Annotated in this window: 59 protein-coding genes and 1 pseudogene; 19 read left to right on the forward strand and 41 right to left on the reverse strand. The window is 64.8% G+C overall.

The annotated features are described in order from the left end of the window. A partial coding sequence (locus tag IEY49_RS18010) for an EAL domain-containing protein (protein WP_189011311.1) occupies positions 1–469 on the forward strand: 469 nt, incomplete at its 5' end. A gap of 411 nt (positions 470–880) precedes the next feature. Further along, positions 881–1009, forward strand: coding sequence for a hypothetical protein (locus IEY49_RS21745; protein ID WP_268239097.1), 129 nt, complete (start codon positions 881–883; stop codon positions 1007–1009). 110 nt (positions 1010–1119) lie between these two features. On the opposite strand, the gene IEY49_RS18015 is transcribed toward IEY49_RS21745, so the two are convergent. The 3 genes from IEY49_RS18015 to IEY49_RS21560 all read right to left on the reverse strand — a co-directional run bounded on the left by IEY49_RS18015 (position 1120) and on the right by IEY49_RS21560 (position 2487). After that, a complete protein-coding gene (locus IEY49_RS18015; RefSeq protein ID WP_189011313.1) occupies positions 1120–1551 on the reverse strand; it encodes a DoxX family protein in 432 nt (143 codons plus the stop codon). 68 nt (positions 1552–1619) lie between these two features. After that, the gene (locus tag IEY49_RS18020; protein WP_229780896.1) at positions 1620–2084 is read right to left on the reverse strand and encodes a MarR family winged helix-turn-helix transcriptional regulator; all 465 of its coding nucleotides are present in this window, start codon (positions 2082–2084) and stop codon (positions 1620–1622) included. 223 nt (positions 2085–2307) lie between these two features. Continuing rightward, the gene (locus IEY49_RS21560; RefSeq protein WP_229780901.1) at positions 2308–2487 is read right to left on the reverse strand and encodes a Sec-independent protein translocase subunit TatA/TatB; all 180 of its coding nucleotides are present in this window, start codon (positions 2485–2487) and stop codon (positions 2308–2310) included. Positions 2488–2553: 66 nt separating this feature from the next. Between IEY49_RS21560 and IEY49_RS21565 the strand changes: the two genes are divergently transcribed. Then, the gene (locus tag IEY49_RS21565; protein WP_268239102.1) at positions 2554–2766 is read left to right on the forward strand and encodes a PepSY-associated TM helix domain-containing protein; all 213 of its coding nucleotides are present in this window, start codon (positions 2554–2556) and stop codon (positions 2764–2766) included. Between the two features lie 566 nt (positions 2767–3332). On the opposite strand, the gene IEY49_RS18030 is transcribed toward IEY49_RS21565, so the two are convergent. Together IEY49_RS18030 and IEY49_RS21750 are read right to left on the reverse strand one after the other, a co-directional pair. Beyond that, positions 3333–4226, reverse strand: a complete 894-nt coding sequence (locus tag IEY49_RS18030; RefSeq protein ID WP_189011317.1) for a C39 family peptidase — start codon at positions 4224–4226, stop codon at positions 3333–3335. 354 nt (positions 4227–4580) lie between these two features. Continuing rightward, entirely contained in the window at positions 4581–4706 is a 126-nt protein-coding gene (locus tag IEY49_RS21750) for a hypothetical protein (protein ID WP_268239098.1), read from the reverse strand. A 299-nt stretch (positions 4707–5005) separates the two neighbouring features. Between IEY49_RS21750 and yqeK the strand changes: the two genes are divergently transcribed. The 4 genes and pseudogenes from yqeK to IEY49_RS21955 form a co-directional block, all read left to right on the forward strand. Then, positions 5006–5497, forward strand: coding sequence for a bis(5'-nucleosyl)-tetraphosphatase (symmetrical) YqeK (gene yqeK, locus IEY49_RS18035; RefSeq protein WP_189011319.1), 492 nt, complete (start codon positions 5006–5008; stop codon positions 5495–5497). Between the two features lie 518 nt (positions 5498–6015). Beyond that, complete coding sequence (locus IEY49_RS18040) at positions 6016–6966, forward strand: SMP-30/gluconolactonase/LRE family protein (RefSeq protein WP_189011321.1); 951 nt, start codon at positions 6016–6018, stop codon at positions 6964–6966. Between the two features lie 450 nt (positions 6967–7416). Next, positions 7417–8559, forward strand: a complete 1143-nt coding sequence (locus tag IEY49_RS18045) for a S1C family serine protease (RefSeq protein WP_189011323.1) — start codon at positions 7417–7419, stop codon at positions 8557–8559. 32 nt (positions 8560–8591) lie between these two features. Next, a pseudogene (locus tag IEY49_RS21955) lies at positions 8592–8705 on the forward strand (hypothetical protein); the annotation flags it as partial. A 167-nt stretch (positions 8706–8872) separates the two neighbouring features. Here IEY49_RS21955 and IEY49_RS18050 read toward each other — a convergent pair. From IEY49_RS18050 to IEY49_RS18065, 4 genes are all read right to left on the reverse strand, one after another. After that, positions 8873–10261, reverse strand: coding sequence for a sensor histidine kinase (locus tag IEY49_RS18050; protein ID WP_189011325.1), 1389 nt, complete (start codon positions 10259–10261; stop codon positions 8873–8875). Further along, positions 10258–10941, reverse strand: coding sequence for a response regulator transcription factor (locus tag IEY49_RS18055; RefSeq protein WP_189011327.1), 684 nt, complete (start codon positions 10939–10941; stop codon positions 10258–10260). Before IEY49_RS18055 ends, IEY49_RS18050 begins: the two co-directional genes overlap by 4 nt. 147 nt (positions 10942–11088) lie before the next feature. Then, the gene (locus IEY49_RS18060; protein ID WP_189011329.1) at positions 11089–11676 is read right to left on the reverse strand and encodes a hypothetical protein; all 588 of its coding nucleotides are present in this window, start codon (positions 11674–11676) and stop codon (positions 11089–11091) included. Positions 11677–11760: 84 nt separating this feature from the next. Further along, positions 11761–12171 carry a DUF4397 domain-containing protein gene (locus tag IEY49_RS18065; protein WP_189011331.1) on the reverse strand — a complete coding sequence of 137 codons (411 nt, stop codon included), beginning with the start codon at positions 12169–12171 and terminating at the stop codon, positions 11761–11763. Between the two features lie 370 nt (positions 12172–12541). Between IEY49_RS18065 and IEY49_RS18070 the strand changes: the two genes are divergently transcribed. Next, positions 12542–12766, forward strand: a complete 225-nt coding sequence (locus tag IEY49_RS18070) for a hypothetical protein (protein WP_189011333.1) — start codon at positions 12542–12544, stop codon at positions 12764–12766. A 15-nt stretch (positions 12767–12781) separates the two neighbouring features. On the opposite strand, the gene IEY49_RS18075 is transcribed toward IEY49_RS18070, so the two are convergent. From IEY49_RS18075 to IEY49_RS18090, 5 genes are all read right to left on the reverse strand, one after another. Further along, positions 12782–13735, reverse strand: a complete 954-nt coding sequence (locus IEY49_RS18075) for a potassium channel family protein (RefSeq protein WP_308424678.1) — start codon at positions 13733–13735, stop codon at positions 12782–12784. Between the two features lie 177 nt (positions 13736–13912). Further along, on the reverse strand, positions 13913–14047 hold the full coding sequence (locus tag IEY49_RS21755) for a hypothetical protein (protein WP_268239099.1): 135 nt from the start codon (positions 14045–14047) through the stop codon (positions 13913–13915). 17 nt (positions 14048–14064) lie between these two features. Next, positions 14065–14793 carry a hypothetical protein gene (locus IEY49_RS18080; protein ID WP_229780897.1) on the reverse strand — a complete coding sequence of 243 codons (729 nt, stop codon included), beginning with the start codon at positions 14791–14793 and terminating at the stop codon, positions 14065–14067. A 295-nt stretch (positions 14794–15088) separates the two neighbouring features. After that, on the reverse strand, positions 15089–15412 hold the full coding sequence (locus IEY49_RS18085) for a hypothetical protein (protein ID WP_189011338.1): 324 nt from the start codon (positions 15410–15412) through the stop codon (positions 15089–15091). Positions 15413–15737: 325 nt separating this feature from the next. Next, on the reverse strand, positions 15738–18017 hold the full coding sequence (locus IEY49_RS18090) for a CHASE3 domain-containing protein (protein ID WP_189011340.1): 2280 nt from the start codon (positions 18015–18017) through the stop codon (positions 15738–15740). A gap of 357 nt (positions 18018–18374) precedes the next feature. On the opposite strand from IEY49_RS18090, the gene IEY49_RS18095 reads away from it, so the two are divergent. After that, entirely contained in the window at positions 18375–18554 is a 180-nt protein-coding gene (locus tag IEY49_RS18095; protein ID WP_189011341.1) for a hypothetical protein, read from the forward strand. Positions 18555–18644: 90 nt separating this feature from the next. On the opposite strand, the gene IEY49_RS18100 is transcribed toward IEY49_RS18095, so the two are convergent. The 3 genes from IEY49_RS18100 to IEY49_RS21760 form a co-directional block, all read right to left on the reverse strand. After that, positions 18645–19019, reverse strand: a complete 375-nt coding sequence (locus IEY49_RS18100) for a MarR family winged helix-turn-helix transcriptional regulator (RefSeq protein ID WP_189011342.1) — start codon at positions 19017–19019, stop codon at positions 18645–18647. A gap of 97 nt (positions 19020–19116) precedes the next feature. Continuing rightward, positions 19117–21840, reverse strand: coding sequence for an ATP-binding protein (locus tag IEY49_RS18105; protein ID WP_229780898.1), 2724 nt, complete (start codon positions 21838–21840; stop codon positions 19117–19119). A 146-nt stretch (positions 21841–21986) separates the two neighbouring features. After that, the gene (locus IEY49_RS21760; protein ID WP_268239103.1) at positions 21987–22115 is read right to left on the reverse strand and encodes a hypothetical protein; all 129 of its coding nucleotides are present in this window, start codon (positions 22113–22115) and stop codon (positions 21987–21989) included. Here IEY49_RS21760 and IEY49_RS18110 point away from each other — a divergent pair. Next, positions 22100–22759, forward strand: coding sequence for an MFS transporter (locus IEY49_RS18110; protein ID WP_229780903.1), 660 nt, complete (start codon positions 22100–22102; stop codon positions 22757–22759). The two genes, IEY49_RS21760 and IEY49_RS18110, sit on opposite strands and share 16 nt — an antisense overlap. A 393-nt stretch (positions 22760–23152) precedes the next feature. On the opposite strand, the gene IEY49_RS18115 is transcribed toward IEY49_RS18110, so the two are convergent. Both IEY49_RS18115 and IEY49_RS18120 read right to left on the reverse strand, forming a co-directional pair. Next, positions 23153–23626, reverse strand: coding sequence for a GNAT family N-acetyltransferase (locus IEY49_RS18115; RefSeq protein ID WP_189011343.1), 474 nt, complete (start codon positions 23624–23626; stop codon positions 23153–23155). Positions 23627–23690: 64 nt separating this feature from the next. Beyond that, positions 23691–24437 (reverse strand): hypothetical protein, encoded by a 747-nt coding sequence (locus tag IEY49_RS18120; protein WP_189011344.1) that lies wholly within the window; start codon positions 24435–24437, stop codon positions 23691–23693. A 513-nt stretch (positions 24438–24950) separates the two neighbouring features. Between IEY49_RS18120 and IEY49_RS18125 the strand changes: the two genes are divergently transcribed. The 4 genes from IEY49_RS18125 to IEY49_RS18140 all read left to right on the forward strand — a co-directional run bounded on the left by IEY49_RS18125 (position 24951) and on the right by IEY49_RS18140 (position 27634). Continuing rightward, positions 24951–25379 carry a DUF6896 domain-containing protein gene (locus IEY49_RS18125; RefSeq protein ID WP_189011345.1) on the forward strand — a complete coding sequence of 143 codons (429 nt, stop codon included), beginning with the start codon at positions 24951–24953 and terminating at the stop codon, positions 25377–25379. A 136-nt stretch (positions 25380–25515) separates the two neighbouring features. Beyond that, positions 25516–26133, forward strand: a complete 618-nt coding sequence (locus IEY49_RS18130) for a hypothetical protein (RefSeq protein WP_189011346.1) — start codon at positions 25516–25518, stop codon at positions 26131–26133. A 1-nt stretch (position 26134) separates the two neighbouring features. Beyond that, positions 26135–26515 carry a hypothetical protein gene (locus IEY49_RS18135; RefSeq protein ID WP_189011348.1) on the forward strand — a complete coding sequence of 127 codons (381 nt, stop codon included), beginning with the start codon at positions 26135–26137 and terminating at the stop codon, positions 26513–26515. A gap of 120 nt (positions 26516–26635) precedes the next feature. Next, positions 26636–27634: an LLM class flavin-dependent oxidoreductase gene (locus tag IEY49_RS18140; RefSeq protein WP_189011350.1), complete on the forward strand. Its 999-nt coding sequence runs from the start codon at positions 26636–26638 to the stop codon at positions 27632–27634. 569 nt (positions 27635–28203) lie between these two features. Here the strand turns inward: IEY49_RS18140 and IEY49_RS18145 are convergent. Genes IEY49_RS18145 through IEY49_RS18200 form a run of 12 tightly spaced genes read right to left on the reverse strand, consistent with a single transcriptional unit; the run spans position 28204 to position 40279 of the window. Beyond that, a complete protein-coding gene (locus IEY49_RS18145; protein WP_189011352.1) occupies positions 28204–29328 on the reverse strand; it encodes an NAD(P)/FAD-dependent oxidoreductase in 1125 nt (374 codons plus the stop codon). Next, the gene (locus IEY49_RS18150; RefSeq protein WP_189011354.1) at positions 29325–30146 is read right to left on the reverse strand and encodes an SDR family NAD(P)-dependent oxidoreductase; all 822 of its coding nucleotides are present in this window, start codon (positions 30144–30146) and stop codon (positions 29325–29327) included. The genes IEY49_RS18145 and IEY49_RS18150 overlap by 4 nt, the downstream gene beginning before the upstream one ends. 17 nt (positions 30147–30163) lie before the next feature. After that, entirely contained in the window at positions 30164–31714 is a 1551-nt protein-coding gene (locus IEY49_RS18155; RefSeq protein ID WP_189011356.1) for a 5-oxoprolinase subunit B/C family protein, read from the reverse strand. 3 nt (positions 31715–31717) lie between these two features. Beyond that, the gene (locus IEY49_RS18160) at positions 31718–33199 is read right to left on the reverse strand and encodes an aldehyde dehydrogenase (protein ID WP_189011358.1); all 1482 of its coding nucleotides are present in this window, start codon (positions 33197–33199) and stop codon (positions 31718–31720) included. Then, the gene (locus tag IEY49_RS18165) at positions 33196–33696 is read right to left on the reverse strand and encodes a MaoC family dehydratase (protein WP_189011360.1); all 501 of its coding nucleotides are present in this window, start codon (positions 33694–33696) and stop codon (positions 33196–33198) included. The genes IEY49_RS18160 and IEY49_RS18165 overlap by 4 nt, the downstream gene beginning before the upstream one ends. Next, a complete protein-coding gene (locus IEY49_RS18170; RefSeq protein WP_189011361.1) occupies positions 33693–34616 on the reverse strand; it encodes an HpcH/HpaI aldolase/citrate lyase family protein in 924 nt (307 codons plus the stop codon). Before IEY49_RS18170 ends, IEY49_RS18165 begins: the two co-directional genes overlap by 4 nt. Beyond that, positions 34613–35752, reverse strand: a complete 1140-nt coding sequence (locus IEY49_RS18175; protein WP_189011363.1) for a CaiB/BaiF CoA transferase family protein — start codon at positions 35750–35752, stop codon at positions 34613–34615. Before IEY49_RS18175 ends, IEY49_RS18170 begins: the two co-directional genes overlap by 4 nt. Then, positions 35753–36916 (reverse strand): acyl-CoA dehydrogenase family protein, encoded by a 1164-nt coding sequence (locus IEY49_RS18180; RefSeq protein ID WP_229780899.1) that lies wholly within the window; start codon positions 36914–36916, stop codon positions 35753–35755. After that, positions 36913–37701 (reverse strand): LamB/YcsF family protein, encoded by a 789-nt coding sequence (locus tag IEY49_RS18185; RefSeq protein WP_189011365.1) that lies wholly within the window; start codon positions 37699–37701, stop codon positions 36913–36915. The genes IEY49_RS18180 and IEY49_RS18185 overlap by 4 nt, the downstream gene beginning before the upstream one ends. Positions 37702–37708: 7 nt before the next feature. Then, the gene (locus tag IEY49_RS18190) at positions 37709–38302 is read right to left on the reverse strand and encodes a thiamine pyrophosphate-dependent enzyme (protein ID WP_189011367.1); all 594 of its coding nucleotides are present in this window, start codon (positions 38300–38302) and stop codon (positions 37709–37711) included. Beyond that, the gene (locus IEY49_RS18195; protein ID WP_189011368.1) at positions 38299–38850 is read right to left on the reverse strand and encodes a thiamine pyrophosphate-binding protein; all 552 of its coding nucleotides are present in this window, start codon (positions 38848–38850) and stop codon (positions 38299–38301) included. The genes IEY49_RS18190 and IEY49_RS18195 overlap by 4 nt, the downstream gene beginning before the upstream one ends. After that, positions 38843–40279, reverse strand: a complete 1437-nt coding sequence (locus IEY49_RS18200) for an MmgE/PrpD family protein (protein ID WP_189011370.1) — start codon at positions 40277–40279, stop codon at positions 38843–38845. Before IEY49_RS18200 ends, IEY49_RS18195 begins: the two co-directional genes overlap by 8 nt. A gap of 424 nt (positions 40280–40703) precedes the next feature. Between IEY49_RS18200 and IEY49_RS18205 the strand changes: the two genes are divergently transcribed. Both IEY49_RS18205 and IEY49_RS18215 read left to right on the forward strand, forming a co-directional pair. Further along, positions 40704–41393: an NAD(P)H-dependent oxidoreductase gene (locus IEY49_RS18205; protein WP_189011372.1), complete on the forward strand. Its 690-nt coding sequence runs from the start codon at positions 40704–40706 to the stop codon at positions 41391–41393. A gap of 643 nt (positions 41394–42036) precedes the next feature. Then, the gene (locus IEY49_RS18215) at positions 42037–42780 is read left to right on the forward strand and encodes an AraC family transcriptional regulator (RefSeq protein WP_189011376.1); all 744 of its coding nucleotides are present in this window, start codon (positions 42037–42039) and stop codon (positions 42778–42780) included. Here the strand turns inward: IEY49_RS18215 and IEY49_RS18220 are convergent. The 9 genes from IEY49_RS18220 to IEY49_RS18260 all read right to left on the reverse strand — a co-directional run bounded on the left by IEY49_RS18220 (position 42750) and on the right by IEY49_RS18260 (position 48776). Beyond that, positions 42750–43211 carry a TolB family protein gene (locus tag IEY49_RS18220; protein WP_189011378.1) on the reverse strand — a complete coding sequence of 154 codons (462 nt, stop codon included), beginning with the start codon at positions 43209–43211 and terminating at the stop codon, positions 42750–42752. The two genes, IEY49_RS18215 and IEY49_RS18220, sit on opposite strands and share 31 nt — an antisense overlap. Before the next feature lie 251 nt (positions 43212–43462). Then, complete coding sequence (locus IEY49_RS18225; RefSeq protein WP_189011380.1) at positions 43463–43882, reverse strand: SMI1/KNR4 family protein; 420 nt, start codon at positions 43880–43882, stop codon at positions 43463–43465. A 276-nt stretch (positions 43883–44158) separates the two neighbouring features. Next, complete coding sequence (locus IEY49_RS18230) at positions 44159–44551, reverse strand: hypothetical protein (RefSeq protein WP_229780900.1); 393 nt, start codon at positions 44549–44551, stop codon at positions 44159–44161. A 256-nt stretch (positions 44552–44807) separates the two neighbouring features. Beyond that, the gene (locus IEY49_RS18235) at positions 44808–45998 is read right to left on the reverse strand and encodes an acyltransferase family protein (RefSeq protein WP_189011382.1); all 1191 of its coding nucleotides are present in this window, start codon (positions 45996–45998) and stop codon (positions 44808–44810) included. Between the two features lie 87 nt (positions 45999–46085). Then, positions 46086–46628: a hypothetical protein gene (locus tag IEY49_RS18240; protein WP_189011384.1), complete on the reverse strand. Its 543-nt coding sequence runs from the start codon at positions 46626–46628 to the stop codon at positions 46086–46088. Between the two features lie 129 nt (positions 46629–46757). Beyond that, a complete protein-coding gene (locus IEY49_RS18245; protein ID WP_189011386.1) occupies positions 46758–46907 on the reverse strand; it encodes a hypothetical protein in 150 nt (49 codons plus the stop codon). Positions 46908–46971: 64 nt separating this feature from the next. Next, a complete protein-coding gene (locus IEY49_RS18250) occupies positions 46972–47901 on the reverse strand; it encodes a PDZ domain-containing protein (protein ID WP_189011388.1) in 930 nt (309 codons plus the stop codon). Positions 47902–48066: 165 nt separating this feature from the next. Beyond that, positions 48067–48258, reverse strand: coding sequence for a hypothetical protein (locus IEY49_RS18255; RefSeq protein WP_189011390.1), 192 nt, complete (start codon positions 48256–48258; stop codon positions 48067–48069). Between the two features lie 89 nt (positions 48259–48347). Next, positions 48348–48776 carry an ester cyclase gene (locus IEY49_RS18260; protein WP_189011392.1) on the reverse strand — a complete coding sequence of 143 codons (429 nt, stop codon included), beginning with the start codon at positions 48774–48776 and terminating at the stop codon, positions 48348–48350. A gap of 285 nt (positions 48777–49061) precedes the next feature. On the opposite strand from IEY49_RS18260, the gene IEY49_RS18265 reads away from it, so the two are divergent. Next, a complete protein-coding gene (locus tag IEY49_RS18265) occupies positions 49062–51401 on the forward strand; it encodes an ATP-binding protein (protein ID WP_189011394.1) in 2340 nt (779 codons plus the stop codon). 717 nt (positions 51402–52118) lie between these two features. Then, a complete protein-coding gene (locus IEY49_RS18270) occupies positions 52119–52436 on the forward strand; it encodes a hypothetical protein (RefSeq protein WP_189011396.1) in 318 nt (105 codons plus the stop codon). Between the two features lie 174 nt (positions 52437–52610). Here IEY49_RS18270 and IEY49_RS18275 read toward each other — a convergent pair whose 3' ends face one another. Continuing rightward, positions 52611–53636, reverse strand: a complete 1026-nt coding sequence (locus IEY49_RS18275) for a tyrosine-type recombinase/integrase (RefSeq protein WP_189011398.1) — start codon at positions 53634–53636, stop codon at positions 52611–52613. 695 nt (positions 53637–54331) lie between these two features. Between IEY49_RS18275 and IEY49_RS18280 the strand changes: the two genes are divergently transcribed. Next, positions 54332–54691, forward strand: a complete 360-nt coding sequence (locus IEY49_RS18280) for a DUF433 domain-containing protein (RefSeq protein WP_189011399.1) — start codon at positions 54332–54334, stop codon at positions 54689–54691. Positions 54692–54773 lie beyond the last annotated feature (82 nt).

A 54773-nucleotide genomic window follows, 5' to 3' on the forward strand; every position in this document is an offset into this window, starting at 1 on the left:
GCGCCCGGACTTCGTGGACATGGTGGCTGAGACCTTACGTGAGACCGGGCTGCCGGCGTCGTGCCTGGAGCTGGAACTGACCGAGCGGGTCGTGATGAATGACGCTGAGGAATCCGTGTCGCGGATGACGAGATTGCGTGATCTGGGCGTGTCCATCGCGGTGGATGATTTCGGTACCGGGTATTCGTCCCTCAGTTATCTGCCACGCTTACCGCTGAACGTCCTCAAGATCGACCGGGCGTTCGTGAGGGATCTGCACTGCTCGTCTCCGACTTTTCCAGTGGCGAAGGCCATCATCTCCCTCGCGCAAAGCCTGGGGCTGAAGACCATCGCGGAAGGCATTGAAACAGGTGTGGAGTTGGCGGTCCTGAGGGAGTTGGCGTGTGACGTGGGACAGGGGTACCTGTTCGCGCGGCCGCTACCGGCCTCCGAAATGCACTTCGGCCACATTGACGCTTTGCTTCGGTGATCTCGGCCTTCATGCGCTTCTTGCAGCACCGTGAACGGTCCTTGTAAGAGCCCCGCCGCTACGCTGCGCCCGGTACGGAATGGCCTCCTGATTGACGTCTTTGCCCCCTGAATTCGCGCAGAGCCACCCTGGGGAAGGAGCGACGTTCGGCTTTACACTGCCGCTTTCTCAGTAAGCCTCTCAGCAGGGGTGCTCCGCCACCGGCAGACAGGATGAAGAGCTGGGTCGAACGTGTTGCTTTTGTATTACATCTAATATGGGTTCTAGGTAATTCAGCGGTCTGGGGGCGCAGTGCCGTCATTCTTCAGGTCGGTACCCTGTATTTTGCGCCTCCCTGTGCTTACTCCCCTTCGCCGCACCGGCCACAGCGACGAGGGCTCAGCCCATTCACACTGCCGTCCTCTGCTCATTGTGTTTAATCACAACGATGAGGGTCAGAAACGGTTCCTGGTGCGGGACGGCGTGGCGCTGCACTTTCTGACGGAAGCCAGCGCCGCAGTGGCCTACGCGGCGATCGCCCTGCGTATGGGTGTGAACTGAAGCTGGATGCCGAGGTACCCGGGGCCTTCGAGCTGGCGGGCGCGCTCCGGGGGGCCGGCGTCGATGGCAGCTGCGGCGAGAAGGGAGAGGGTGAGGGATCTCCTGGACGTTCAGGCGCGCTTATTGAGGCGGGCGTCCAGGGCGTAGGCGCCGGCGCCGGTGAGGGCGAGGGCAACGGTGGCCGCGAGCAGGGCGAGGGGGAATTCCACGCCGTTCGGGTTGAAGAAGCCGGCTTTGAGGTGGACCAGGACGATGGCGCCGAGCATGTTGAGGGCGAGCAGGGCGGCAGCGATGCGGGTGCCGAGTCCGGCAATCAGGGCGGCGCCGCCGAGAAGTTCGATGAACGCGATGGCGGGCGCGGCGAGGCCGGGGAGGGGGATGCCCATCTGGGTGAAGGCGCCGGTGGTGCCGGGCAGGGTGTACATGAAGATTTTCTGGTAGCCGTGGGCGATGAAGATGACGCCGATGACGACGCGGAGGATGGTGAGGGCAAGGTCAACGCGCTGAAGGGGGGTGCGGGCGGTGGTGGGGGCAATGGTCATGGGGTCTCCTGTTCGTGAGGACGATGGTCGTTGGGACGAATTTTTGAGCGAAGGAAGGACGAGGAAGCTCAGGTCACCTCCGTCCTGGTCGCCTCGCCCAGCAGGTCAAGCAGCAACCGGAGCCGCTCAGGCGGCAGGTGCTGGAACTGTCGGCGGTGCAGGTCCATCAAGGGAGCGTCCAGGCGGGCCACGGTCTCGCGGCCCTGAGGAGACAGACGGGTCAGCAGCACCCGGCGGTCGTGCGCGCTGCGGGCCCGTTCGATCAGGCCCTGCTTCTCCATCCGGTCAAGCAGGCGGGTCACGTCGGGGTCCTTGTTGAGGAGCCGCCCCGCGATGTCACCACAGGTCAGGGCGTCTTCGCCGGATCCCCGCAGGATGCGCAGGACGTTGAGCTGCGTGAGGGTCAGCCCTTCGTTCTTGAGCAGCTGCTCGGTTTCGTCCTTGAGGCCCAGTGCCAGCCCCTGCAACGCGAGGTACGTCTGGTGCTCGAGGGTGGAGGCGGACGCGGAGGACCGTGTGGAATCGCTGATCATCTTCATTCCTTCTCTCCCTCCTTTGACATCACGATATTCGTTATCACGCATAAAGTCAAGACGGTAGCTCCTCTCGTGGCATCTCATGCGCCCAGCGTAAGCTTCAGGGGAACCTCATGGGCCCTCCCCTCAACGCTGAGGCCGACAAAGCATGAGGTCACCGATGCCCCTGGGTCGTTCCGCTCCGGCGGGTGTTCAGAATGCGTACACAGCAGAGACAGACTCAGACCGGGCCGTTGCGGACTCGCTGGTCGTCAGTCACGGTCAGGGCAAGGTCGCGTTTCAGGTCAAGGGTGCCTCTGCGGAACTCGCGGATGCCCTGCCCGAGGCTCCTCCCGAGTTCCGGAATTTTCCGAGGGCCAAACACCAGGGTGGCAACAAGAGCGATCAGGCCAATGTCCATGGGTCCAAAATTTATCGGGATCTCCTGACTCCAGGCGGCTGTGCCTGTCCTGTCAGGATAGAAGGGATCCAGCGGGCTGTCCTCAACGACTTTCACCGGGGACGGGACGCGGGCCCCCTGTGGTCGTGGCTGATTGACCTGTCGGGTGTATTTCTGACGGTCGTGTCCCTCACCGGCCTGGCGTTGCTGGTGTTCCTGAAAAAGATCCGGGCGGGCGCGCTGATCACCCTCGTGGCCGGCGGCGTGATCATGGTCGGCTTGATGCACTTCGGCGTCTGACCCCGCCCACGGGACGCCAGGGTGCAGACATGTCCTCGGTGACGTCCTGGCGCAGTCCAGCGTGCAGGTGATCCACAGGAGGGTTCATGCCACAGTCCAGACGTTACCGAAACGAGCCGGGCAAGCCCAGATCCGCGCACTCTCGCTGCCTCCACCTTCGAGCCGGCGAGCCTCAGGGCGCGATGATCAAGGCCAGGCTCCCGGTGGAGGCACGGTGGGGTTGCAGGCCCCGCCGTGGGTGAAGCCACCCGTCTCTGTCGTCCGTCGCCTGCTGTGTGGAGGTTCCCATGAGTGAGTTCTCCCTTCCTGACGGGGGGCGCGCCCTCCTGGCAGAGCGCTACCCCCGCCCGCCCAGGGAAGATCATGAGCCTCGAGTGGAGCTACGTCGTGTTCCACTCGCTTACTTCCCCTCCAGACGGGTGCGCGTCCGCTCCACTCTCTGCGCTCCTTGTCACGCTTTCCCTTCAGTCGCAGGAGAAGCGGCGTACCCCGCCGAGGGTGATGACACTCCGGAAACCCGGAGGGTAAACCGGCGACGGGTGAGTCTGAACGCTTCAGCGGGTGTGTTATCCCTCAAGGGCGCTCTTCGCCAGGTTGCGGAACCGGACAAGTTCTTTGCTCTCCGGATAAGCCTTCAGGGCACGGGTGGTCCATTCAAGTGTCTTCTGATGCTGCCCCGCTTTCGTCCACGCCTCGAAGGCCTCCTGCCGGTACAGGTAGTAGATGGTGGGCACACCAAGCGAAACCGCGCGGTCAAACTGCGTAGTAGCCACCTGGATATTGCCCAGTCTCAGGTTCGCTTTGGCCAGGCCCCACCAGGCGTACGGATCGTTCGGCCGTACTTTCACGTCCTCCATCCCATGCTGCCGGGCGTGCTGCCAGTTGGAGAGCAGGTCGAAATCGTTGCCCAGAGCGGCCTGCACCTGCGCTTCCCTGGCCGGTGGGTAGGCCACCATGTACTCGCCGTTGTAGTACTGCCAGAGCCTCTCGAGTTCAGCGGTGGACAAGCTGAGTGATGGTCCCAGGAGGGGATCGCTGATCAGGAACCGTCCCGCGCTGTAGCCGTATACGGTGCGGAAGTGTGCCACGTTGCTCCCCACCTTCAGACGCTGCTGAAGCACCACAGGAAAGCCGCGGGACACGAGTTCACGCAGGACACCGGCGTCTCCGGCGTAGCGGATGACGCTGCGGAGCCCGAACCGGCCGAGGTAGGCCGCGAGTTCCAGACTGGTGACCTGCGGGTCGCCCCGGGAATCCTTCATGGCTTCTGCCGCCTGGGCCTGCGTGACGCGGGTGCCGTAGTACCCCAGAAGCGTCATCGCTGTGACAGGCGCGCAGTTGTCTGGGCCTTGGTGCTCGTGGCGGATATTCTTCAAGGTCACACTGGCTGGTGCGGCGAGCGCACTTCCAGGGATCACAGCGAGCGTCATGAAGCAGAGCAGCAGGGGTCGGCGCACCATGCGCCATGGTGACAGCACCGTGTTAAGAACCTGTTAGGAAGTCTGATTTTCTCCGGCCCTGAGGCCTGGTTTGGTTGAACGCCCTGGTCGGAGCCGGCGGATGCCTGTCTGGTAAACCCACGAGATCCAGCTCTGGGACCTCGGCAGCTCAGTGGACGTGGGCTGACCGCACGCTCAAGTTGATGATTCTCGTTTCACCATCACGGGTCACCAAGGCGTACTTCGCGTTGGCCGCAGCCTGGGTGATGGCCTGCTGCTGAGCGGTCGTGCGAGGGTCACTCAGTTTGATCGTCGACTGCGCCTTTCCGCCCGCGAGCGGGTCAGTCGCGTAGAACGCCACACTGCTCGCATCTCTCAGGCCCGCCGGACCACCACACGTAGAACGTCGCGGGGGCCTTCTTCTGCTTCCTGCCCGCCGATGATGACGAGCCTGCTCCATCCCGGGCTTGTGCCAGGTTCCGGCGCCCGGTGCTCCTTCATGACCTTCCTCCTGCGCGGAGACCAGGGAAATGCGCGGCTACTCCAGGCCCTACGTGCTCCCGGGCCTGGTGACGTTACGAATCCTGCCTCGAGGACGGATACAAGCGGATCAGGCGAGGGGGAGGAGCGGCACACGCTTCCTGCCCCTACGACCCCCTGGTTCGCATTTCACCGCGTGGTGCTCCAGTCATCCCAGCCTGAACCGTCCGGCGCGGGGGCGGGCTGCCCGGGCCGGGTGGGGGCGGCCTTCAGGTCTACCACGATGCGCCTTCCAGGCCGTTCCCCTGGTCATCCATGAGATGCGGTCTCGCTTCCCAACGACAGAAAATCTTGCGACCGATGTGGACTGGGTTCTGGCCGCCTATGGGCGTGAGGTCATCCGGGAGCATGTGCCCCGCGTGACCCAGCGGGCCGAGGAGCTCGCCCTTCGGTTCAGTGTGGATGTGCAAGCGGCCAGAACAGCGGCGCTACTTCATGACATCGGGGGCATCTTTCGGCGTGACGAAATGCTGGCGCTCTGTAAGGCGCTGGAGTTGCCGATTGAACCGGAGGAGGAGCGTGTTCCATTGTTGCTCCACGCGAAGCTGAGCGTGGTCCTTGCGCGGGAATGGCAGGGCGTCCACGCCCCGGAAGTCCTACAGGCGATCCGCTACCACACGACGTTGCATGGACAGGCCACCGCTTTAGATCAGGTGGTGTTTCTGGCCGACAAACTGGAATGGGATCAGGGGGGAGAGCCACCTTACGCCCAGGCCTTACGCGCGTCACTGGAAGAGGGGTTGGAAGCGTGAACACACTGGATGCTGGGCTGGATGGCACGTCCATTTGTCACTTTAGAGGACTGCGTGTGGGACGCACCCGCCTGGAAGAACAAGGCAGGGTAGACCTTCAGCACCACTCCCGTTGGATCATGCCGTGTTGCAAGATGAGGGGAAACGAACCGAGATTGAGTCCACTCCTCGAATGGGTCCGTGCCCGGGGCATGGTCCGTGAGGCCCGCGGCCCGCAAGCGGGTGCCGTCCAGCACGATCCGGGGGTCCTGAGCGGTGCTGTGCGAACCCGCGAATACGGACTTCACCGCGCTTGCCCCGCTCGGTTTCCACGTTGCCTCGTCCCTCAGGCCCCGCTGAGGTCGCAGTAGGGGTGGAGAAGCACCACCCCTCCCATGAAAAGTGGTGACCCCGGGGCAAAGGGCGCCAGTTGAGACGAGGTGACGCCCTCACGCCGCGCATGTGCATCTGATGGGTCTCCCTTTACCCAATTGATTCCCACGATCGTCGCGGGCTGCGTACAACAAGGAATGAAACCCATGCGACTTGCCCTGCTGAGCTTGACGGCCACCGCCCTGTTCGCTTGCGCGGGTAGCCCGCCACCGGCTGGGCCCATCACCAGTTACACCCTGCCTGGCCAGACCGTTTATCCCGAAGGCATCACTTACAACGACGCCATCAAATCCTTCTTCGTGAGCAGCACCAGCGACGGCACCATCTTCCGAGGCAACCTCGACAACCCAACCGCAGAAGTGTTCCTGCCGCCCAACCCGACGGAACGCCCGACAGCCATCGGCTTGAACACGGACAACACCGGGAAGTTGTTCATCGCGGGTGGACGGACCGGCAGGATGTTCGTGTACGACCTGAACACCAAAGCCTTGCAACGCGCGTACACGACGCCCGCCACCCCTCAGGGGGGAACCTTCATCAACGATGTGGCCATCGCTGGGGACTTCGCGTACTTCACCGACTCGGTTCGTCCCACGATCTTCCGCATTCCCCGCACGGCGACTGCCAGCAGTGAAGCGGAAGCGTGGCTGGACGTGAGCACCACCATTCCTTACGGCACGGCCCCGGGACAGTTCAATCTCAACGGGATCACCGCTACGTCTGACGGGCGGTACCTGCTGACCGTGCAGTCGTACAACGGCAAGCTCTTCCGCATCGGTGTGACCGACAAATCGGTCGTCGAGATTCGCGTCAACGGTCCACTCGTGAACGGGGATGGCCTGTACCTGGACGGGCAAACATTGTACGTGGTGCGCAATGCAGACAAAGTCATCACTCCGGTCCGCCTCAACCCGGATTACACCGTGGGATCCATAGGCACTCCGTTCTCTCACCCGAGCTTCCGGTTCCCGACCACCCTCGCCAAAGCGAACGGTCGGCTGCTGGTCGTGAACTCGCAGTTCAACGCGCGGTCCACGCCCGGGGCGAGCCCTGAGCTGCCATTCACTGTCTCGAGCATCGCAATTCCAACCCAGTAATCAGAGAGGAGGGGTTTTTCACCGCGCGACCTCGGTGCTCTCGGCGCAATGCGCACGATGCGCGGGGTTGGGTACGTCCTCAGGGTGCCGCGATGACAAGTCAGGGGACGTCTGGGGAGAGCCGAACAAAGGGCGTCAAGGAGCGCTTCCCAGACTTTCGCAGGGCAGAACGGCCATTCACCCTGCCAGCCACTACACTTTGCGAATTCCATGGACTGCTTTGTGCTTTCAGATCGAGAACGACAGAGCGTACGCGATTATGCGATGGGATTCTTACACGAAGTAGTCAGGGAAGAAAGACCGCATATACCGCCCCTATGCAAGTATCTGCCCACCCTCCCTGAATGGCGGGTTACGAAGAAGCGTAGGTCTCACTGGACTTTGTGCACTGCTGAATAAAACGTAATGAACGACATAAACGCCTCGCGCGGCGCGCATGAGACTGCACGAATGAATGCCATTCAACTGGCCGCCCCGCGCGGCCTGATGCTCACGCTGACGCTGCTGCTCAGCGCAGGCTCAGCCCAGACGGCTTCACCTTCCACCCCAGGGTCCACCGCCGCTCAGGGTGCCCGTCCTGCCCCAGCGAAGGCACTCAGTACAGCCGAGACGATCGAGCTGCGCGCCCTGTTTCAGAAGCTGCGGCCGGCCACCCTGCGCCTGGAACACTGTCCACCCACCAACTGCACCAATCCAGGCGGCGTGGGCACCGGATTCCTGATCGGTGATGGTTACGCTCTGACCGCCTACCACGTGGTCCAGGGAGCGAAGACCCTCAGCGCGCAAACACTGGACAAGAAACGCTACAGCGTTGAAGTGATCGGCTACGAAGAGCAGTCAGACATCGCCCTGCTGAAGGTCAACGTGCCCGCAGGAACGCCCTTCCTGCCGCTCGCCGCGGCTGCTCCCGCCGTTGGTGACGCCCTGCTCGGGATCGGCAATGGTGGCGGCACCTTCCTGACCTCCAAGACGGGTCGCCTGACCGGCTTGAACGCCGATGCAGGCCGCGCTGACTTTCCGGCCGGCACCCTCCAGATGAACGCCCCACTGGTGCCAGGGGATAGCGGCGGCCCCGTCGTTAATGCGAAGGGCGAGGTTGTGGGCGTGGTGAGCTACATCCGCGTCGCACGGGACGGGAATCCCGCGTCCTTCGCGGTGCCCGTGACGCAAAGTGACGCCCGGGTTGCGGACTTCCGCAACGGGGCCAAGCGCGCCGCGCCCGTGATTGGTATTGCCCTGGCGAACGAGCTCAGCCAGGCCAGCGCGCTGCCGGCGGAGCTGTTCACACGGTTCAGCGAGTTCTTCAAGCTGGACCTGGGGAGCACGCCTGGCGCTTTTTTCACCAATGTGTATCCCAACACGCCTGCCGCCCAGGCTGGCTTGCAGCCCCTGAAGTACGACACGGCGGGCAAGCGGCTCTCCGGCGACATCGTGACGGCCGTCAACGGCCAGCGCATCAATAACTTCTCTGAGTTCCAGTACGCGGTGCGCCGCTATAAGCCCGGGGACAGCGTGACCCTGACGGTGCTGCGCGGCGGGAAGGAGATTCAGGTGAAGTTGACGCTCGCGCCCAGCACGCAAATTAACGGCTGAGTACCCGGTCAGCTGTCGCGGAAGCGGCCGGGTTGGACAAACTGGACCCGGTCAAGAGCAAGGAGACCGTCGCGGTTGTCACGTCACAAGCAGGAGGTTCAGTGGACGTCGGCCTGTTGAGGGCACATGTGACGCGTGAGGTCGGCGCGATGGCCCAGCCGGATGAGCTCCGCTTCACTGAAGCTCTGCCGAAGACACGCAGCGGCACTGATGAAGCTCTGTGCGCCACTGTCCAGCCACTGCCTCGCCGCGGTCCTGGTCGTGCAGCATGTCCCTCCGAACCATCCCAGCATGCTGCCCAGGATTCTGGTTCTCAGGTCGGGGTGGCCGGCAGGGGCAGGCTGAAGGACACGGTGGTGCCGTGGCCGACCACGCTGGTCATCCCGATGGTGCCTCCGTGGGCCTCCACGATCGACTTGCAGATGCTCAATCCCAGACCGCTTCCGACTGTAGATCGCGCCTGATCACCCCGGTAAAGACGGTCAAATACGTGTGGCAGATGCTTCGGGGAGACGCCGCTCCCAGTGTCTTCGACGCTGATGGCGAGGCCTTGAGGGCCGTGCCCGGCAGTGACGATCACCCGTCCCCCCGGAGGCGTGTGGGTCAGGGCGTTACTCAGCAGGTTCTGAAGCACCTGCGTGATGCGGACCACATCCAGGGGAGCTTTCGTCCCAGGAACCTCCAGCTGCGTTTCAAGCGTCACGCCCTGCTGCCGGGCCACCTCCTCAAAGTTCGTTACGGCACCCCGGATAACCGCCTCGACCTCGGTGGGCCTGCGGTTCATGTGAAGTTCTCCGGCGTCCGCCAGGGACAGGAACCGCAGGTCATTGACCAATTGAGAGACATGCTGGGTCTCCTGATGCAGGCGTTTCAGGCGTTCCGGGGTCGGCTTAAAGGTGCCGTCCAGGATTGCCTCCAGGGTTCCGGAAATGACCGCCAGGGGCGTGTTGAGGTCATGCGCAATGTCGGCGGTGAGCTGCCGACGAGCCTGCTGGCTCCGGACCACGTCCTGGTGCATCTCCCCAAAGGCATGCAGCACCTCACCGAATTCATCTTTCCGAACGGTGGCAGGTGCTGTGGGTGCCTCGCCACGCTGGAGCGCGCGAATACCCCGGCGCAGTTCACTCAGGGGCCGGAGCAGGGTTCTGGACACCAGGAGGCCCATCAGGACGGCCAGCGCCGTCGCGGCGAGCATCGACCAGCCGATTGCCCGGGCGGTCCGGGTCAGAAACTCCTCACTGCGCCGGTCAGGTCTGGCCCGTATCCCGGAAGGAATCAGGTGAGCCACGACCCTGTCTCCGACCATCACCCGGGTGCCTTCTGGTTGGGCCACCCGGGTGCCCTGGCGAATGTTCGGCGTCGAAAACACAGCCTGTCGCTGCGCGTCCAGCACCAGCCAGGAACTGCGGGACACGCCTGAAGGACGTGGAGGAGACCCACCCCGGTCACCACCCCTCTCCCGATTCCCTGGCCGTGGGGGCCCTTCCGCCGGCCGGAAGCCACTCACAGTCCCGTTCGACTCAACGTAGCTTTGAACCTGCGCCGTCAGGCTTTCCTGTGCCTGCGCGCCCAGCAGCGCATTGAACTCCGACCGCGTGTACGCCGAGGAGATGAACCCCACCGTGCCCAGCGCGGCGGCGCTGACCAGTACGAACGCCAGGGTCAGCCGCCACGCCAGCGTGCGCCAGTACGGCCGTTTCATGGCGTGAGGTCTGGATTCAGGCGGTATCCCATACCGAACACGGTCTCGATGAACCTGGGCTTCCCGGGCTCCTGTTCGATTTTGGCGCGCAGGTTGCGCACGTGCACGTCGATGGTCCGTTCAGCCCCCAGGGCTTCTTCCTGGAGTTGCTCGAGCAGTTCCAGCCGGGAAAAGACCCGTCCAGGTGCGCGGAGGAACGCGGCCATCAATTCGAATTCCGAGCGCGTCAGTTCAACCCGGCTGCCCTGCACCTGGAAGGTCCTGGACATCGCGTCCAGCTCCAGCCCTCCCGCACGGACGAACGTCGGTGCCGACGTGTCGCTGCCCCGGCGGAGGTGCGCCCGGACGCGGGCGAGGAGTTCCGCCATCGAGAACGGCTTGGTTACGTAATCGTCCGCGCCGAGTTCCAGGCCCAGCACCTTGTCGAGTTCAGCGTCACGGGCAGTCAGAAAGATGACGGGCGTCTGCTCGGTCGCCCGGAAACGACGCAGGAATTCCAGGCCGTCCATGCCGGGCATCATCATGTCCAGCAGCACCAGGTCCGGCCGGTGATGACGTGCTTCCAGCAGGCCCTCGTGGCCGTTGGACGCCACCCGGACGTGGTACCCGTGCTCCTGGAGGTACTCGCGGACCATGTCCCGGACCCCAGCGTTGTCTTCCACGATCAGGATGGTCTTCATTCGGGCCTCCTGGTGGGCCGGTGGAAAAGGGGAGAGCCAGGCGTGACGGGCATGCCAAGACTGTGCCACAGAAGAAGGGACCGCCCTGGCCGTCGGTCCCGAAGGAGTCAACGGTCAGGGCGGCAGGCCCGGAGGTTCGCTCAGGGGTCAGCGGCGCTGAGGGGCGCGGGGGGCGGGCTGCCCGGGCCGGGTGGTGACGGCCTTCAGGTCTACCACGATGCGCCTTGCAGGCCGTTCAACAACTGCGAAACTCGCCTGCTGGGCCGCGCGAGTCAGGGCCGCTGCCTGGGTTTCCCGGGTGCCGGTCAGCCGGATGGTCTGCGTCGCCTGCGCGCCCTTGAGCGGATCACCGTTGTAGAACGTGACGCTCGTCGCACCCCGGAGGGCCCCACCGAGCGGGTTCAGTGCCCCGCCGCGAGGTGCGGTGGTGCCTCGTTGCCCTGAAGGTCTTGCAGGCTGAACTTGTCGCCCTGGTGGACGGAGTGCCGGGGCCCCCTGCTCGTGTTGATCCATCATTCGGCCTGGCCGTGCATTTGGGCGGTTCGTGTCAGCCTGTGCTGCGCGGCCAGGCAAGCGGTCAGCACCAGCCCTGGTGCGGTTCTGGTGGTCCTGCTGATTCACTCCTGGTCGCTGGTGCGCCTGAATGGCACCCTGAGTCTGGGTGGCGCTGGCGGCGGACGCGGTGCTGGCGAGAACGGTCAGGGCGAGCAGGGGGGTCATGATCTTGTGGCGCATGGTGTTCTCCTGTACAGGGTGCGGTAGGCGCGGATCTCACCTGAAGGCGAGGTCGCTGTGTTGGCTGTGCGGCCAGGCTTCGGTTCAGTTGAAATCAGTGTCCAGGCTGAGCCAGGGCTCACCCGTCCAGGGTGCGTATGTGAGTTCACCGCTGAACTCGTCGATGTAGGGCGCAGACAGGTTGCCCAGGGTCAGCGTGTATTCCCTGGCGTGCTCCACCTCGAGGGTGGTGCGCAGCACGTCCTGCACCCCGGGCGCCTGGTTGTAAGGCGTGACAATCACGTCGTGCTGGCCCGCTGACAGCTCTTTAGGGAACATCATGGCGTTGTCGGGGGCGATGTCGTCGAACACCAGGGTGCCGTCCACGTAGACGTCCACGATCCCGCTCGCACCGGCATTGTTGTGGAAGAAGACGGGAGCGGCGGATGCCTGGATGAACAGGGTGCTGGCGGTGAGCAGGGCGGTGAAGGCTTTCAGGGGGGTGGGGTTACGCATGGTCAGCTTCCTTTGTGGTGGCGGGGCACCGGGTGAGAGGACGGGTGAAGTGCAGAGGCGCTCCGTACGAGGGCTGGTTGGCAGGTCAACGTTGTCTGTGCCGGCGTGCATCCGGGGTCCTGCTTCCGGTCACGAGGGGAGTATGGGCGGGCGCTGTTCAGACCCTGCGTGCAAGATGTTCAGAACTTGTGTAGGGCTCGGGGAGACATCAGCCCTTCAGCACCCGTACCAGCTGCGCGCTGACGGACCACCTGAGGGTGCCGACCGCGCAGGTGGCGTACAACGTCTTCCTGGCCACACGCCGCTGCCCGCGTACCTGACGATGTTCCGCTGGATGATGGAATACAGGTGAGCCAGCTGGCGGCATGAAGTGTTTGACCGCCTCTCCCTGCCGATGCCGCTGAAGCCAGGCGAGGCTGAATTTTCGGACTGGGACGGCATCGAAACGGACACGCTGGACGGTGGTCGCGAGTACACCCTGCATGTATCTGCCGGGAATGACCCCCACAATCTGTGGCTGAGCCTGAACATCACTGGCGAGCGGCGCGACTGGCTGCCTCACCAGCGATCAACACGCCGCCCCTGGAAGAACTGACAAGTGGCTCCGCGCTCAGCCATCAGCGCGTGGAAGGGAGGACAGCCTGACGAACACCCCAGACAGGAGCAGCAGAGCAATGACCGGGGGCAGGACGGTCCACGGGGTCCGTTCGAGTCTGCAAGCACGAAGCCCAGTCGAGGGTGGTCCGCGCCGAAGTCCAAGGAGCCTCAGCGCGGGTGCCCCGACACCGACGTTCTCATGCCGGTTCACACCGGGCTTACGCTCCCGGGGGATGCTCTGCGTCCTCAAAGGCGGGATACCCAAACCCAGACCGCGACCGGGCACTGGCTTCGTCCCACGTCCGGCGCTCACGCTCGTACAGCGCCCACGCCTCCTCCCGAGCCCTGAGCGGCACTCCCGCTTGCTCAGCGCACTCCAGGCAGTCTCGAAGGCCGTCCGGCGTGATCTTGCCAGCCGCCCCCCGTCTACAGGACGGCCTTCGAACTTACGAATCAGTGCCATAGAGTAGCTGCGAGCCACCCGCTCGGTTCCAGCAATCACCAGTCCCCCGGTCAGCGCGGGGAACGCTCCGGGCAGCAGCAGCGTGCGGCACAGGGTCACGACCTCCGGCAGGTCCGACAGGGCGACGGGCAGGGCCCGCTCGTCCGGAAAGTGGAAGTAATGCAGCAGCGGGTACTCGTCGTCCGCCTGCACCACCTCCGCGAGAGATGACGCCGTGCTCGCCAGCCAGTCGCTCAGTTCAGAAGCCGCCTCTGCCTCGGCCACCGTCACCAGCACGTCCACTGCGACGAGCCCTTCGTCACGTCCCACGAAACGATGAATCTCGAATGCCAGGGCCGTCATGCGTGCGAGGGCCGCGTACACCGAGAGCAGGTACGTCACCGCGACGCTGATCAGAACAAAGCCGCTCGTCGCCGCCAGCACCATCAGGATCCGGGGCCACCTCCCGCTCGGTGTGATGTCCCCCGTGCCCAGGGTCGTGATGCTGTACCCGATCACGTACAGGGCAGTGAATCATCCTGGAACGCTGGATTCCGCAGAAGACCACGGCAGGAACACCAGCGTGAACCCCACCCACAGCAGCGCCGCCCACATCAGCACCGTGAAGGGCACCAGCAGCGGGCCGAGCCGGGCAAGCTGGCGCCGTGAGTGTACCGAACCGCCCCCGAAGCGGCAGTGCCATCACCGGCAGGTCCGGCGGTAGAGACGCCCGGCAACCGGTCCGGGTTGCCCAGCCGGGACGAAGACGGTCGCGTACACGTCCAGGCACAACACGGCCAGAAGGGCCACACCGGGGAGCAGGGAAAGCCAGGGCACGCCCTATCCTGGCAGGCTCAGAGCAGCAGCAGCAGGACGCCGTAGAGGACCGCACCCAGCAGAAGGGGCCGGAAGCGGCTCTCGTGGGTGGCAGGCAATTCTTCCCGGAACACGTTCATCAGCACCCCACCCGACAGGAAGGCCGTCAACGCCACCGTGACGAGCTTGGGCAGGTCCCCCATCACACCGAGGAACCAACCTACCAGCAGCGAGAGGGCCAGCACCCAGCGCCCCATCTGCTGATACGCCCCCTTATGGTGTTCGTACAGCCCGTACCCATTCACGAACAGATGGAGCCCCATCGCGATCGCAAACAGCACCACCCCCTGCACGCCGCGGCGGTCGTCCACCAACAGATACCCGATCAGCACGTTGTACAGCCCGTGTAAGGTCATCGTCACCCAGAAGATGGGCTCACTCGTCACGTCCTGCTCGCCCGTCCCACCCCGAGCGAGGCGGGAACCTATGGCGAGACGGCCCAGCCCGAAGAAGGTCAGCAGGCCAAACAACGCCACCAGGTACGCGTGGTGTTCGAGGTAGGTCAGGAGGCCCTCGAAGAGCTTCTCGAGCAGTGGCTGTCCCCCTTCGAGTTTGGGAAGCAGCAACAGGAAGACGTAGGCGACGGCAACACCGCCCGCGAAGGACAGCCACCATTGGCGGGGCACCGCGCGCACAAAGCGTATCCGCCCCACGAACAGGTGGATCAGGGCGAGCGCGACTGCGGCCAGTGTCGAGACGAGGATCACGCCTCGCCCCACAAGGTGACACCCGGCATCCCGCTTGCCCTTCCACCTCGTCTGTTCTGCGGATGGTCCAAGCCTCTTGCGTTCATGCGCCTCAGGCTACTGGCAGACAAGGTGATTCCCCCAGGCGCTGGTCTGATGTCTGCGAAGGGCTGCCTGCGGTGTGAATGGACAGCGGGCCGGTCACTGGGCCGGGGCCCACGGGGACAGGCAATCTAGAGACACTGCCAGATCATTCAACTTCATGCCCCCCAGCGTGGGTCGCGGAGCGGGGTGAGACAGTTGGTTTGTCGGTGGGTCAGCTGCCGAAGCTGCTCCCGCTGCTGGCCCGCGCGCTGGAAGTCAGGCCGCTACGGCTCACTCCACTGGACGATGCGTACTGCGCCTTGCTGCGCTTGACGCGTTTCAGGGCTGCGCCCTTGTTGGTCGAGCTGGCCTTGACTTTGTAGTGGCTGTCGTCATCGTCATAGCAGGGGTTCTCGTAGCCGTTTTCAATCTCCCACTGGTAGCTCAGCTCGCACTCCTGCTGCTGGCTGTGGGTGTTGGCCGGCTGGTCCACGCAGGACGCGAGGAGAACCGGAAGGGCGGCGAGCAGGGGCAGGTGAAAGGCTTTTCGCTTCATGCCCGGAGTGTGCCAAGAAGGGGATGATTGCAGCATGTCATGGCTGGTGGTCAGGGACACGGGTAGGGCATGGGTCGCGATGCCAGGTTCGCACTGCTACCCCCTCTTTCAGGAGCCGAACAGCTGACGCTGGGCGTGCAGACTCGCCATAAATGCGTCCAGGACCGGGCGGCCCTCCAGCGGGTCCCCATATCTCACGGTGCTGCCAGTTCCTCCCGACGAAAGCGCCTCCCGTGATCTTGAGCACCCACCCACAGCAGAGCGAACTCGCCAGGACCCTCTCCCAAGCTGAGTATCCCCAAATACCCAGCAATCCCGCATTCGGTCAATGAACATCTATCAACTGTGGCCCGACCACGCCCTCTGGGAGGGTGAAGTGGAAGACGCTGCCGGAGCCCGGTATCGACTCTACCCAGATGCGGCCCTCGTACCTCTCGACGATCTTCCGGCACACCGCCAGGCCAACGCCCGTTCCATCAATGGCGTCGCGGTGATGCAGCCGTTGGAAGATCTTGAAAATTCGCTCGAAGTACGCAGGCTCAATCCCGATCCCATTGTCTGAAACCGTGAAATGCCACCCATCATCCTCAGGCATCGAACCCACATGGATGATGGGCGTGCGGCCTGAAGCACGGTACTTGACGGCGTTCTCAACCAGGTTCTGAAGCAGCGAGGTCAGTTCGGTCAGGTCACCGCGGATGACCGGCAGCGGGTCGTGCGTGATGACGGCCTGGGTGGACGTCAGGGTGTCCGAGAGGGTGTGCTGAACCACCTTCAACACGCTTTCCAGCGGGACGTCCTCCAGCTCGCGTTCCACCCGGTCCACACGGGCGTAGGTGAGCAGATCGTCAATCATGCGCTTCATGCGGTGGGTGCCGTCGAGGATATGGTCCACGTACTGTGTGGTCCGGGCATCCAGCTGCCCGTCCAGCCGCCGGGTGAGCAGCTCCGTGAAGCTGACCACGGCGCGCAGGGGGGCTTGCAGGTCGTGCGAGGTGACATAGGCGAACTGTTCGAGTTCCGCGTTGGACCGCAGCAGGTTGCGGTTCGCTTCCCGCAGTTCGCGCTCGATGTTCAAGCGTTCCGTGACGTCAGCCGCCGCCCCGACCACGCCACTGACGCCGCTGTTCTCTTCGTGAAGGGGCGTGAGCCAGACGTCCAGGGTTCGGCCGGCGAGGTCAAGCGTGAACTGCTGCTCCTCACCGCGAAAGGCGGCCTCGAAGTGGGCCGCGATCTCCGGAGTCCGCGCGCGGGTGAACAGGTTTTGTCCCACGAGTTCCTCGGAAACGATGCCCAGATCCGTCAGCGGCTGTCCCTCGACCAGCGTGAAGACGCCGGAGCGGTCCAGGGCGAACAGCACCACCGGTAGATTCGCGGTCACCGCCCGCAGCCGCGCTTCACTCTGTTGCAGGGCGTGTTGCGCTGCACGCTGTTCGGTCACGTCACGAAATGAGATCACGGAACCTTCGAGGAGGTTGTCGGCGCCGCGAAGAGGCGCGATGAAGTATTCCACCGGGAAACTCGAGCCATCCTGACGCCGGAACGTCGCGGCGGCCATGCGCTGCGCTCCGCCGTCCTCCGCGGCGTGGCAGGCTGGACACACCGACGCGGGCAAGGACGCTTCGCCCTCAGCAGCCTGGTGAAGGCGTTCGTGGATGTTCTGCCCGATCAGATCGGGCAGGGCATAGCCGGTCATCGACAAGGCGGCCGGGTTGGCGAACGTGCCGCGGCCGTGCGTGTCGGTGCCGACGACGCCGTCACCCACCGCATCGAGAATCAGGCGGTTGCGGACGCTGTTGCGGTGCAACTCCGCCTCCCGCTGTTGCAGCTGGTCGGTCATTTCATTGAAGGCCACACCCAGCAGCGCGCCTTCCCGCACGTGGTCCAGCGGGACGCGCTCGTCCAGCTGCCCGTCGGCGACGCGGCGCGCGCCGGTCGTGATGCTGTGCAGCCCTTTTGCGACGGTGCGGGTCGCGCGGGTCGTTGCCAGGACCGAAGCCAGCAGCGCCAGCAGCAGTCCGCCGACCGAGAGCCACCGTACCTGCTGGAGCGTAGTGAAGGTAGTCTGGTTCAGGGTGACCTGTCTGGCTTCGACGGTGTCTCTCCGGGCGTCGACCAAGGCCCGCATTTCGTCCATCAGTTGTTTGCCTTGACCCATACGTACGATCTGCACGGCGGTCGAGAAATCCCCCTGCCGGGTTCGGGCCAGTTCCGGTGCCGCCACCCTGGCGAGCCACTGCCGGTGAAGGCGCTCGAGGTCACGCAATACCTTCAGGTGGGCCTCCCGGGCGGCGGGAGGTTCAGAGCCTGCCAGGGTCCGGAGGGTGAGCAGGTGCTGCGGGAGCACTGTCAGACCGCGCCGGTACGGCTCCAGGTAGCGGTCCTCGCCGGTCAGGACGTAGCCGCGCACGCCGGCCTGTTGATCCACCAGCGCGGAGTACACGCCTTCCAGGGCGACCAGTTCGGATTGCGCCCGCATGCCGGTGCGGGTGTTCTGTTCCAGGCGGTGCATGCCCCAGGCCACGGTGACGGCCACGATCAGCAGCAGCAGCCAGGATCCGAGCTGGTGCCTGAGGACGTACGGTTGCAGGAGCGGTTTGCGCATGGCTTCGTCCCGCTCGGACTGGCGAGGCGGGATGCGGGAGGTGGAGGGAGGGAGGGACATAGGCTCAGCAGCAAGGCCGCTGAGCCGGATACGTTATGTCCGGGCCATGCAGGCGTCTGCGCCGATTAAAGCGCACTCCAGGTGCTGGGCATCTTTTTCGAACCTTGAAGGTTCGTGCGCCTCACGGGCGTACACCGGAAACGCTCCCTGGCACCGTGGGTCAGCACATCATGCAGTTCCGCTGTTAAGGACCGCTCCACCGTAAGGCCAGAAGTGCGTCTTGATCGCAAGCCTGTCCATCAGGAGTCCAGTTCAGGATCTGTCCGACCCGGCTACTTCAGAGAGATGGTGACAACCATGGGGGTCGCGTCTGGCCCTTCGAAGCCCCAGGCGGCCGCGTACACTGCTCAGACCCTCAATGCGCTGGAATCCATCGCGGCGACGGCGGCGGAACTGGCCGTTCTGTTGCAGGACAGCTACGGCGCCAGGGTCGATCCCCTGCCAGGACGCCGACACGGGAAGCGACAGGCGGGTTGACGGTTGGTCCTCCGCCCTGGTCTTTCATCGCCCTCATCGCGTTCCGCTAGCGCCAGTTCATTCGTCAGGCGTCATTGCTTACGGATTCATTCAGCGGCTCTGGAGTTCGTCATCCAAGTGGCCGAGTAGGCGGTGCCAGAACGAACCGAGCTGGTATTGTTCCTCTTCCGTGAAGTGCTCCAGGAACAAGCCGCGGACTCCCTGAAGGTGGGTGCGGTTCATGGGCTGGAAGGCGGTGTGCCTCTGTGGCGTGAGGTGGATCTGGAAGCTGCGGCGGTCCACAGTGTTACGAACGCGTTCGACGAACTGGCGTTGTTCGAGCCGGTCTACCAGTCGGCTCAGTCCACTGAGGGTCAACACGGACGCCTCGGCGAGTTCGATCAGCCGCAGTTGACGTTCGGGGGCGCGGGCGAGTTTGAGCAGCACTTCATATTCAGCGAGGGTGACCTGGTGGGGGTCTTGCATGTCCTGGTCGAGGCGGCAGATCAGGGTGGCATTGGTGCGCAGGAACAGACCCCAGGCGTCTCCTTCGGTGCGGCTGAGGAGGTCAGACTGAGTCCTTTCAGGTCGCGACTTTGGGCAGGCTGAATGAAAACGTGGCCCCCTCACCGACCGCGCCTTTCGCCCAGACCTGCCCGCCATGCCGCGCAATGATGCGCCGCACGTTGGCCAGCCCCACCCCCGTGCCCTCGAATTCCTCCTGGCGGTGCATGCGCTGAAACACGCCAAACAATTTGTCCGAGTAGCGGGGATCAAACCCGACACCATTGTCCTGCACCTCCACGACCCAGTCCCCCGAACGTTCCACCACCCGCACTTCAATGACGGCCTGGGCCCGGGTGCGGGAGTATTTCAGGGCGTTCGACAGCAGGTTCAGCAGGGCCTGCCGCAGCAGATCCTGGTCCGCCCACACCAGCGGCAGAGGACCAATCCGCCAGGCGATGTCGCGTTCCAGCACGTCGGGCATCAACTCTGCACGTATATCCGTCAGCAAAGCGCCGAGGTCCACCAGCCGGACGTGCAGCGGCTGCCGGGACGTGCGGGACAGGTCAAGCATGGCGTCGATCAGGTGATTCATGCGCAGCGTGGCCTGGTCGATCACCGTCAGGTACCGTTCCGCTTTCGGGTCCAGACCATCTCCTAACGTCTTACGCAGGAGCGTACTGAAGCCCGCGATATGGCGGACTGGAGTCCTGAGGTCATGACTGACGCTGTACGCGAACGCTTCGAGCTCTTCGTTGGCGTCACCCAGGGCCAGGGTCCGAGTATCCAGGGCGTCCCGTTGCGCCGTCAGTTCCCGGGTGTACTCGGCACGTTCCAACGCGAGGCTCAGACTTCGCATGGTGGTCTCGAGCACCGCCCGGTCAACGGCGGTCCAGGCCCGCTGCTCGAACAGGCCCAGCACGAACATCCCGATGGGCACCCTCCGGAACAGCAACGGTAAGGTGACTACCGCCTGAAGGTGCTGCACCACGTCCGTTGGCGTGTCAGCGCCCCGGGCGTACACATCCTGATAGAGAGGCTCACCGGTGGTCAGGGGAATAGAGAGGGTGGGAATGTCCTGAGGAAACCCGGCGTCGACCAAGGCTTGCAGGCCCTCGTTTCCCAGGTCACCCACCTGGGCTTTCGCGCGCCACAATCCTTCCTCCAGTTCGTAGTACACCGCATACCCGGAGGGCAGCAGGGACAGAACGATCTCCTGGGCCCGGCGCACGAGCGCCACCCGGTCCGTTTCTAACGCCAGGTCACGGGCAAGGTGAGCGAACGCCTCAAGGGCGTGATTGCGGCTCTCGACCTCGGCCTGGCGGGCCTGAAGGTCCTGGGCCTGCTCGGCCCGTTCCAACGTCAGGTTCAGGTGGCGCATGGCAGTCTCGAGCAGGGCCCGGTCCGCGCGCGACCAGGCTTGCGGATCAAACAGGGCAAACCCGAGCACCCCGCGGCGCTGCCCGCCCACCGTGATGGGTAAGGTGGCCGTGGCCCCCGGGTACGTCTCGCTACCGGTTAGACGATCAGCTGTTGGGTCATACGGGGCCTGAAAATAAGATTCACCCGTCTGCCAGGGGGTCAACAGGTTTGGGGGCTCCAGGAACGGCAGCCCGGCGTCCAGCAGTGCCTGGAGCTCGGGCGTGTTCACCTGGCCCACCTGCGACCGGATCACCCACCGCTCATCCTGGGGTTCGTAATACTGTGAGAACCCTGCGGGAAGCAGACTGAGTACCATCCGCTGCGTTTCCTGAATGAGGTGTAGGGGTTCGCTCAGGATGCCCAGATCATGGGTCAAGGTACTGAACGCTTCGAGCATCTGAGTGCGTGCTTCGAGCTCTGCGTTCTGTTCCTCGAGCGTGTCGGCCAGGTCAGCGGACCGGAGTGCGCCCAGCACCTGACTCTTGAGCAGTTCCAGGAAGTCCCGGTAGGCGCCGTCAACCTGCTTGCGGGCATTGAGCCCAATGACGAGATGGCCCTGGGGAGCGGTGAGGGTCCCCCCCTTGGTCAGGGGCAGGACGGCGACCTGCGTGACGGGTTCCGGCCAGGCTCCCGTGGTCTGTGGAGTGATGGACCTGACCTGCATGTCGTGGCCGCCACCCCAGGTTTCTCTCAGCGCGTCGAAAGACGTGAGGTCCGCTTCAGGGAGGCCTTCGGCATGCTGGAGTTTGAGGTTCTGTTCCTCGTCTGGCAGGTACAGAAGAATGAAGGGCAGGTCATGTGGGTTATGTCGGGCGCCCTGCATGAGGGCATCAGCGATCTGATGCTTGTCATTGATGCCCAGCAGGTGGGCAGCCAGAAACGCCAGCGCGCCGGTCCGCCGGGTACTGAGCACCCGCTCAGTGGTTTCGTTGACAGTGGCCAGCATGCCCTCGACCTGAACATCGCCTTGGATGGGCGTATAGCTGACGTCGAAGTAGCATTCCTCCAAGTACCCGTGCCGGATGAGCGGGACGAGGATGTCATCAAACGCGAAACTTTCTCCCTGGTTGAGCAGCGCATCGAAATACGGCTTCAGCCCGGGGTACCCGTCGTGCTCGAAGATGTCAGCAGTCGGTTGGCCCAGAGCGTGTGGATGTTTGTCAGCTCCGAGGATGGGGCGGTAGGCGTCGTTATACAGGGCGATCAGGTCGCGGGTCCAGCCGAGGTACATGGGTTGTTTGGAGGCGAGCATCAGCTCGACGTACGTGCGCAGCCGGGGTGACCATAGTTCGGGGGGACCCAGTGCGGACCTGGCCCAGTCGAAGTCCCGCATGAGGGTACCTGTCTCACCACCCTGCTCGAAGAGCGAACGGCTGGTCATTGGAGGTGATGGTCCTCATGCGGCGTCATGGTCCTCTTTTATCAGGTGACCTTCCCGAAATGAGAACATCTGTCTGGTGGAATAAGGTTCTCCTCTGTTCAGAAGGACCCGGGTCCTCTACCGCCCGCAGCAGGCGTGCGTGAGGTTCAAACGTCCTCGGTACTCGTCCGGTCTGCCCAGAAGGCGAGCGTCCGCTGCACCACCTCGGTGTACGCATCCAGGCCCAGGGCGGGTCCTTCAGCGCCGGGACGCGCCACTGCTGGACTTTCGCGCACTGCGGTACCCCGTGTTCACGCTGGGGGTCGTGCTGATCATGTTGCTGGCGGTCGTCTTTTTCGGTGGGGCCATTCTGCTGCCCCTCTACCTCCAGGAAGTTCGGGGACTGAACACCCTTCAGACTGGTCTTCTGGTCCTGCCCGGCGGGGTCTTGATGGGTGTGCTCGCTCCCACGATCGGCCGGCTGTACGACCGTCATGGTCCGGCCCTGCCGGCCGTTCCTGGGGCGATTCTCCTGACGCTATCGCTCTGGAGTTTCAGCCGGATCACCGCCGGGACTGGCGTGCCGGTCCTCCTGGCCCTGCATCTCGTCATGAGCATGGGGCTCGCCCTGACCTTCACCCCGCTGTTCACTGCGGCCACCAGTCCGCTTCCTGCCCGGCTGTATTCGCATGGCAGCGCCATCATGAACACCTTCCAGCAGGTGGCGGGCGCCGCGGGGACAGCGCTGCTGATCACGGTGATGACCGGGCAGACCACGCGGGCGTTGGCTGAAGGCATGGCCCTCCCGCTCGCCCGCGCTGAAGGGGTACGAGCGGCCTTCGGCATGGCCACGGGAATGGCTCTGGTACTCACGCTGCTGGTGGTGTTTATGCGCCGCGCCGCCTCGCCGGAAGAGGGGCAGGCACACGCGGGACACTGAACTGGCGTGGCAGACCTGATTCCAATGAGTCAAGGCGGCCTCGGCCGCCTGTTCATTTGGTGCGACAGGTGCTGGCCCAGGCGGCCGCTCTGACTGGAATCAGTCTCAAGACTGATCGGGGTCCAGGCCCCAGCCGGTGAACACGCCCCTGAGCTTGCTGACCATGACTGCCTGAGGAAAAAGTGCACTGGTGCTGCGCGTGGGTGTAAGCCCGGCTTTGCGGGGAAACCGCCCTTGTGTGTCGCCGGTGCTGAACCCACGGTCACATGTCCGTCACTGAAGGGCATTCAGCACTCCGTCCTCACACCATTGAGGGACGATGCGATCGCTCTCAGAGCGTGTGTGACGTGTGCTGCTGCTACGCACCACACGACGGCCAGGAGGAGCTGGGGATTATTCCTCCTGCGCTTCATCCGTGAGGTCGAGGGTCATGTCCACACGGTCCAGTCCCGGCCCGTACCCGTCGGGCGTCCGCCGCACCTCCCGGAACCCCAGGCGAGCGTAGAAAGGCGCCGTCCACTGGCTCGTATCCAGCGCCGCCAGGGGCACACCCAGTTCCCGCAACCGGCTCAGGCGCACCCGGGCCAGCTGCGCCCCGATGCCCTGCCGCTGCCGGTCCGGGTGGACCATGCCCCACGCGAACCCCGCTGGGCGCTGCACGTCCTGGCTGAACCACAGACCGCCGCACGCCACGATCCCGGAGGCGTCCTCGACCACCAGGTACTCGGCGGCGCCGTCTTCGCTATCCAGCCACGCTCCGAATGCCGGGCGCTCAGGGGGGAGAAAGGACATGGGCATGTTGGCGTCAAAAATGGCCAAGCAGGCCGCGCGGTCCTCGGGGCGGTACGCACGAATCGACAGGGGCATACCTGCATCATGCCCCCTCCCCGTGCTTACTGTCCCTGCGCCCGCACCGGCCCCAGCACCACGGCTACGCGCTCAAGGAGAGGACGCCCGACTCCTGACCCAGGCGTCCTACACCCAACCCCCACTGCTCAATGTTCCGGCCGGGCCGCGCCTCCAGCCACCCTTTGATGGCCTTCAGAAGGCAATCTATATCCAACGCCGCAATACCAATCAACAAGGCACCCTCGACCGGTTGTTCCCGCCACGGTTCGACCAGACCAGGGGCCGGTGGCGTGAGCCGACCAAGGATGGGCATCCAGTTCTGCGTGACCACGCCCGGCCCCTCGGCTGCGGTCCGCCATCCGTCGCCATCATCGTCCGCGTCCAGCGTGATCCAGGCGTACCAGGTCTCAAAGCGACTGGCGCCCACCAGCCCCAAGGTGTTGCGCACCGGCAGCGTCTGCCCGCCGTACATTTCGGCACCGAGCACGATGTAGTCGAGCAGAACCACGTCCCCGTAGCGGTGGCCGCTGTCTGGCGTCGGGACGGTCAGGATCTGGGCCAGGGCGGGATTGAGCAGCTGCACCCACTCGCCATGGTCCGGGTGCACGCAGATCAGCGCGCCCTCCGGTGCCCCGGGATCAGTGGGAACACGGCAGCCCAGCGCCGTCCACGCGCGGTGGGCTGCCTCCCAGCGGCGTTGAGCGGTGGCGGCAATGCCCATATTCCACCAGGCGATGCGGTGGGCCGGGTCCAGGCGGGTGACCGCGATGTTGGCGATGCGCAACAGGCCCCAGCGGCGGATGTCCTTATACACCTCGCCCAGGGTCACCCAGGCATCGGCGCGCGTCGGGGCGGCAAAAACAGCAGTGCGGGCTCACAGCAAGGCCTGAGGGTCACGGCCCGCGCGGCGGACTTGCTCCGCACGTTCCATCAGAAGAGAAGCAGAAATCAGTGGCGCCCCTTCACGCTAATCGCAGTGCGGTGCTTCACCAGGGAATTTTTGATGAGAGGCGCAGCCAAGTTCTGCTATGCGTGCCCAAGCGCGCATATAGCTCACGTCTTTGGCTGTTTCAGGGGGCCTCTCGGAACACAACATCCTGGCCAGGACGGCTGTCCTGAACTCATATGAATTCCACTAGAACCTTGCTACAGGACCTTGCAGGTAACAATCTGCGGCATTTTTAATCGTCGTACATTACAGAAAGAGAGGCATGATCAACTACAGGACGCGAGGAGCAGAGCAGGAAGGAGAAAGCTAGAGAAACGCTCTCATGAGAATGAGCTGGACTGCGTCAAATAATTTGCCGGATTTTTCCAAACCTCCCGTAAGCTGATGGCAGAGATGACCCCCATACCCTTTGAAAACCTCATCCAGATGTACCTGACACTGGTTCAGGATGCCATCCAGCGCCTTCAATCCCGTTATGGCGTGGCTACCCCGGACGCCGTGTGGTCCGGACGTATTCCGGTTGCCGGTCGCGTGAGCGGCATGCGCTACCGCTACCACGGCATCGGCTGCACCGCCGTGGTCGATGGCCACACCGTGTCCTGGGACTGGCAAGGCGGACGGACCGACATTCTGGATCCGTGGCATATCTGGCAGCTGACCCACAAACGTCCCGAAACCTACGGTTCATGGGCTGACCTGCGGGTCCTCCGGCAGCACATGCAGGACCTCGCCGCACACGGACACCTGGAGCACGCGCTCGCGGGCCACAGTTATCAGCTCCCCTCGCGACGCCTGCCGACCTTAGCAGCCCCCGTCCACTGAGGTCGCTGACCGTACATACCAGCCAGCGGGCGCTCCCCTGTGGCGTGCCCCCTGGTTGGGACATCCCACACCCACACACTGCTCGCCCCCTTTGACCGCCTCCACTCAGGCCATCACGCCGACCCCAGGAGTCCCCTTGACCAGCCGTTCCCCCCTCAAAGTCAATCGTATTCACACGCTGTCGGACAGCGATCTCCGTCAGCCCCGCTGGAGTCAAGATTCCCGGGACCGTTTGGTCATCAGTCTCGACACTGACGGCACCCTGGGTCACCGGTTCGCGATGGGCATTAACGGTTACCCGGAGGACGAATGGCATGGTCGCACCCTCACGTGGTCGGTGCAGGCCAATCTGCGGGCCGAGCCGGTGAAGGAAGTGATTCTCGGCCACCTGGCCCTGTTCCGGCGGGCCCGGCGTGGCCACACGGTGGTGTGGGACGGCCGCAATTATGTCGGGCAGCTCACCAGGAGCGCGCAAAAAGCCGTGCAGGACATCCAGGACCTTCTGGATGGTCTGACTAGGGTTGAGGCAGATGAAATCGCGTACAACCGAGCGGATTTCTGGTTCAGCCCGGTGCAGGAGATGTTTCACGGGCTGAATGACGAGGAACTCGAAGCGCTGGTTCACCAGGAGGTCAATGGCGGGAAGCCGTTCGAGGCCGGTGAGGGCTGGGTCGTGATTGACGTGGATGACGCCCTGGCGTACGCCCGTGAGGTGCGCGACGCTGCTGAACACGCAGAGCGGCAGGGGGCTTGAGATGCTGACGCCCACCGCTCAGCAACTGGCCCAGGCCCTGACGACGCTCCCCGGCCATCAGATCGCGCGGGCCCACTCGCTCGGCCACAGCCGTCTGATGATCAACGCTGTGTGGCACGATCAGGCGATCTCGTTCGTCGCTCACGTGACGGAGGTGCTCGACGGGGAACTTCCTGAACCTCCCCCGGTTCATCCTCACCCTGGTGAGGACCGAGCCGCTTTCCTGGGCGGCCTGCGTGACGCACTGTGGCTGGCCGGAGGCGCGCTGCTTCTGAGTGCGCCGGCAGTCTGGTGGGCGATGGGTCGGCCGGAGGTGGAAGGGCGGCCTGCCGGAAGAACCCTGACAGCTTCGGTCCAGGATGCAGCATCACGCGAAGGGTGAAAGATTGAGGGTCTCGTATGGACTGGCTTTCCACCTCCTCCAGGAACGTCTTGTCCGTACGGCGTTGCCCCCAGGCTTCTCTCACCGTAAAGCCTCATTCCCTTTCAAGGAGAACCGCCCATGGCTCTCTCTATTCCACTGTCGCTGCTTGATCTCACCCGGGTCAAAAAGGATGAACCGACCGCTGAAGGCATCGCCCGCAGTGTGCGCCTGGCCCGCACCGCCGACCGGCTCGGGTATCACCGCCTGTGGTTTGCCGAGCACCACAACGCGCCCACCATTGCCTCATCCGCCACTTCCCTGATGATTCAGCACGTGGCCGCGCAGACCGAGAATCTACGGGTGGGCGCGGGTGGAATCATGCTGCCCAACCACTCGCCGCTGGTGATCGCGGAGCAGTTCGGCATGCTGGAAACGCTCTATCCGGGCCGCATCGACCTGGGCCTGGGCCGCGCCCCCGGCACGGACGGCGCCACCATGGGTGCACTGCGACGCGACGGACGCGAAGCAGATCGTTTTCCTGACGACGTGCTCGAACTGCATGGGTACCTCAGCGGAAATTCGCTCATTACTGGCGTGAACGCTTACCCCGGAGCCGGAACCAACGTGCCGCTGTACATCCTCGGCTCTTCGCTCTTCGGCGCACAACTGGCCGCCCAGTTCGGTCTGCCCTACGCATTCGCCTCTCATTTTGCTCCTGCGGCGCTCAATGATGCAGCCCGGATTTACCGGGAGACCTTTGACGCCCACGGGCCACTGGCAGGGCCGGAGGCGAAGCCACACTTCATCGCCGCGGTGAATGTGATTGCGGCGGACGATACCAGTGCGGCCCGTGACCAGAGGAGGCAAGCGGAAGATGGCTGGCTCCAGGCGTTTCTGGGGCGGGGAAGGTCACTGAGTCCAGAGGACCTGAGGGCAGTGCGAGGGCATCCCCAGGCACGGCAGATTCTGGGAATGCTTGACCGCACCATTGTTGGCACGCAGTCGGACGTGGTGAGTGGCCTTGAAGCATTGGTCCGCGAAGTGCAGGCTGATGAGCTGATCCTGGTCAACCTGGCTGTGGCCGAAGAGCACCAGCACCGCACGTTGGAACTGTTAGCCCCCGCGGCAGGCTCCTGATGAGAGGTGGAGACCAAGCCGGGCTGATGGTAGAACCGATAAGTGCCTTCCCCTGCTCTCCAGGCGAGAACACCGGGCCTGGAGAAATGCTCCCCTGAGCCGGATCAGTACAAGTGGACCCGTTCCACCCCCGGGGAAGCGGTGGGGGCCCTGATGGACTGTCAAGCGCAAGAGAGCGGGTCTGCCCGGAGAACCGCCTCCGAACATGGCGTTCCACCTGTTAAGGGTCGAGGACAACGAAGCTGACGTCCTGCTGGAAGTCCCGCTTAAACACGCTGTCCCTGACCTCACCTCATTCACCCCAGATGGACCTCCAGCGCCAGAAGGCCCCTTCCACCTCGGGACGCCCCGTGAAAGAAAGAATGGGTCTCGACGACCTCCGTGGGGACAAGTCTGTGCAGGAAGTCGGCTCCCTCCTTCGTGGAGGGTAGACTGCGCGGACCCCACAATCAGCACGCTGGCCGGGTGAAGTCGGCGGGGCCGTCCCGTTTCCTTGTGGAGCGGGACGTTGCACGTTCCACCGGCACCCGTGACAGGGCAGGTTAATTCTTCCAGACGAGGAGGAATGCTCAGACCTGAATATCGGTCAGGCCGTTCGGTACCTGCTTGAACCGCTCATACCGCAGCGGCGAGAGGTCAATAAAAGGTGCCTCCCCCAGAGCTTCCTGCGCGATCACGCGGGCGATGGCGGCCGCCTGCATCACCCCATGCCCGGAAAAACCGCAGGCATTGAGCCAGCCGTCGGCCCCCGGCAGGCGGCCCACGATGGCCTGATGGTCTGGCGTCACCTCGTAATAGCCCCACCAGCTGGCGCGCCGGTCGAGCGAGGCCGCCTCCAGCCACGGAAAGCGGGTCATGGCCGCCTCCAGGGTAGGTTCCAGCCACGCCCACTCCATGCCTTCGCGCCACCCGACGTCCGCCGGGTCCGCGCGCCCCAGGATGATGCGTTCCCCTTCAGAACGCAGCCACACGCCGCTTGCCAGGTCGAAGATCATCGGCAGAGGCCGTGCCAACGTGATGGGTCCCGTGGTGAAGACCATTCGCCGCGCGGGCTGAACAGGAATCTCCAGCCCTGCCAGCGCACCCACCTCACCGGACCAGGCGCCACTCGCGTTGACCAGCAGGGGAGCTTCCACCCGTCCAGCTGGCGTGCTCAGCTGCCAGACTTCACCGTCACGCCGGATGCCCGTCACCGGGGTGTCCAGCAGAAAGCGTGCGCCGGCCTCCCGGGCGCGGTTCACGTAAGCCATCGTCAATCCGTGGGCGTCCACATGACCGTCTGTCCCGCAGAATGTGCAGCCGCCCAGTCCATCCGGCAGGAATTCGGCGTGCACCTGGGCGTCTTCCGGCGTCAGCTGCTCGGTCGGCACGCCCAGGCGGTGCTGAAGCTCAACTCCAGCCTGATGGGCCGGCCACTGCGCTTCAGGCACCAGCAGCAGGTACCCGCCCGGGTGGTACCCCGATTCGGGCATGGCCGCGTACTCCTCAATGCTGTGCTTTGACAGGAGGATGTTCGTCTCTGACGTGAACTGCGCGCGAACGCCCGCGGCACTCTTGCCGGTCGAGCCACCCGCGGGGCTGCCCTGCTCCAGGACCACGACCTTGAGGCCCCGCTCGGCCAGCCGCCAGGCGCAGGCGGCGCCGATGATGCCCGCACCGATCACGGCCACGTCCCAGCCCGCGCCGGCAGTCATGCGAGGTCCGCCTCGATCACCGGGAAGCCCTCCACGGGGAAAGTGTCCACGTTCGCCGAGCGTTGCTGCACCAGCACGCCGCCATCCACCGAGATGAACTGACCGGTGACGTACGCCGCGTCGTCCGACGCCAGGAACAGGGCCGCTCCGGTCATGTCCTCGGCCACGCCGTAACGGCCCAGTGGTACGGTCTTCTCACGCACGCGCAGCTGCTCTTCTGTCAGGCCGTAGGTGTTGATGAACCCAGGCACCACGCCGTTCACCCGGATGCCGTACGGAGCCAGGTCCAGCGCCATGGCCCGCGTCATGGCCTCAATGCCGCCTTTGGTCGCGTCGTACGCGACGTTACCCCGGTGCGCGCGGGTCGCTCCACCCGACGAGGTGCTGATAATGACGCCTTTGCGCCGCCGGGCCATGACCCGCGCGGCCCGGTGGGAGCAGAGAAACACACTTTTCAGGTTCACCTCGATGATGCGGTCCCACCAGCCTTCGTCGCCCTCCAGGAAGTGCCGGGTGGTGTCGATCAGGCCGGCATTGTTGTACAGCACGTCCACATGGCCCAGGTTCGTTTCGACAAGCGTGAACATGGCGTCCACCTGCTGCGCGTCCGACACGTCGGCCGGCACCGCCAACGCGCGCCCGCCGGCTGCGGTGATGCTGTCCACCACGGCCCGCACCGCGTCTTCCTTCAGGTCATTGACGGCCACCTGGGCGCCCTCCTGTGCAAAACGTTCCGCCACGGCGCGGCCGATGCCCCCTGCGGCGCCAGTCACCAGCACCACCCGGCCTTCACATCGGTTGACAAGACTGTTCATCATAGGGTCCTCCCTGAAACTCATGCCCGCATGAACCAGCGGCGCGGCCAGCTGTCCGGCCCGCCAGACACGTGGGGGCGAAAGTGGATCACTTGATTGGGTCGCAGCTGGGCGGCCAGTGGCAGGTCGTCTGGATGGATCACGGCCGGCTTGTGGTACCCGCCGATACGGCCCCGGTCACTGAGCAGCAAGATGGCCTGCCCGGCCGGCGTGACCTGCACCGCGCCGTGAGGCGTGGCTTCACTGACCACCTGCCCCCCTGGTACAGCCGGCCCCTCAAGCCGGATCCCCATCCGGTCCCCTTCACGGACGCGGTACGGAGCACTCCCCAGCGCGACAAGCGCCTCATAGGTCGCCTGAGGACCCGGCAGGAGTCTCAACGTCACCTCGGCAGGGAGATTGGGCAGCGAGGCGGTGGCCCCAGGCTCACGGGCCGGCTCACGGCCCAGCCCCAGCACGTCACCTGCCCTCAAGGGGCGGCCAATACGGCCGGTGCGGTCGACACTGCTGCTGCCCAGGAAGGGCCGCGTGTCCAGGCCGCCCGCCACCGCCAGGTAGCACCGGGCGCCTTCCCCGGTCGGCGTGAAGCGCAGGGTTTCACCAGAACGCAACACGAAAGAGGCCTGTGCGGGGACGGGGCGACCGGCGACCTGTCCGGTCATCCCGTAGCCCACCGCGGCCAGCACAACGTCCTGCAAGGCCGTGAGGATGGGCCCCAGCAGCGTGAGTTCGAGCAGCGGAGTGCCTGGGGGGTTACCGGCGACGTGATTGGCCAGGGCCGCGGCGCGCTCATCAAGAGGACCGCTGCGGGCCATGCCGTGGTGCGCCTGAAGAAAGCGGCCCTCATCAACGAGCAGGTCAAGCAGTCCCGGTTTCTCGACCCGCAGGGCCGGGCGGGCCGGCACGTCAGGCCACAGCGGGCGGATGCCCGGCACCCCCGGCGCCTCCCCCGACGCCTCGACAAACCGGACCGTATCCCCAGGCGAGAGAAGAAAGGGCGCGTCCCGGTTCGGGTCGTAGATGGTCGTGAGGGCCGTGCCGAGCAGATGCCACCCGCCCGGAGAAGGCAGGACATACACGCAGCTTTGCGCGTTGGCCACTGCGACCGCGTTGAACGGCACCTTCAGGCGCGGCGTGTCCCGCCGGGGGAGGCGCAGGGCGTCCGGCACCTCCCCCAGGAAGGGGAACCCGGGCGTGAACCCGACCGCGTACACGTGGTACTCCGGCCCTGTATGCAAGTGAATCACTCCGCGCTCACTCAGCCCGGTCCGTGAGGCGACATCTGCGAGATCCTCACCGTCGTACCGGACGGGGAGCGTCACGGGTGGCCGGACCTCGTGGGCGGTCCCCAGCGCCGCCGGCAGGTGCGTCCTCACCCACTCACAGACGACAGTCCGGTCGGTCCGGGCAGCGTCGTACTCCACGTACAGGTTGACGTACCCCGGGTACAGATCCGTCACCCCGGTGATCAGGTCCTCGCGCAGGGCCCGGTGCAGGGCATGCAGGCGGCAGTTGTCACCACGGTTCAGTTCCGTGCCGAACGTCACGTAGAAGCCTTCAAGCCGCCGCACGGGTCAGCCGATCGTGAACGGGTCGCGGGTGGCGCCGCTCAACTCCACCCAGACGGTCTTCGTGTCCAGGTATTCGTGGACCGCCTCCAGGGAATTCTCGCGGCCGATGCCGCTGTGCTTGAAGCCGCCGAAGGGCGCGTTGTAACTCACCGCGCGGTAGGCGTTGACCCAGACGGTGCCCGCTCTGATCGCGTGCGCGGCACGGTGCGCACGCTGGACATCCCTCGTCCAGACGCCCGCCGCCAAGGCGTAGCGCGAGTCATTCGCCAGGCGCACAGCTTCAGCCTCGTCCTTGAAGGTCAGCACCGACAGCACGGGGCCGAAGATTTCCTCCGCGGCCAGACTCATGCGGCTGTGAACCCCGGTAAAGATCGTCGGCTCCACGAAGAACCCCGCGTCCAGGTCACCACCCGCGGCACGCCGTCCGCCGGTCACCAGCGTGGCGCCTTCCTGCACGCCTGCCTCACAGCGGCGCAGGATGCCCTCCAGATGCGCCCGGAAGGCGACAGGGCCCATCTCCGTCTCCGGATCGAGCGGGTCACCCAGTTTGATGGTCCGCGCCCGGTTTGCCACCCGCAACACCAGCTCATCGTGGACCGACTCCTGCACCAGCAGCCTGGATCCGGCGATGCAGGTCTGCCCGCCCGCCGCGAAAATCCCGGCGATCACACCGTTGGCTGCCGCGTCCAAGTCCGCGTCCTCGAAGACGACGTTCGGGCTTTTGCCACCCAGCTCCAGGCTGACTTTGGCGAGGTGCCCCATGGCGGCCTGACCCACCTTGATGCCCACTTCGGTGCTGCCGGTAAAGGCCACCTTGTCCACGCCCGGGTGAGCTACGAGCGCCGCACCGACCGCCGCACCACCGGTGACCACGTTGAACACGCCAGGCGGAAAGCCCGCTTCCTCCACCCGCCGGGCAAACTCCAACGCCGACACGGGGGTCTGGTCCGCGGGCTTCACGACCACCGTGCAACCCGCCGCGAGCAGCGGGGCAAGTTTCCAGGTGAGCAGCAGCAGCGGAGAATTCCACGGCACGATGGCCGCCACCACCCCAACCGGCTCGCGGCGGGTGTAGATGAAGTAATTGGGTTTATCGCTGGGAATGGTCTCCCCGTGCAGCTTGTCCGCGGCGCCCGCGTAGTACTCGTACCATTCCGGCAGGACCCGGCACTGAGCGCGCATTTCCCGCAGCAGCTTGCCGTTGTCTCGCGTCTCGATCTCCCCCAGCAGGTCCGCGTCGCGTTCCAGGATCTGAGCGAGCCGGTGGATGAGCTTCGAGCGCTGCCGCCCTGTCAGGCGGCCCCAGGGACCCTCATCCAGGGCGCTGCGGGCGGCGCGCACGGCCGTGTTCACGTCTTCCGGCCCGGCTTCAGGTACGCACGCCCAGGCCTGCCCGGTGTACGGGTTGACGGTCTCAACCAGCGCGCCAGACTGCGCGGGGACGAACTGACCGCCGATGTACAGCGGGTACTCGGGCAGGGTCATGGGGTCTCCTTCATGCTGGGCCTGGAAGTGACGCTCGGCACATACCCTTGGCGGTACACCAGAACGGTGCGTTTGAATTCCAGGACGACCGTGCCGTGCTGGTTGTACCCGGACGTCTTGAACGTCAGGACCCCCTGGTGAGGGCGCGAGCGCGATTCACGCAGGGACAGCACTTCGCTGCGCGCGTACACCGTGTCCCCCTCGAACAGCGGGTGGGGGAGTCGCACTTCATCCCAGCCGAGGTTCACGGCGTTCTGCGACATGTCCGACACAGACAACCCTGTCACGAGCGCGATGGTGAACGCACTGTTCACCAGGGGCCGACCGAACTCGGTGTGGGCGGCGTAATGCGCGTCGAAGTGAATGGGATTGGTGTTGTTCGTGAGCAGGGTAAACCAGATGTTGTCGTTCTGGGTGACGGTCCGGCCGAGAGGGTGCTCGATCACCTGGCCGGGTTCGAAATCCTCGAAGCAGCGGCCGCTGGGGGGGGTCGTCATGGGGTTCTCCTTTCCTGGGCGTGACGGTGCAGGGTGACCTGCGCCATGCGGATGTTCGCGGCGTCCACCATCCGGCCTTCCAGGCTGACCGCGGGGCGGCATGAAGCCGAAGCGAAGGGGCGTGGCGCGACGACCGCCTGTGCGTGCGCCACCTCCTGAGGAGTGTGGGAGAACGCGACATTGACCCGATTCAGCTGCCCGGGATGAATGCACTGCTTTCCGTCGAAGCCCAGCCCACGCGCGATGCGGGTCGAGCGGATCAGGCCGTCCGGGTGGTCCAGCCGGGCATACGGGCCATCCAGGCAGCGCAGCCCGTGGGCGCGGGCGGCCAGGACGATGGACTGCATCACGTGATGCCAGCGGTCACCCGGGTAATCGGCGTCGTAATCGCCGCGTTCCCCGATGTGCTCCAGGGGCATCCGCGCACTCGCCGCGAAGTCACCCGGCCCGAAAATCAGGGATTCCAGGCGGGAGGAGGCCGCGGCAATCTCACGGATGTTCAGGACGCCGGCTGCCGTTTCAATCTGCACTTCGATGCCGGTGGGCTGCGTGAGGCCAGTGGCCGCTTCCACCTGCGTCAACAGGGTCACCACGAACTGCACGTCGCGGGCTGCGTTGGCTTTGGGCAGCATGACGAGATCCAGCTTCTCGCCTGCGGCCTCGACCACCTCGATCAGGTCGCGGTAGGCGAACGGGGTGTCCAGGCTGTTCAGGCGAACCACCCGGAGCCGCCCTCCAAATTCGAGTTCTGTCAGGGCGCGGATCACGTTCACCCGGGCGGTGAGCTTCTCCTCCACCGGCACGGCATCCTCGAGGTCCAGCACGACCGCGTCTGCCGGGCTGATCACGGCCTTCTCGATCATGCGCCAGCGGTGCGCGGGCACGAACAGCTGACTGCGTTCCAGACGCGAGGGAATCATGGGGCGCGCTCCAGTTCGGCCAGGACCTCGGCGGTGTGTTCTCCCAGGGCAGGCACCCGGCCCATTCGTGGGGAGACACTTTCGAGATTGTGAGGGGGCAGCAGGGCCGGGATGCTGCCCGCCGGCGTTTGAACCTCGGTCCAGCGCTGACGGTCCTGCAACTGAGGATGGTCCACCACATCCTGCACGCTGTTGACCTGGGCGCTGGCAATCCCAGCCTGCTCCAGGCGGTCACTGACTTCCCCCCGGGTCAGGGATCCAAAGGCCGTTTCGATGGTGCCTTCGAGGGCCTGGCGGTGCGTGAGCCGCGCCTGATTGGTGGCGTAGCGTTCATCGCTGGCCAGGTCAGGCTGCTCCAGCACACCAGCGCAGAACTTCACCCATTCGCGTTCGTTCTGGACGGCAAACATCACCTGACCATCTGCGCAGCGGTAGGCGCCGTAGGGGACGATCATGTTGTGTCGCAGGCCTGCGCGACCGGGAGCTCGGCCCAGCCCGATCAGGCTGTACATCGGGGGCATCATCCATTCGGTGAGCGCCTCGAACATGGAGATCTCGATGCGATCGCCCTGTCCCGTGCGGCCGCGGGTCAGCAGGGCCGCGAGGATGCTGGAATGGGCGTACAGTCCGCTGGCAATATCCGCCACCGAGATGCCCACCTTGGCGGGCTCGTCAGCGCTGCCGGTGAGTGACACGACGCCCGCTTCCGCCTGAATCAGCATGTCGTACGCCTTTTTATGGGCGTAGGAGCCGGACAGGCCGTACCCGGAGATGGACACCCAGATCAAGCGGGGAAAGCGCTCGCGAACCGTGTCCCACCCGAAGCCCAGGCGCTCGACCGCCCCGGGCAGCAGGTTGTGCACGAACACATCCGCGCCGGCCAGCAAGGCCTCCAGGGCCGTCACCCCTTCCGGACTTTTCAGATCCAGCACCACGCTGCGCTTGCCGCGGTTGAGCCAGGCGAAGTAGGCGGAGACCCCGTCCAGGGCGCCGTCGTAGCCGCGCGCGAGGTCACCTTCCCCAGGACGCTCGATCTTGATGACGTCGGCCCCCAGGTCCGCCAGCTGCCGCGAGCAGAAGGGCCCGGCGACGGCCTGTTCCAGCGTGATTACCCGCAGGCCTTCCAGTGGAAGCATCTAGTACGACCTCGGCATGCCCAGGACCTTCTCACCGATAAACGACAGGATCAGGTTGGTACTGATCGGCGCGACCTGATACAGCCGCGTCTCGCGAAATTTGCGCTCCACGTCGTATTCGGCGGCAAAGCCGAACCCTCCATGGGTTTGCAGGCACGCGTTGGCCGCTTCCCAGGACGCGTCGGCCGCCAGCAGCTTGGCCATGTTGGCTTCGGCGCCGCAGGGCTGGCCCGCGTCGAACAGGGCGGCCGCCTCGTAGCGCATCAGGTCAGCGGCGCGCACGTTCACGTACGCCCGGGCAATCGGGAACTGCACGCCCTGGTTCTGCCCGATCGGCCGGTCGAACACCACCCGCTCCCCGGCGTAGCGGCTGGACCGGTCGGTGAACCAGTAGCCGTCCCCGACGCACTCCGCCGCGATCAGGATCCGCTCGGCGTTCATGCCGTCCAGCACATACCGGAAGCCCTGGCCCTCCTGGCCGATCAGACTGCTGGCTGGAATCTCCAGGTCGTCGAAGAACACCTCGTTCGTTTCGTGGCCCACCATGTTCTGGATGGGCCGCACCGTCATGCGGCTGCGGTCGATGGTGCTGAGGTCCACCAGGAACGTCGAGAGCCCTTCAGTCTTCTTACGGACGTCCGCCAGGGGCGTGGTCCGGGCCAGGAGCAGCAGCAGGTCGGAATGCTGAAGGCGGGAGGTCCACACCTTCTGCCCGTTGATCACGTACGTGTCGCCCCGGCGCACGGCGGTCGTCTTCAGGCGGGTGGTGTCAGAGCCGGTGGTGGGCTCGGTCACTCCGAACGACTGGAGGCGCAGTTCACCGCTGGCGATGCGCGGCAGGTAGTGCGATTTCTGCTCGTCCGAACCGTGGCGCAGCAGGGTGCCCATGATGTACATCTGCGCGTGGCAGGCGCCGGAGTTCGCGCCGGAGCGGTTGACTTCTTCAAGGATGACGCTCGCCTCGGTCAGGCCCAGGCCCGCACCCCCGTACTCCTCGGGGATGAGTGCGGCGAGCCAGCCGGCCTGGGTCAGAGCAGCCACGAACGCCTCGGGGTAACCGGCGCGTTCGGCCTCCAGCCAGTACTGGGTGTCGAAGCGGGCGCACAGGTCACGCACCGGTTCACGCAGTTCGGGATAGGTCATGGTCGGGCGGGTCAGGGTCACGAAGGCACCTCGGGGGACGACAGGTGGGGCGCGGCGAAGGCGCGAATCTCGATGCCTTCGGCCTCCAGGGCGTGGCGGACAGCGCGGGCGATCTCGACGGCGTTGGGGTTGTCGCCGTGGATGCACAGGGTGTCCACCTCGAACTCGAAGAAACCGCCATCCAGGGCCTGAACCCGGCCTTCTTTCACCATGGTGACGGCGCGGCGGGCGGCCTCCTGCGGGTCGTGAATGCTGGACCCCGGCATGGAACGCGGCGCGAGGCGGCCATCCCGCAGGTAGGCCCGCTCCGGGAAGGTTTCCAGCACGACGGGAACGCCCAGGCGGCGCGCTTCGGTCTCCAGCAGGGTGGCCGGCAGGACGACCAGAGGCAGAGCGGGATGCACGTCGCGCACGGCCTGAGCGATCGCCTCCGCTGTCGGCGCGTGAGTCCAGCCGCGGGTGGACAGGGCGCCGTGCGCCTTGACGTGCCGGAGGGGTACGCCCATGGACGCCGCCATGCCGGCCAGGGCGGACACCTGGTACAGCACGTCCGCGTACACCTCGTCGGGGGCCGCTTCCAGGAGGCGCCGCCCGAAGCCCACCCGGTCAGGGAAGCCCGGGTGAGCCCCGACGCCCACGCCGAACTGCCGGGCGAGCTTGAGGGTGGCGTGCATGGTGACGGGATCCCCGGCGTGAAAGCCGCACGCGACATTCGCGGAGGACAGGAAGGGAAACAGCGCTTCGTCGTGCCCGAGCGTCCAGGCCCCGAAGCTTTCACCCACGTCAGCGTTCAGGTCAACGAACATGGTGCCCTCACTCGTAGATGGCCGTGGGGCCCAGCAGCGAGGCCCGCATGCGGTTTTTCAGGTAGGTACCGTCCCGGGGCGGGAGGGTCATGGGGTCGGCGGTCAGGGCCACCTTCACCACCGCCAGGAGGGGGCCCCCGCCGGCATGCAGGTCCGCCCGCAGGGCCGGCACGGCGCCCGGCTCACGGACCGTGGTGGTCCGCTCGAACCCGCAGGCCCGGGCCACGCCCGCCAGGTCCACGCCGGCGGCGGTGTGGGTGTGCTGCGCCCCTGTTTCCCCGTAGCGTTCGTTGTCCAGCACCACGATGCTCAGGTTGGACGGTCGTGTGGTCGCGATGGTGGACAGGGCGCCGAGGCCCATCAGCATCTCCCCGTCACCCGTGAAGACCACCACCGGCCGGTCCGGCTGGGCGAGGGCCAGGCCCAGGCCGAACATGGCCGCGCCGCCCATGGCGCCCCAGAGCGGAAAGTCCTGTGGGCTGTCAGACAGCGAAGCGAGGTCCCAGGCGGTGGCGCCCAAACCAGTGACGACCAGCAGGTCCCCGCGCTCCTCAAGCAGCTGGGCCATGACGGTCCGGCGTTCCAGTCTGGCGGCGTTCATTTGGTTCCTCCGAATTTCTTGGCGCCCAGCAGCTTCTGTGAGAGCAGCACGGCAACCGGGCTGTAGGTGCTGTACGCCAGACGCAGGGCGGCGTCCACCTCTCCCGGCAGGAGTTCAGGATCATCCACCCGCTGCACCAGGACGCCCATCGCCCGGAGGACATCCGGGGTGGCCTGACCCATCGGGACCTGCCAGGGGTTGAATTCTCCCCATTCGCCGCGCATGGTCACCAGGGTGACGAGGGGCATCTGGCAGGTTTTGAGCAGGGACAGCATGTTGATGCAGTTGCCGACGCCGCTCGACTGCATCAGCAGCACCGACCGCACGCCACCCACCCACGCGCCAGCCGCGAGGGCCACACCTTCCTCCTCGGTGGTGAGGGTCACGGCGCGCATGTCCGGATCCGCCTGGCAGCGCTCGATCAGGCCACGGTGCCCTCCGTCCGGTACGAAGGGGACCAGCCGGACGTCCTGCGCCTTGATAACGTCGTAGACCGCCTGAGACCACGTCCCGGCGGGGTTCTGAAAGGTGGAGACGGGTTCACTCATGTCGAACTCCTTGACACAGGGCATTCAGGTTCGCGCTGGCGACCGCCAGGTCGGGGATGTCTTCGAGCGTCCGGACCAGCGTGAGGGCGTGCTCAGCTGCGACAGCACCCAGGCGAGGTTCAACGAGCGCGCGGAATTTGGCTTCCAGTTCGGCCGTGCTGACCGGATTTTCCTGATTGCCGCGGGGGAAGTCGCCCCCCGCCCGGAGCACCTGGCCGTTTGTCAGTTCCACTTCCACACGCGCGGGCCAGGCGGCTGGGTACATGGCGGTCAGTTCCTCGGACACAGCGGGACGGACCCGGGGGAGCAGCCGGGCCAGGGTGCCCTGGATCACTCCCGAAGGACCAAAGCGGTCCTCACTGAATTGCGTCAGGCCCACCGCACCTTCCAGCAGCGCCGCACTCACCACGTACGCGAGGCTGAATTTTGCCTGGTACGGCGTGCGGGGGTTAAGTTCACTCACGATGTCCCAGCCGGGGCCGTAGGTGGCGACCCGCACTTCACGCACCTGTTCCAGCACCTGATCGGCATTCCACCCGTGTTCCTGACGCAGGGAGAGGGCCGCGTCGATGGCCGTGTGGGTGTGGCCGCAGCAGGAGTACAGCTTGTACCCGTTCTCGCTGACCTTCCAGACCTCGCCGAGGCCGGTGGTCACCCGCCGCGCGTCATGGACGGCACTGGTCGCCACGAAGAACCCCCGGGGGCCTTCCAGAATGGTGGGCGCGCCAGTGAAGCCGCGCCGGGCCAGGTCCGCGGCCATCACGCCGTTCATGGCGGCCTTGCCCGGGTGCAGCGTTTTGCTCATGGCGCCGCTCGCATTGAATTCCCACAAGCCGGCCGCCTGGGTGCCGGCGGTGCCCAGCGCGTCGAGCATCTGGCGCTCGTCGAGGCCCATCAGGGCACCGGCCGCGACCGCCGCGCCGAAGGTGGCGACTGTTCCCGTGGGGTGCCAGTGGCGGTAGTGGCTGGGGTTGACGGCTTCGCCGATCCGCAGCGCGGCGTCGTAGCCGAGCACGACGGCGCGCAGGAATGCGGCCCCGCCGAGGTGTTCGCGTTCGGCCACGGCGAGGGCGGCCGGAATGATTGGCGCGGCCGCATGAACGGTGGAGCCCTTGTGAATGTCGTCGAGTTCGAGGATGTGCGTGGCGACGCCGTTGGCGAGGGCTGCACCGGCGGCGCTGGCGCGCCCCGCACTGAAGACGCTGGCGTCGTCCGCGCGGCCAAGGTCGCGCACGAGGTCCTGCACGATGCGGGCGGGGGGTTCTACTGACCCTGCGAGCAGGGAGCCCAGCCCGTCGAGGACGCTGCGCCGGGCATCCTCCAGGGCGGAAGTGGGGATGGAGGGCGGATTCGCCACGAACGCGGCGAGGGTGGCACTGGTTCCAGCGTGGGTCACGCGGTTCTCCTTGAGCGGTAGGTTGCTGCTCATTGTCCTCCTGCCGCGACAGGGTGTCTTGAGCATTTCGCCAGGGTGGGCTGCGGAAATCGGCACAAGGATCAGAAGGCAGCCGATGAGCAGATGCAATTCCATCGCGTGTGGATGCGGCCGAACGCGTGGCGTCAGGTCGACCTGACCTGCGTGTCGCCTGGCCCGCCGCGGTGGCCGTGATGCGAATGAGGACCGTCCGGGCGTTGATGGCGGTCTCAGGTTCACGGCGACCCCTTATGCCGATTTCCGCAGGCTGGGGCAGTGATCCTGACAAGACAGCGCCTTCGCCGGGCGGAATAATGCCCGTATCGGTGGGCTGAGGCGAGGGGCACCGCTCCTGCGGGGAGACTCCCCTGCGGCACGCCATCCGAGGCCGCTCAGCGCCGCCCTTCCTTCATCCGCCTCGTCCCCAGGAGATGTGCCCATGCCCCACGCTTTGATCGTTCACGCCCACCCGGAACCTGATTCCTTCTGCTCCGCCCAGATGAGGGAAGCTGCGCAGGCCCTTGAAGCTCAGGGCTACACGGTCGAGATCAGCGACCTGTATGGGATGGGCTGGAACCCTGAACTCGGCCGGGATGACTTCGAGCATGAGCTGGTCGGGCACTTCAAACCTCAGGTCGAGCAGGTCAAGGCCGTCAATCACGGCACCTTCGCCCCGGACGTGGCGGCGGAGATCGAGAAGGTGCAGCGGGCGGACCTGCTGGTGTTCTCCTTCCCGATGTGGTGGTTCTCCCTGCCGGCCCTGCTCAAAGGCTGGGTGGACCGGGTCTTCGCGATGGGCGTGGCCTACGGCGGCAGCGTCGGCCGCTTTGAGACAGGAGGTTTTCAGGGCCGGCGGGCCATGCTGCTGTTCACGACCGGCAGCACCGAGGACATGTTCGGTTCTGGGGCGCGGGACGGCGAGATGGATGTCATCCTGTTTCACATCCAGCATGGCATGTTCTGTTTCGTCGGGTACTCCGTCCTGGCTCCCGTCATGAGTTTCAGCCCGGTGCGCAAGACCCCGGAGGAACGCGAGAAGCAACTGAGGCAGGTGCGGGAGGCTTTCTCGACCCTGGACGCCCGGCCCGTGCTGTCGTGGAACACCGGGCAGGCTGTGCCGAGTCACTGAACAGGGGCCGTGAGGCAGTTGCCCGTGTCCTGCGTCTCAGCGTCCTGATTCACCCCCAGGCCCGCTTCCCCTCAGGGCCCCTGCTGGAAGGAGCACCATGCCCGTGATCACGCTTCATACGCCGGATGTCCACTCCCCAGACCAGGCTCAGCAGGTGTCCGACGCGCTGGTCCAGCGCCTGTCGTCCACCCTGGCGGTGCCGCCGCACCTGCTGTGAGTGCATTTCGGGCCGTAGTCCTACGTGCAGGAAGGCCTACATGGCGCGGTCAGTGCGCCACACCTGGTCGTGACCGTCCTGGCCAACCCACGAACGGACGAGACGGTGCGTCAGGCCATGACTGAGATTGCGGAAACCCTGACCGGTCACCTGAACCTCGGCCCTCACCAGGTGTGGATTCATTGGACGGATCTTCCCCCAGGTCGAACTTTCGCGAATGGTCAGGTGTACTGAAAGGCATGGAGCCGCTGCCGCGGGCTTGCCCGCTCGGTGGAGAACGGGTCCAGTGACCGGTGTGGAATGGGCACGGACCCACCTCCAGCTACCGGAAGCAATGCGGGCCGTCCCGATCAAGACAGGGACGGCCCGATCCTGTGCGGAACTTGGCACACTTCCAGACCGGGCGTGGTGTGGCAAAGTGAACTCATGGAAGATCCCAGGGAGTGGTTGCGCCCCGCGCCCGACGGAAGCTGGCCGCTGGAAGCTTTGCTCGACGGTGCACCCGGTTTGATCTTCTTCGTCAAGGACGTTCAGGGACGGTATGTCAGCGTGAACGACACCTTGCGGCGTCGCAGCGGAGCTCAGCATAAGCGGGACGTGCTGGGCCGCACAGCCGCAGAAGTCTTCATGGGGGATCCTGGGCGGCGCTTCAACGAGCAGGACGTGCAGACCGTCCGTGACGGCCGCGAACTCCGGGACGTTCTGGAAATGTACTTCGGTCCGCAGGGCGAGCCGAGCTGGTGCCTGACGCACAAGATCCGACTGCGCAACGGCACAGGTCAGGTGGTGGGCCTGATCGGGATTTCACGTGACGTTCCCGCCAGCATCGAGCGGCACGAGGATTTCGCGCGGGTCGCTGAGGCGCTGAGTTACATGCACGAGCATCACAGCCGGTCGCTCCGCGTTTCCGCACTGGCGGCGCGCGCCGGCTTATCGGAGGACAGTTTCGAGCGGCTGATGCGGCGGGTGTGCCACATGACGCCGCAGCAATTCCTGATCAAAGTCCGGCTGGACGCGGCGGTGAGCCTGCTTCGGGAACCGAATCTCTCCATCTCCGAGATCGCGCACGCCTGCGGATACAGCGATCACAGCGCCTTCACCCGAAAGTTCCGGTCGGTCGCAGGGATCAGCCCGCAGGCCTACCGGGAGCGGGTCAGGCCCGTCGCATAACTCCCGTCCGGAGACCAGGATGGATTTCGGGCGACTCCGAGCGTACTGGTCAGGCTTCTGACTTCAGAACCGTCCGCGTTCATCACGTAAATGCCGGGGTTGGTGTCCCGGTTGGACTCGAAAGCAATGTGACGGCCATCGGGCGACCAGACGGGGTTCGAGTCTCCTGCCGGGTGGTTGGTCAGGTTGATCCGGCCGGTCCCGTCGGGGTTGATCGTGTGGATGTCTCCGAGTGTATTCCAGCCTGGAGAGTGGACGAAAGCAATCTTTCCGTTGGTTCCCGGGTAGGTCTGTGACCGCAGCGTCAGGGACGGGGGGGCATGGGTTTGTGCCACTGGTTGTCCGCACGCGACGAGCGCACACGTCAGCATGGCACCAGCGAAGGCAACCTTGGGTCTTGGCAGAGCGGCAACCTGGTGGGGAGACATCATGACTCACTCCTTCCTTGACGGTGAAAGGGAGACGGTGAACCTGGCTCGACAGCATCTGAGTGCTTTAGTTGTACTTGATGAGGGAAGCTCAAGCCGGGTTCAAGGCCGTGACGAACAGTTGCGCAAGCGGGTCAGCGGCCGACCGGGGAAGGGCGGCCTCACTGGCGTGAGAGCACACCCCGGAACACGGGTTGGCGACCATGACTCAGGTCAGGCAGGACCGCATGGCACGATCTGCGCGAGGAAATTCTTCAGACCTTGGGTGACCGGGTAGAGCGGGTACGACAGCCGGCCCCAGGCGTCCTCCGTGCGATGCTCCACACTCGCGAAATACGTTCCGTGCCGGTCGGTTGCAGCCGGTAACAGAACACGCTGCCGGCCGGGTCTGAGCAAAAGGGAACCAGGTCAGGGCCGATCATCTCCTCATACCAGTCGTACTCGTCTTCCAGTTCCCCACTGCCCAGGCCGTGCCAAAACGTGGGTTGCGCGGACAGAACGGGAGCATCCGGGATGGGAACATATCCTTCAGGAAGCACCCCGCCGTCCTGGATGAGCAGCAGGTACCGGTGGTGGGGAGACAGGGTGACGCCCCGGGAGGTTTCGAAAGCGTCCAGATCAATCTGGGTGACCGGGCGTGCCCCGGGGACCGGCTGGATGTCACTGAGTTGCATTTCTGCCAGTATGACCGTCTGTCAGTCGCGGGAGGAATTTCCCTCCAGGCCCCATCGGGGGTAGAAGCGGGGGTATGACACGTCCCGCGATGGCTTTAGCCGTGCCGGGGCGCGTGTTGTTTGTGCCCCTATCGGCCCTCCTGGAGCCAGGAACGCTAATCGAGACCCTGATTCTTGGATTGGCGGTAGGCACCTCCTTGTTGCTGCTCGTCCACCAGCAGGGACTGGCCCTGCTGGGCATCGGGGTTCCTGATGGTTTGCGGATGTCTTCATGGGTTACCGGGGTCTGGCCAGCGTGATTTTTCCACTGCCGGTGGCTTCGTCCAGCTGAGCAACGTAGAGGTGACCGTTGGTGCGGTTCTCAATGAGGTCGAGCGGGCTGGGGCTGAAGTTGGACAGGCCGGGTATGTTGGTTTCGGACCCGATGATGTCCTGGCTGCTGCCTCCCACGCTCAGTACGATGATGTCCTTACCGGCGCTGTAGCGCACCACCATCAGCTTGTTCTTCAGCGCTGAGGTCTGCGCGCTGGTGTACTCCTCGATCACGCCGTTAGGTGAGACATGCTCGCCGAAGTCGAAGGCAAAGCCGCGCCAGTTGCGGTCGGGAAGGACGCCAGCCTGGTTTGGTCCATATCGTTCCTTCCTAGAGTTGAGAGGGCGAAACGGCACGAATGAGGGATGGGCTTGAGGTTATGAGCCTGCGTTGTGTGGAGTGAAGGCATACGGCATGGCAGGCTCCTGGCACGGCGGCACAAGGCAGGAAGCTGACAACACTGGACGGCAATTTGAGTGCTTCCGTTGTATTTGATGAGAGAAGATAAATCCAGGCTCAAGATTCTGATGGCCAGTTACGCATTTCCTCTCGTCCGTAATCCGGTCAGGCCAATCGGTCCAGGCGTCTCCACCCACAGCCCAACGCAGCAGGTCACTGCTGTGCAGGATGATGAAGGGTGGAATCGGACACTGGTCCTCCACCATGGGCGGACCCGAATATCCTGCGTGGCCGCAGCCGGTCGCGCAGCGGCAACTCGATCAACCGCAAGGACAGCACGCTTCCCCCGATCAACCCAGCAATAGTCAGCCCGACGGCCAGGAACGGCACCGCGTACCCAGCGCGCTCCAGGGCCTCCAGAGCCTTAAACGCCACCCAGTGCAGGATGTACAGGCTGTAACTTGCCTCCCCCAGCAGCACCAGGGTGGGCCGCGAGAGCAGCCCAGAGCCCACGGTCGGCCCTGACGCGTACGCGAGGATGATGGCCGCGAACGGCAGGGTGTACGCCGCGTACGCGTGAATGGTCTGCCCCAGCACGCGGGTGACCAGGTCTTCGCTCCCACGCGGCAGCGCCCCCTTGAGCGCAATCCCCCCAAGAATGACTGCCCCCGCCACCAGCAGCGTCACCAGGCGTCCACGCGCACCGAGCTGGTAGCGGCGGTCACCTGCCTGTCCGCGCAGGAAGGCCGTGCCGATCACGCACCCGATCATGAATTCGAAGATTCGCAGGGCCGGTGAGGTATACGCGAAATCGAACCCACCACCGGTGCCAGCCAGGGCAGCGCGCACCACCAGAACGTGCAATGCCACTTGCACAGCCGCCAGACCCAGCGCTAGCCCGTACAGGTTCACCTGCGGCCGCAAGCGGATGAGGCGCACGGTAACCAGGGGGAACGTCAGGTAGAACACGGCTTCACACGCGATGGACCACGCCGGGGAATTCCAGACGGACTGGGACCCGGCACTGTACACCTGCACCAGGAGCAGTTCACGCAGCCACGACCCCCACGGAAAGCTCTCGAAGGGCAAGGCAGCCAGCGTCAGGGGGGTGATCAACACCAGGCCCAGCACATGCATGGGGTAGACGCGGGCGATCCGGGCCTGAAGAAAAGGTCTGACCGCCTCCCACTTCAGTCCGGACGCCGCAAACGTGCGCTGGTAGGTATACGTGAGGATGAAGCCGCTGAGCACGAAGAAGAACGCCACCCCGGTTGGTCCCATCCCCAGTAACTGCTGCACGCGTAACGGGAGCTCCGCGCCAGGGAAAAAGGAGAAATGGAAGAACACCACGATCAGGGCGGCAAAGAAACGCAGACTCGTGAGAACGCGGATGTGACCAGTCATGGGGCCCTCCCTCCTTCATTGGCGGATATGGGGACACGCCCGGACGGAAATTCAGGTCCCCCCACCTCCCCGCCTGGTCTCACTCGTTCAATGCACAGCTGGGTGCGTGCCTGTCATCCCTCGCCAGGTGGCGAGGGAGAACCCGAAGAAAATCCACGCGAGAGCAAAAGGAAGCAGAAGCCAGATTCTGTCGTCAAGCGTGTTCATGAACGGCACGACGGGTGCACTCAGCATCAAAAGGGTGGCAGGTATCCGGGAGGCGGGGCGCGCCACGATGGCGTGCAGTGCACCGAGCATGCAGGAGATCAGCAGCAGCCAGGAGCCAATCAGCAGCAGGGACCACTCGAAGGACATCCCGAACAGCATGAGCGGCACCGACAGGACGGCCAGCCCCACCGAGGCGAGCGCGAGCCGGGAGGACCGTGGTGCCGAACGCGGCGCAGCGTAAGCATTCCCGATAACGCCTAGGAGGACCAGCGTGGCCGAGCCGAGAAACCACAGACTTCCCGTCGAGTCATTGCTTGACACCCAGAGTGGTTGAGACTGGATTCTCACGATTTCCGCGACCATCAGAAGTCCGGCGAGTGTCCCAGCGATTCCAGCGAGTTGTATAAAGCGTGTCCCGGTCATGCTGATCTCCTTTGAAGGCGGTTGTCGGCCGCTCTGTGGGCGAGGTCAGGGAGGGCGGAAGCAACAGGCTTGATGGTGCTTTGAGTGCGACCCTGGGCCGGCATCAGCCGGCTCGTTCTTTCCGGATGGTCAGCGGGCCCCCGTGAACTCTCTCTGGGATTCCGGGAAGCTCACGGTCGCGTAGTGGTCCGTGGGTGGTGGGGTTGTGATCTGGGGTGTTGTGGTCCGGCCACAGGCTGCCAGGAGCAGCACCAGGCTCAGGATGCCAAGTCGGAACATGTCGCTTCCTCCACGGTGGAATTGGGAGCTTGAACTTGGTCAGGGAGCGTGATCCCCCTGGCCTTCACGGAATACGCTGGAGGGTGCGGGTCACCATCACGCGGAGCATGGCCTCCTGCCCCCCTCTCCTGAGGCCCAAGGTGACTGGCACGCCCGCGGGCCCCGCCACCCGCGACATGATCTGCGGCAGCGTCAGACCCGACACGCTGCGTCCGTCCACCTCCACCACCTGATCCCCAGCCCGCACACCCGCCCGCGCGGCCGGCCCATCCGGCGTTACCCCCGTAATGAGCGCGCCTGCGCCACTCCAGGTGAGATCGAACTGCACGCCGATCCCACCGAACTCCACATACTGCCTCCAGGCCAGTGTGCCTGGAAGGGCCGCGGCCGTCACCCGTTCCATGGTCTGGCCATCCTGACGCCCCGTTACCTGACCAGGAAGCAGGTGCCAGCCGGCCGGAAAGGTTCCCTGGTAGGTTGAGATCAGGTCCCTGCACGTGATGGTGCCTTCAATCTTGAGGGCAGCCGCGCCTGTCCAGCCAAAAAACGTGAGCTGAGCTTCGGTCTGACCGGCAGGTAGGAAACGCTGAGAGGAGGAGCGCAGTGTGACATCTCCGAACCGCTGTCCACCGCGGTAGCTGAACAGCTGAAAGAACCGCAGGCCACCCTGCGATGGCGTAACCGTACCTTTCGCTGAACAGCCCTGCGCCTGGTTCGAGGGGGAGGCCATCCATTTCGCCAGAGGTGCGAGGGTAGGCTGCACCTTCTCAGCAGAGGGAAGGGTCAGGCGGAACTGGCCGGTAGCGTCGATGGTACCGGTAGCGAAGACCGTGTTGTCTGGCCCTTGCACGACGGACTCGAGCTGAATGACGCCAGTCTCGCCGGGCGGCCAGTCGACGATGCGGCCGGTCAGCACCGGGGTGGTCAGGGGCGCGGCCAGGGCGCCACCCAGGACGAGGGCGAAGGACAGCGAAATCCAACGAGTCAATGACATAACCTTTCCTTCCCCGCAGGCTTCTCCTGCGTGGCTTATTAGCTGTGGTCTGGAGACAGATGCGTCGGTGGTGAGCATCTGGAGCGGTCACCCTGAGGGCCAGCTCTCGATCTCAATTCAGCGTCGATGTAGGAGACTTGTCCTTGCCTGGCAAGCGAGTGTTCTTTACGCGGGTTGTAGTGATGGCACGTCAACCTGGGAAGCAAGGTGATGCAGCCACAGCGCGAGGGTGCGCCTCAGGGAGGGTCTGGGAGTCACTGGTGGCTGGGAAGGCGCGGGCGTGTACTGACATTCAGCCCCCACCCGGTCACCCACGCGCTGGACTTCGAACAGGAAGCGGGCCTGGTTGGTATCCATGTGGTTCCTCCTGCCTTCAACCGTAGGCCCTCCAGTAACTGGAGAGTCAAGCAGGCTTGAGGAAGCGGCCCTCACCAGGGTGATCAGAGTCAAGGGGCCGGGAGGGCGCCGATCTGCTGGAGTAATGACAGGACATCCAGGTGATGCCGGATGAACCCGATACGGTCTCCTTTCATTTCGCACCACATCACCCCCTCAAAACTCACCCACCTGCCCGTCGGGGGAATGCTTCCACCTGGCGTGTCCAGCGGGCCGTTGTGCGTGCCTTCCCAGCGCACTTCATGGACCAGCGTGTCCCCCGAGTGCACGGAGCGCAGGACCACACCGCGTCCGTCCGGCAGGGCCCGCAACCAGCCCTGGCACAATTGAACATACGTGTCAGCGTCCTGGGTACGGCGCTGTGTGGAGGGTTCCTCGTAGATCACGTCAGGCGTGAGCAGGTCCCGGAAGGCGTCCCAGTTCGCCTGACTGAACGTGTCGATCAACCGGGTGTCGGGTTGCGTGACTTGAGTTTGCATGCCTTTCCTCCGATGGCGGCGTTTCCGCCGGTTGACGTGCCCAGTGGTCACAACGGACGAGCAGCGTGCCACGGTGCATAGCGAGGCGGAACCGTGGCGTTGGAAGCGTCCTGCGGTGGTCTGGTGCCTCACGTTAAGCGGCCATCCATCGCCCAGCATCGTGAAAACTGGGGGGGAGGGGTGGGCACCCCCCGTCAGAATTGGGGGGTGCGGACCTGTTGGGCCTGCCCATCAGTTGCCCATCTGTCCTGGTCGCCAGGATGCGAGCGCGGTGAGGGTACGCTGATGAAGAGTCAACCTTCGTTTCTGCCATCCCTCGTCTACCGGCGCAAGGTGCTTATGACCGTCTTCCGTGACGTACTGGCTCCCGGACATCTTCCTCCCCGTCCCACCCCACTGGTTGGCCGAGAAGCTGAAATCCTGATGGTCAGCGGATTGCTCAGCCGGCCTCAGCTTCACCTGCTGACGCTCCGGGGTCCCGGCGGTATCGGGAAAACCAGGCTGGCGCTGGAACTCGCCTACACCTTGGGACCGGAATTCGACCTGGGGGCGGTGTGGGTGAATCTTGTTTCGTTGCGGGATCCGGCGGAGGTCCTGCCCGCCATTGCTCAGGCCATCGGGGCCCCCTCCGCTGACCGCGCTGACCTAGGGGCGACCATCGGAACGCACAGCCTGCTGCTCGTCCTCGACAATTTCGAGCACCTTCCAACGGCCGCCGCCGACATCGCCGCTCTGGCCAACATCACGTCAAATCTGCGGATCCTGATCACCAGCCGCTGCGCCCTGCACGTCCGTGGGGAGCATGAATTGCCGCTCGGCCCCCTCCCACTTCCAACCCGAGCAAGCAGGGGGCTGGAGAGCGCCGCGGTGCGTCTGTTTGTCGATTGCGTTCAGGCAGTCGACCCGCACTTCCGCCTGACGCCAGCGAACGAGCCAGTCGTCTCCCGCATCTGCTGCCTCCTGGACGGTATTCCCCTGGCCCTGGAACTGGCCGCCTCAAGACTTCGTGCGGTGACCGTGGACGGTCTGCTGGCGTGGTTGGAACGGCCCCTCGAGGTGCTGACGGACGGGCCGAGAGATGGTCCACATCATGGGGATTCCCTGCGGAGCACCATCGGTTGGAGTGTCGACTTACTGACCGCTCAGCAGCGCCTGGCGTTTGCCGCGTGTGGCACCTTTATTGGTGGTTTCACGCTGCCGGCCCTTGAGGCCGTGACATTGCACGAGTCTGCACGTTCACTCCTGATTGCGCTCGTCGAGCACAGCATGGTCCAGGCGGCAGAGGGTCCTGAGTCTCGCTGGCGCCTCCTGGAGCCGGTTCGGGAGTTTGCGGAGGAACTGCTCAACAGCCTTCCGGAGGCCGGAGTGTTCCGCGAACGACACGCGCTTTACTATCTGGCACTCGCCGAGCAGGCCAGGCGGTGTGAGGAGCATCTGGAGTCGTTCTGGTTTTCGCGTCTGGCCGCGGACGACGCAAATCTAAACTTGGCCCTGCAATGGCTGGTGGAGACTGAACGGGCGCAGCAGGCACTGCGGCTGGTCAGGGCGCTCGGGCCGTACTGGGGTCATGACGCAACGCAGAAACACCATAACTGGCTGTGCCGGATCGTGGACATGCCCGGCGCGGACGGAGAGCCTGACCTGCTGGCGGACGGGCTACGAGATTTGGGACTGACCTGCCGGAATCTCCACCGGTTCGCTCAGGCCCGTCAGGTGCTGGGGCGGGCGGGCGATCTCTACCGCCAGCTGGGGAATGCTGCGGGTGAAGCCGACGTTCTGCTGCTGCTCGCGTCGGTATCCTCGGGGGCGGGAGATCACGATCAGGCTCTTGAATTGTTCCAGCGAGTCCAGCGTATCTTTGAGAACCTGAACCACAGGCAGCGTCTCAATGACGTCGCAAACAGCCTGGGGGTGACGTATCTCCGCCTGGGTCAGCCTGCGGACGCCTTCCGCTGTTTTGAGCGGACCGAGGCGTTAAGTCTGGAGCGGGGCAGTGAGGGAGGTCTGGCTTTTGCTAAGGGTTTGATGGGCTGGTCGGCTTACCTCCAGGGCGAGCGGAGCACCGCGCTGCCGTTGGCGCGGGCCGCCTGGCACCACATGCTGACGGTGCCGAACGCGCTGCTACGGTACGTGCTGCTGCACATGCTCGCCTTTCATGCTCGTGACGCTGGAGAGCTGACCCTTGCTGCGCGGATGGTCGGGTGTAGCGACGCGATGCGGATCAGGACGGGTGAACCGTGGGACGTGTGTTTCGCTCCGCACGTGAAAGCCCTGGACGTAGCCCTCCGAGCTGAGATGGGAGAACAGTATGTGGAGTGCCGTGTGGAAGGAGAGACGCTCAGCCTCGAGGACCTTGTGCCGGAAGTTCAGGCGTTTCTCGACCATATCCTGACAGTGCCGCCGTCCATCAAGACCGGCACTCCCTTGACCACGCGGGAGCTGGACGTGCTCCGGCTGCTTGCTCAGGGCATCTCGGATAAGAGAATTGCGCAACACCTTCACATCAGCGCCACGACCGTCAGTAAACATGTCTCGAGCATGCTGGGCAAGCTGGAAATGCATAACCGGGTGGAGCTTGCCCGCTGGGCCGTGGAGCGCGGGCTGGTGGATGCACCGTTCTCTTGAAAAGGTTCATGATGGCGTGGTTCAGGCACTGCTGACGCGGACGACGAGCACAGGGCATGTGATCCTCCCTCTCCGTGCTCACCTTCTTGGACACCTGTGCCATCACGAGGCGTGCCGGAGCAGGACGTTCCCGACGAAGTCATGCGCCCTGCGCGCACGTGTTGATCAGGCTCGCCGAGCGCCATGGCGTCTGCAATGTCATGGTCCTTCGTGAAAGTCATCCATCTCTCGTGATGTCCTGGTATGCCACGTTGGTAATTGTTCTGGGATTTACATGGAAATGAATCTACGTACGAAGAAAAATATGGGCTTTCCTGTTGATTGGTCGGCGACACTTCGTATTGCTCCACTCCTCATCACCTTCATGGCTTGACATTTGATCCGCATTCTGCTTAAATGAATGGCAAGCAGGTTTCCCACGCTCGTGGAGTAGAGTACTTCCCGCATTTGTGGGGATGATTCGGTATTTAGACTCCTGAGATGACTCAGCAGTTTGTTTCCCACGCTTGTGGGGATGATTCGGTTTCATTCAGACGAAAGACCCTGCTCAATCCCCCGCACTTACGGGGGCTTTTTTTGGCCATGATGTCCATTTGAACCGTGTCGCTCGTTATCGCTGAATGGACACTGTCGTGTTTCATTGAGTCTTCGAAGCAAAAGACGAGATTCACGGAAAAACATGCCTCTGATTTGAACTTTGACGTTACGATAAGAGATATGAAGGCAACACTTGAAATCTATCCTTGGAATCGAGACCTGCTCCGTCACATCCTCACGCACGACCCAGGAGGCGAGGGCACCGGCGGAGGGCAAACGATGTGTGGCACCGGCTGGGACGAGTGCGCGGACTTTACCTTGCCAGACGGACGGTGCATCAGCGTGATGTTCAGCGTGGACGACTCGACAGCAACCATCGGTGTGTTCGACCACGCGGCATCCGACCCCACCCTGCTCCGGTACGAAGGGGAGCCGGCCGAGGCACTCACCGTGCTGATCGACAGCCTTGTGGCGCTCGGGCACTCATTGCCCCGCTGATCCAGAAAGGGAGTTGTCTTGAGACGAAAAAGACGGCCAAAATGGCCGCCTTTGATGTCGAATAGTATACCCCGACATCCACGTATACGCAACGTATGCATCCCGATTCCCTGGGCTGGACTCTGGACAGCCGAGAAACGCGCTCCCGAGGCGCCCTCGCCCCTCAGTCAGGGTTCAGAGATCAGCGAGTTCAGCCGCCAGGTCATCCGCCGGCACATCGACATACGCCCTGGTCGTGTTGACATTCGCGTGACCCAGATGATGTGCCACACGAACAAAATCCCGCGTCCGCCGGTACAATAAGGTACCGTTGTATTTCCGGAACGCATGAAAGCCCGCCCAGGGCAGACCTTCCTGCTCCATCAGGCGCCGCAGATGGTACGCGGCACCGGACCGGTGGGCGAACGAGAACAGGCGTCCATTCTTGCCCTGACCCGCGTGGGCCCGCAGGGCTTCGAGGAGGGTGCCCGAGATGCCGACGATCCGCCGCTTACCCCCTTTTCCGTGCACGGTCAGGCGGTGGCTGGCGGTGTCGACCTGGGCCCAGGTGAGGGTCAGGGCTTCCTCGATGCGCAATCCCGCATGGGCAGTCAGGAGGATCAGGACCCGCAGGTCGGTGCGCTGCTCCCGTTCCGCAGCGGCTAACGTGCGGTGCACCACGGTCTCGCGATGTGGCGGCCGCCGGGTAATCGCGTCGGTCCGGTCCCGCGGTTGCGGTACATCCTCGAACGGGTGGGCCGTGGTGACTTGCGCCCAACGCAAGGCCGCGTATAGGGCGTTGGCGGCCGCCACCCGGGAGCGGGCGGTCGCGGCTGCTTTGGGTCTGGTGCCGTCCCGGTTGACCGTCAGGCTGCTCACCCAGAACGCGGCGTCGTTCCGCCTGGGACGCAGCAGGTTCCAGGCGCGCTCCTCAGCGTGGGCCAGAAATTGCCGGACGCCAGTGCGGTATGAGCGCAGGGTGTGTGGACTGATGCGGATGCCTGCTTGGGTGAGCGTGGTCAGGTAGGCGACGGTCAGGTCCCACAGCACCTCGGCGTCTTTGTCGCGGGCGGCTTCGGTGGCGCGGCGGCGGAGTTCAGCTTCGTGGAGGCTGGTCCAGTTCGAGGCCTGGTCCAGGAGGTGGCCCCGGCGGAGGTCGAGGGTGAGGGCGTAGGTGGAGTTCGCTTCTGGACTGTGCTGGCTCTCTCCCCTGGTGTCCATCTTTTAGATGATAACTACAATTATCGCAAAAAGGGACGAGGGGAGACCTCGGGACTTCATCCGCCTTGACCATGTGCCGCTCAACGGCCGGGAGTGAGACCCCCAGGCCTGGCCCCACGACCCCCACAGTCCGACGCTGCCCTCCCGCGCACTCCAGCAGCCGGGCGGTCACCGCCTTCAGCTCGTCAGGCTCACTTCAGTGGCTCACCTCCCCACACCGTTCCCATTCCAGGACCCCGCCGTCCCGGAGGCCCGGTTCAGCCAGTGGGGACGCGGCCTGACGCCTCCCGCAGGGACCACACCCGCAAGGTCAGGAGGTGAATCGGCGCACCCGCGTCGACCTCCCGCCAAATGGCCTGGGCAACGACATCCAGTCGCTGCTGCGGATTCGCATGAACACCGTGTTCAGACGCTCCGGCGTCCCCGCGAGGACAACCGCGTGGCCGGTTCCCACCCCTGCACGTTCAGGCTGAACCGCAGGAAGCCAGAACTTCTGACTCCTCCCCTCAGGAACTGGCCCTCATCTGGCTCCAGAGTCGCCCTGCCCCCACTGCACTCTGCGGCCGATCACTCACCGCTGTTGAGCGACGGTACCGCACTTTTTCCAGTCGGACCGACCGAAAGTACAGCTTCTTTGCGTGATAAAATCCATACCAATCCTCAATCAAAACTTCATTTTCCTGGAGAGGTCCTCCATGAATGACTGTACTTTTGCCCTGCCTCCACCCCAGGCATTTCCATCCGCCGCCACCCGGGCTTCCCGTCCCAGATCCGTGGCGGCCCCCGACGCCCCGGTCATCCTGACCCTGAGCCGCCTGCTGAGCCAGCTCGACCTCACGCCCACCCTGGCCCTGATGGCCCGCATCGAACTGCGCGGTGCCGAGCGCCGGCCGCGGGTGCGTGGCAAAGGCATCACCGTTCCGGACGTGCTCAGGACCGCCCGGCGCTGCTGCACTCTGGAAGAGGTGCTCGAAGTCCGGCCCGGCCTCCATGAACTCGACGTCGCCGCCTGCCTGGCCTACGACCAGAAAGTGCGCGAACTGCGGCGGGAGTAAGCCGCGCATGGACCGTGTGGCGGCTCCTACCTTCTGCGGGAGACGACGGGGCCGCGCCGGCACCGGGGGCGCCCTCAGGAGG

The sequence above is a fragment of the Deinococcus malanensis genome (genome assembly GCF_014647655.1).
GTDB classification, from domain to species: Bacteria; Deinococcota; Deinococci; order Deinococcales; family Deinococcaceae; genus Deinococcus; species Deinococcus malanensis.

What these genes read in the sequence shown, in the direction of transcription:
- IEY49_RS21560 (WP_229780901.1), bottom strand. Translation starts at nt 2,487, where the DNA reads ATGGACATTGGCCTGATCGCTCTTGTTGCCACCCTGGTGTTTGGCCCT.
- IEY49_RS18165 (WP_189011360.1), bottom strand. Translation starts at nt 33,696, where the DNA reads ATGACGACCCCCCCCAGCGGCCGCTGCTTCGAGGATTTCGAACCCGGC.
- IEY49_RS18215 (WP_189011376.1), top strand. Translation starts at nt 42,037, where the DNA reads ATGGAAGATCCCAGGGAGTGGTTGCGCCCCGCGCCCGACGGAAGCTGG.
- IEY49_RS18195 (WP_189011368.1), bottom strand. Translation starts at nt 38,850, where the DNA reads ATGAGTGAACCCGTCTCCACCTTTCAGAACCCCGCCGGGACGTGGTCT.
- IEY49_RS18095 (WP_189011341.1), top strand. Translation starts at nt 18,375, where the DNA reads ATGGGGGTCGCGTCTGGCCCTTCGAAGCCCCAGGCGGCCGCGTACACT.
- IEY49_RS18020 (WP_229780896.1), bottom strand. Translation starts at nt 2,084, where the DNA reads ATGATCAGCGATTCCACACGGTCCTCCGCGTCCGCCTCCACCCTCGAG.
- IEY49_RS18160 (WP_189011358.1), bottom strand. Translation starts at nt 33,199, where the DNA reads ATGACCCTGCCCGAGTACCCGCTGTACATCGGCGGTCAGTTCGTCCCC.
- IEY49_RS18065 (WP_189011331.1), bottom strand. Translation starts at nt 12,171, where the DNA reads ATGCGTAACCCCACCCCCCTGAAAGCCTTCACCGCCCTGCTCACCGCC.
- IEY49_RS18255 (WP_189011390.1), bottom strand. Translation starts at nt 48,258, where the DNA reads ATGGATACCAACCAGGCCCGCTTCCTGTTCGAAGTCCAGCGCGTGGGT.
- IEY49_RS18225 (WP_189011380.1), bottom strand. Translation starts at nt 43,882, where the DNA reads ATGCAACTCAGTGACATCCAGCCGGTCCCCGGGGCACGCCCGGTCACC.
- IEY49_RS18200 (WP_189011370.1), bottom strand. Translation starts at nt 40,279, where the DNA reads ATGAGCAGCAACCTACCGCTCAAGGAGAACCGCGTGACCCACGCTGGA.
- IEY49_RS18275 (WP_189011398.1), bottom strand. Translation starts at nt 53,636, where the DNA reads ATGGACACCAGGGGAGAGAGCCAGCACAGTCCAGAAGCGAACTCCACC.
- IEY49_RS18270 (WP_189011396.1), top strand. Translation starts at nt 52,119, where the DNA reads ATGAAGGCAACACTTGAAATCTATCCTTGGAATCGAGACCTGCTCCGT.
- IEY49_RS18205 (WP_189011372.1), top strand. Translation starts at nt 40,704, where the DNA reads ATGCCCCACGCTTTGATCGTTCACGCCCACCCGGAACCTGATTCCTTC.
- IEY49_RS18220 (WP_189011378.1), bottom strand. Translation starts at nt 43,211, where the DNA reads ATGATGTCTCCCCACCAGGTTGCCGCTCTGCCAAGACCCAAGGTTGCC.
- IEY49_RS18175 (WP_189011363.1), bottom strand. Translation starts at nt 35,752, where the DNA reads ATGCTTCCACTGGAAGGCCTGCGGGTAATCACGCTGGAACAGGCCGTC.
- IEY49_RS18280 (WP_189011399.1), top strand. Translation starts at nt 54,332, where the DNA reads ATGAATGACTGTACTTTTGCCCTGCCTCCACCCCAGGCATTTCCATCC.
- IEY49_RS18125 (WP_189011345.1), top strand. Translation starts at nt 24,951, where the DNA reads ATGACCCCCATACCCTTTGAAAACCTCATCCAGATGTACCTGACACTG.
- IEY49_RS18085 (WP_189011338.1), bottom strand. Translation starts at nt 15,412, where the DNA reads ATGAAGCGAAAAGCCTTTCACCTGCCCCTGCTCGCCGCCCTTCCGGTT.
- IEY49_RS18150 (WP_189011354.1), bottom strand. Translation starts at nt 30,146, where the DNA reads ATGATGAACAGTCTTGTCAACCGATGTGAAGGCCGGGTGGTGCTGGTG.
- IEY49_RS18145 (WP_189011352.1), bottom strand. Translation starts at nt 29,328, where the DNA reads ATGACTGCCGGCGCGGGCTGGGACGTGGCCGTGATCGGTGCGGGCATC.
- IEY49_RS18240 (WP_189011384.1), bottom strand. Translation starts at nt 46,628, where the DNA reads ATGACCGGGACACGCTTTATACAACTCGCTGGAATCGCTGGGACACTC.
- IEY49_RS18265 (WP_189011394.1), top strand. Translation starts at nt 49,062, where the DNA reads ATGAAGAGTCAACCTTCGTTTCTGCCATCCCTCGTCTACCGGCGCAAG.
- IEY49_RS18090 (WP_189011340.1), bottom strand. Translation starts at nt 18,017, where the DNA reads ATGCGCAAACCGCTCCTGCAACCGTACGTCCTCAGGCACCAGCTCGGA.
- IEY49_RS18245 (WP_189011386.1), bottom strand. Translation starts at nt 46,907, where the DNA reads ATGTTCCGACTTGGCATCCTGAGCCTGGTGCTGCTCCTGGCAGCCTGT.
- IEY49_RS18140 (WP_189011350.1), top strand. Translation starts at nt 26,636, where the DNA reads ATGGCTCTCTCTATTCCACTGTCGCTGCTTGATCTCACCCGGGTCAAA.
- IEY49_RS18040 (WP_189011321.1), top strand. Translation starts at nt 6,016, where the DNA reads ATGCGACTTGCCCTGCTGAGCTTGACGGCCACCGCCCTGTTCGCTTGC.
- IEY49_RS18015 (WP_189011313.1), bottom strand. Translation starts at nt 1,551, where the DNA reads ATGACCATTGCCCCCACCACCGCCCGCACCCCCCTTCAGCGCGTTGAC.
- IEY49_RS18170 (WP_189011361.1), bottom strand. Translation starts at nt 34,616, where the DNA reads ATGATTCCCTCGCGTCTGGAACGCAGTCAGCTGTTCGTGCCCGCGCAC.
- IEY49_RS18235 (WP_189011382.1), bottom strand. Translation starts at nt 45,998, where the DNA reads ATGACTGGTCACATCCGCGTTCTCACGAGTCTGCGTTTCTTTGCCGCC.
- IEY49_RS18105 (WP_229780898.1), bottom strand. Translation starts at nt 21,840, where the DNA reads ATGACCAGCCGTTCGCTCTTCGAGCAGGGTGGTGAGACAGGTACCCTC.
- IEY49_RS18050 (WP_189011325.1), bottom strand. Translation starts at nt 10,261, where the DNA reads ATGAAACGGCCGTACTGGCGCACGCTGGCGTGGCGGCTGACCCTGGCG.
- IEY49_RS21750 (WP_268239098.1), bottom strand. Translation starts at nt 4,706, where the DNA reads ATGAAGGAGCACCGGGCGCCGGAACCTGGCACAAGCCCGGGATGGAGC.
- IEY49_RS18115 (WP_189011343.1), bottom strand. Translation starts at nt 23,626, where the DNA reads ATGCCCCTGTCGATTCGTGCGTACCGCCCCGAGGACCGCGCGGCCTGC.
- IEY49_RS18060 (WP_189011329.1), bottom strand. Translation starts at nt 11,676, where the DNA reads ATGCGCCACAAGATCATGACCCCCCTGCTCGCCCTGACCGTTCTCGCC.
- IEY49_RS18250 (WP_189011388.1), bottom strand. Translation starts at nt 47,901, where the DNA reads ATGTCATTGACTCGTTGGATTTCGCTGTCCTTCGCCCTCGTCCTGGGT.
- IEY49_RS18055 (WP_189011327.1), bottom strand. Translation starts at nt 10,941, where the DNA reads ATGAAGACCATCCTGATCGTGGAAGACAACGCTGGGGTCCGGGACATG.
- IEY49_RS18045 (WP_189011323.1), top strand. Translation starts at nt 7,417, where the DNA reads ATGAATGCCATTCAACTGGCCGCCCCGCGCGGCCTGATGCTCACGCTG.
- IEY49_RS18190 (WP_189011367.1), bottom strand. Translation starts at nt 38,302, where the DNA reads ATGAACGCCGCCAGACTGGAACGCCGGACCGTCATGGCCCAGCTGCTT.
- yqeK (WP_189011319.1), top strand. Translation starts at nt 5,006, where the DNA reads ATGCGGTCTCGCTTCCCAACGACAGAAAATCTTGCGACCGATGTGGAC.
- IEY49_RS18030 (WP_189011317.1), bottom strand. Translation starts at nt 4,226, where the DNA reads ATGGTGCGCCGACCCCTGCTGCTCTGCTTCATGACGCTCGCTGTGATC.
- IEY49_RS18100 (WP_189011342.1), bottom strand. Translation starts at nt 19,019, where the DNA reads ATGCAAGACCCCCACCAGGTCACCCTCGCTGAATATGAAGTGCTGCTC.
- IEY49_RS18185 (WP_189011365.1), bottom strand. Translation starts at nt 37,701, where the DNA reads ATGTTCGTTGACCTGAACGCTGACGTGGGTGAAAGCTTCGGGGCCTGG.
- IEY49_RS18135 (WP_189011348.1), top strand. Translation starts at nt 26,135, where the DNA reads ATGCTGACGCCCACCGCTCAGCAACTGGCCCAGGCCCTGACGACGCTC.
- IEY49_RS18260 (WP_189011392.1), bottom strand. Translation starts at nt 48,776, where the DNA reads ATGCAAACTCAAGTCACGCAACCCGACACCCGGTTGATCGACACGTTC.